Here is a 56928-nt window from a genome sequence, read left to right on the forward strand (position 1 = left end):
ACACGATGAATCGGCTACAGGCAAGACCGTTTTCATTGAACCGGCAGAAGTGGTAGAAGCCAATAACCGCATCCGGGAACTGGAAGGTGAAGAGCGACGGGAAATTATCCGCATACTGACCGAATTTTCGGCAACTATCCGCCCGCAAGTACCCGCCATCCTGCAATCATACGAATTCCTGGCACTTATCGACTTTATCCGTGCCAAAGCCCTTTTCTGTATGGATATCAAAGCAGTAAAGCCCGCCTTCGAAGAACAACAAATCATCGACTGGATAGAAGCCGTACACCCATTGCTCCAGAAATCGCTGGCGAAACACAATAAGAAGGTAGTGCCGCTGGACATTGAACTGACCAGCCGCCAACGCATCCTGCTGATATCAGGACCCAATGCCGGAGGCAAATCGGTATGTCTGAAAACCGTAGGACTGCTGCAATACATGCTCCAATGTGGCTTGTTGATACCGCTGAACGAACGGAGCCATGCGGGCATCTTCGAAAACATCTTTATCGACATCGGCGACGAACAAAGCATCGAAGACGACCTGAGCACCTATTCTTCACACCTTACCAATATGAAGAATATGATGAAATATTGCAACGGCAAGAGCCTTATCCTGATAGACGAGTTCGGCGGAGGTACGGAGCCGCAAATCGGAGGCGCCATTGCCGAAGCGGTACTGAAACGGTTTAACCAGAAACAGACATTCGGGGTCATCACCACCCATTACCAGAACCTGAAGCACTTTGCCGAAGACCACGAAGGCGTAATCAATGGAGCCATGCTCTACGACCGCCACGAGATGCGCGCACTCTTCCAGTTGCAGATAGGAAATCCCGGAAGCTCGTTCGCCGTAGAGATAGCCCGTAAAATCGGATTGCCCGAAGAGGTGATAGCCGATGCCTCGGAAATTGTGGGCAGCGAATACATTCAAAGCGACAAATACCTGCAAGACATCGTGCGCGACAAACGCTACTGGGAAACCAAGCGGCAAAACATCCGCAAGAAAGAAAAGCAGATGGAAGACACCATTGCCCGCTACCAGCAAGAGATAGAAGAACTGGAGCGCAAACGGAAGGAAATCCTGCAAAAAGCCAAGGAGGATGCCGAACACCTGCTCCAGGAATCGAACGCCAAGATAGAGAACACTATCCGCACCATCAAGGAAGCACAAGCGGAAAAAGAACGCACACGCACGGCACGCCAGGAACTTGCCGATTTCAAGCAAGAAGTGGAGACCATTGACACCGCAGCCCTCGAAGAACAAATAGCCCGCAAAATGGAACGCCTGCGCGAAAAGCAGAAACGCAAAGAAGAACGGAAGAACAAAAAAGCCGAAACTGCCCCCATGCAGCCGAAAGCAAAGCCCATCTGCACGGGAGACTATGTGCGCATCAAAGGTCAGACAAGTGTAGGACAGGTGTTGGAACTAAACGGACAGAACGCCGTGGTGATGTTCGGACTGATGAAGACCAATGTCAAGACCGAACGGCTGGAACACGCCGACCCACCCAAGACTTCGAACGTGATGGCAAAAGCCACCTTCGTAAGCAGCGAGACGCAAGAACAGATGTACCAGAAGAAACTGAACTTCAAGCAAGACATCGACGTACGGGGCATGCGCGGCGATGAAGCCATACAGGCGGTCACCTATTTCATCGATGATGCCATTCAAGTAGGCGTAAGCCGTGTCCGCATCCTGCATGGAACAGGCTCGGGCATCCTGCGCACACTGATACGCCAATACCTTGCCACCGTACCCGGCGTAGCGCATTTCCAAGACGAGCACGTACAGTTCGGCGGGGCGGGAATCACGGTGGTAGATTTGAAATGACTCACATTATATATAATGAACCATTCACCACAGAGAACACAGAGGGACACAGCGTTTTTTATTTTTATCTCCTCTGTGATACTCTGTGTCATCTGTGGTAAAAGATTAACCATTTCACATACATACTTAAAAAGATGAAATCAATCAGAGAATTATACCGGATAGGCACAGGACCCTCTAGCAGCCACACCATGGGACCGCGGAAGGCAGCCGAACAATTCCTTGCCCGCCATCCCGAAGCAAAATCCTTCGAAGTGACGCTTTACGGAAGCCTTGCCGCTACAGGCAAGGGACACATGACCGATGTGGCCATCTTAGACGTACTCCAACCACACGCACCGGTCGAAATCGTATGGAAACCGCATGTGTTCTTTCCCTTCCACCCCAATGGAATGACTTTCAAGGCTTTCGATGGAAACGGAAAGAAAACCGATGAGTGGACCGTGTTCAGCATCGGAGGAGGGGCACTTGCTGAAGAAGGGCATCCGCAAGGTAGCACTCCTGACATCTATGAAATGAACACGATGAGCCGGATACTCTACTGGTGCGAACACACCGGACGCAGCTACTGGGAATATGTAGAACAATGCGAAGGTAAAGAGATATGGGACTACCTCGCCGAAGTATGGGAAACAATGAAGGCAGCCATCCTGCGTGGATTGGATGCTGAAGGCGTATTGCCTGGACCGCTCAACCTGCGCCGGAAAGCATCGGCATACTACATCAAGGCAAAGGGATTCAAAGACTCGCTCCGCTCACGCGGACTGGTGTTTGCGTACGCCCTTGCCGTAAGCGAGGAAAACGCTTCGGGCGGAAAAATCGTAACTGCCCCCACGTGTGGAGCCTGTGGCGTGGTGCCTGCCGTGCTCTATCATTTACAGAAAACCCGGGAGTTCAGCGATGCCCGCATCCTGCGTGCCCTTGCCACCGCAGGACTGGTAGGAAATATCGTCAAACACAACGCCTCGATATCGGGAGCCGAAGCCGGATGCCAGGCAGAAGTAGGCGTGGCATGCTCGATGGCGGCTGCAGCGGCAAGCCAACTCTTCGGTGGAAGTCCCGCACAGATAGAATATGCTGCCGAGATGGGGCTGGAACACCACTTGGGCATGACGTGCGACCCTGTGTGCGGACTGGTGCAAATTCCCTGCATCGAACGAAACGCCTACGCCGCTGCCCGTGCCCTTGACGCCAATACCTACTCTGCGTTCACCGACGGACACCACCGCGTATCGTTCGACCGTGTGGTAGAAGTAATGAAAGAAACCGGACACGACCTCCCCTCACTCTACAAAGAAACCAGCGAGGGTGGGCTTGCCAAAGACTATCACCCGATGGCAATTGACAATTGACAATTGTCCATTGAAAAAAGTGGATAATCCGCCAAATTCACGTACCTTTGCGGCATTATTCACCAAAAACATGTATTGAAACAAATGAAAACATACCGGACTTATCTTTTCGATTTCGACTATACATTGGCAGATTCGTCGAAAGGCATCGTGATGTGTTACCGCAACGTGCTCGAACGCCATCATCATACCGGCATCAGCGATGAAGCCATCAAGCGGACCATTGGCAAAACGCTGGTGGAATCGTTCTCCCTCCTCAGCGGAATCACCGATGCCGATACCCTGGAAGCCTACCGGAAGGAATACGTAAAGGAAGCGGACAAGTATATGACGGCAAACACCCGCCTCTTCCCCGAAACCTCACACGTGCTGACAACGCTGAAAGCACGCGGAGCGAAACTGGGCATCATCTCCACCAAATACCGTTACCGCATCATGGAACTGTTGGGACATGCGCTTCCCGAAAGCACGGTCGACCTCATCGTAGGTGGAGAAGACGTGCAGACTCCTAAGCCTTCGCCCGAAGGCGTATTCATCGCCCTCGAAAAGCTACAAACAGAAAAAACGGATGTCCTGTACGTAGGCGACAGCACTGTAGATGCCGAAACTGCCCGGGCGGCAGGAATAGACTTTGCAGGCGTGCTTCACGGAACAACCACCCGGGAAGAGCTTGCCGCCTATCCGCATACCGGCATCTTAAATGACTTATCGGAATTGCTTTAGAGCCTGTTTAAATTTTCCAATAAAATAATATTCTATCAGGTTCTTTTGCGTTTGTTTCCGGTCTGTTTTCCCGGTTTTATTCGTCAGATAGCCCGCTATCCTCCTCATAAAATCAGAAAAACATCCTTGAAAACAATTCGCAAAATTAACCTGAGCAAAATTTAAACAGACTCTTAGAAGCTGTTTTGAATTTATCGTGCGATGATTTGGGATGAGTTTTTGAGGCATTTTCGCTTCTGTGATGAGGAAGATAGCGGGCTATCTGACGAAGAACAGGAGCGGAAAGGACCAAAAAATCGCCCAAAGCACACACGAAAACGAACACATCAAGCCAAGAAAAACTTTTTGGAGAAATTCAAAACAGCTTCTTAGAAAATATTTTAGCATAAACAGTTGGTTATATGAACGGAAAGCTGTATCTTTGCAGCCGATTTAGTCCGTGGAGGTAGACAAGTGACCCGAGAGAAGGGTTCACCTTGCGGAGAAAACCCGTTTAATATTAAATAAAATGTACGTAATTGTAGAAATTAACGGTCAACAGTTCAAGGCTGAAGAAGGCAAGAAATTGTTCGTTCAGCACATTCAGAACGCAGAAGGCGGCGCAACTGTTGAATTTGAGAAAGTCTTGTTGGTAGACAACAACGGTACTGTAACAGTAGGCGCTCCTACCGTAGAAGGAGCCAAAGTGGTTTGCGAAGTAGTTTCTCCGCTGGTAAAAGGCAAGAAAGTATTGGTATTCCACAAGAAGAGAAGAAAAGGTTATAAGAAACTGAACGGTCACCGTCAACAGTTTACTGAATTGACCATCAAACAAGTTATTGCTTAATCATTAAAAACGTAGAAGAAAATGGCACATAAAAAAGGTGTAGGTAGTTCGAAGAACGGCCGTGAATCGGAAAGTAAGAGATTAGGCGTAAAGATATTCGGCGGTGCAGCTTGCAAGGCTGGCAACATCATTGTTCGTCAAAGAGGTACAGTTCATAACCCGGGCGAAAATGTAGGTATGGGAAAAGACCATACACTTTACGCATTGGTAGACGGAACTGTATGTTTTAAGAAGAAACGTGAAAACAAGAGCTATGTTTCAGTAATTCCCGCTAAGGCTGAAGCTGAAGCATAAATCTTACAAAAAAGGCAATAAAAAAAGGAGGCTTGAAAGTCTCCTTTTTTTATTGTAGCAATGCGCCAATGTGCTAATAAACAATGTGAGAATGTGCCCATAACAAAAGAGCCTATTCATTAGCACATTGTTCATTAGCACATTTTGTACATTATTCCGCAGCGGTCTCCACGGTTTCCATCTGAACACCTTCTACAAAGTCAGTTTCTCCGCTTGCAACAAGCAGGTTATACCATTGAATCAGTTTCCGGATGTCACTGGTATGGACACGGTCGCGGTCATACTGGGGCAATACTTCTGCCATAAAATCGTGCAACTCTGCAGCAGAAGCTTTTTTATAGTCCAGCTGTACCTCTGCAGCGTTTTCCTTTTGCTTTATAGATTCGAGCACTGTTGCCAACGGAACATCGTTTGCATCGGTATACATGGCAATATCACCCAATGAAATTACTTTATCACTCGCATAAACCGGCAATCTTTTCTTATCAGCCAAATTTTCAACAATCAACATATTTTTAGCCTGAGAAATCAGTTTATACAATCCCGGCTTGCCCGAGATAGCCAAAATAGTCTTCAACATACAATTTTACAAGTTTAGTTATTTAATGAAACAAAATTACAACTCACATCCGACATATACAAACTTTAGTCCTTCGCTTTTTCCATTTTGCCTAAAATTTGCAGCAAACCGTCTATCTGCACCTCCAACGGCTTGCTTCCGTCGTTTAGTATCACAAAATCCGAACGCCTGCATTTCTCTTCATCGTCCAGCTGGGCTTCCATGCGCTTACGCACTTGCGCTTCCGCCATGCCGTCGCGCTCCCGAACCCGGCATATCCGCATTTCTACAGGGGCATATACCGTCACGATAAAGTCGACCGTATCTTCGAAGCCCGCCTCGAACAGGATGGCACTCTCCAATGCGACATGCGGTGCATTCTGACACGACGTCCAACGGTTGAAGTCGGCTTTCACACGGGGATGGACAATTGCGTTAATCCGTCCGGCGTTCTGCGCGTTGGCAAACAAATAGGCAGACACCAACGGTTTATTCAATTCTCCATCTGCCGTATACACCTCCTCGCCCAACAAGTCTGTCAGTCCTTTCCGGATATCCGTATCGGTCCGCATCAGTCGCTTGGCTCCGGCATCCGAATCATACACGGGTATGCCCCGCGCCGCCAGCAGACGCAGCACGTATGACTTTCCGCTTCCAATGCCTCCCGTCACACCGAACCTTACCATATACCCCCCTCCTCTGCCGTTTGTTCTATCAGATAATCGACAGATGCAGGCAAAATACGGACATGGCTCACATAGTCGGGGGCAGATTTCAAACTTAAAGGAAGCTTGTCGCTTTTCGCCTTCAATATGTCCTCATAGGTAACGCCAATAAAAAAGTCTTCCGAAGAGACATCCTTAAAATGCATCAGCCCTACCTGAAACGTGACCTGCACTTTGGAAGGGAAGGTGCGAAGCACTTTGTCGGCCGGGAAGTTAATCCCTACAATCGGGACTTCCACCGTCTTTTCCGAATACATATCCACACATACCAAAAGGTCGTTGTACGCCGGAACAAACTTCACTCCTTTCAGTTTCCGAAGCAGAACGCGGCGGTGCAAGGTGTCTGAGACATTCTCCAAATCCAACCTATCGGTATATGCAGCCGTCAGTGTGTCCAGCACTTCCTGAGGGGCGTATGCGATGACCGAATCGGGAGTAAAACCGACATGCGACACGTAATACTGAAGCCCTGCCCGGACTTCGCCATCCAGGCGCACCGGCACTTTCTTCGCTTTCCCCATGGTGTAAATGAAATCAAGCGTATCGGGGCGCACAGAAATCAGATGCGTGGAGACGTTCAGTTGCGCTGAAATCTTTTTCAGCAATTCCGCTGACGAGATATGCACGTGCGTGCCTCTGTCCCGATAGTCGTTGAAGTCGAAAGAAACAGGAAAAAACGTCCGCCCCAGCATATAATTGAGCAATACGGTTCCCCTGTCTTCCACCCGCACCCGCACTTCATGAGGCAATTCGGAAGTCAACACCGCCTCTTTCGGCACGTTCTTCAGCCGCAAAGGGACTTTAAACTCTGTCTGATAGACATTGTCTAAGGTCTGCAACATCCAAAACGCGAAAGAAACCAGCACAAAAAACAAGAAGACCAGACACTCTTTGCATTTATCACTCAGCAAAAACTTTCTGATCTTCCGTATTCCAATTTGATAATATCGCACTATGTTCTTTACATCGAACATCGATTATACCTTTACTTGTTTGCCTGCGCTTGCGCATCGGCGTAAATGGAATTCTTGTCTACCTTAATCTTTACACTTGGAGCAATTTCGACAATCACCGCATTATCTTCTATTTCCTTAATTTTTCCATAAATGCCGCCCGCCGTAATCACAGACTGACCCACTTCCAGGTTCTTGCGGAAGTTCTGGATTTCCTTCTGTTTCTTGTTCTGCGGACGAATCATAAAGAAATACATGATAGCAAAAATCGCCACCATCATAATCAGGAACGAATAATCGCCTCCTCCTTGCGCTTGCATAACTACAGTCAATAAATTCATAATAATCGTTTCTTTGTGAATTAATAAATTAGCCGCACAAATATATCACTTTTCCGTTAATTCTTCGTCAGCTTATTTTCCTTTTTTAATTGATTAACTATTCCGTCCAGCGTACCGTTGATGAATCCCCCGCTTTTAGGAGTGCTGTAAAGTTTCGCTATCTCCACATATTCGTTCAGCGACACATTCACCGGAATGTTCGGGAAACTCAAGATTTCAGCCAATGCAATCTGCATGATGATGACATCCATCACTGCCACACGCTTGAGGTCCCAGTTCCTTGAGTTTTCACTAATCAGATGGCGGTAGTAATCCGCATTCAGAATCGAACGGCGGAACAAACGGCGCGCGAAGTCACGGTCTTCCTCGTCCTTAAACTCAGGAAGCAATTCCTGCTTTTCCCCGTTTTTGGGGTCGAAACGCTTAATGGTCTTCAACACAAACGTGTCTACGATTTCCTTATCATCGTTCCAGTACAGGCTTTGGTCTTCCAGCACTTCGTCCAGCGCCGGATTATTGAAAATGATTTTCTTATACAGCTTTCGCCATACTTCGCGGTCTTCCTCATACGAAGAAGTCTCGCTGGCCATATACTCCTTATATATATCGCTCTGCATAATCTGTTCGCACAAGCCCTTGATGAACTCCGGCTCGTTCTCCCAGGTTTTCTTCTGGTTGTTCGCAAAATCGTTCAGCTGCTTGTTTATCTCCAGCTGAGCGATAAACTGATTGTCTACAAATTTGGTGTTCGGATTTAAATCCTCTTGCGTAGGAGCAAGCTTGTGTTTCGCCGCATCCAGCCGCCTGCTGGAATACCTTGTCACTTCTACCATCAGAAGCAGAAGATAGTTATACAAATCATACGCTTTGGATAAACTGAAGAACAACTCCTTTTCTGCAGTATCCAAATTTTTGCCTCCATTCTGATAATAGGCGTAAATGATTTGAACTACCTTCAAACGAATAAGAACTCTGTTAATCATACTATCTATAACTATATCATGTAATTGAGTTGCAAAATTACGATTTTCATACATATCATGCAAATAAACGCCACATTTTTGCTGAAATTTAGTGTTTATAGATATTTTAAGACATAGTTTCTTGGCTTTTTCCAGAAAAATCAGCAATTTTGGAGGCGATTTTTAGATTTTAGCGTTATGGAAGAATTTAAGAAAAATATGACAGCAAGCGAAGGAGACAAGGAAATCGTTTTTACCAAAGCCGTAAAAGCCGGCAAAAGAATCTATTATTTAGACGTAAAAAAAAGCCGCAAAGGGGAAATGTTTCTGGCGATTACCGAAAGCAAGAAAATAACCACCGGGGAAGGAGAGGCTTCACAAGTCAGTTTTGAGAAACATAAAATATTCCTTTACAAAGAAGATTTTGAAAAATTCCTGAACGGGCTTCAGGAGACCATCCAATACATCGAACATGAGCAAGGTCCCATTGCCGGCGAAAGCCACATGGCAAAAAACGAAAACCTTGCAGCCGATGAAATCTTACGCGAACCGCTAAAGACAGACGACATCAAGATTGACATCGACTTTTAGAGCCTGTCTAAATTTTCCAATAAAGTAATATTCTATCAGGTTCTTTTGCGTTTGTTTCCGGTCTGTTTTCCCGATTTTATTCGTCAGATAGCCCGCTATCCTCCTCATAAAGTCAGAAAAACATCCTCGAAAACAATTCGCAAAATTAACCTGAGCAAAATTTAAACAGACTCTTAATTCTTTATATTGAACACAGAGGCACAAAGACACGGAGGAATTGACAATTGATAAAACCCTGTGCCTTTGAGCTTCTGTGTTCCATCTTGTTTTTCGCAAACCAGTTTTGTTATGCTATAAGGTTGATATTATGAAGAGATGCCGCTGCATGGTCCGATGCATGCGGACTGCATCCCTCAGTCCTCCTAGAAAGGACTGCAGCCCTGACAGGCTGGGACTGGAGTACTGGCAGCAGAGGACAGCAGTCCCGGCAGGGCAAGACTGGCAGGACAATAGGATGTGTTTGTTTTTGCAAAGAAATTTCAGAAGAACATTTGCCATATCAAACATTTTCACTACCTTTGCACCGCTTTTTCGATTTCATCGATGTGCAAGAAAGTGCACCGTGTGATGGCGAATTAAGCAAAACAACTTAATTTAGAGTAACACAAAAAACAATTCAAACATGAAATCAATTGACATTACAGGTTCTTTAAGAACAGAAACAGGAAAGAAAGCAACCCATGATTTGCGCAAAAACAATCAAGTTCCGTGCATATTATACGGAATGAAAAAAGATGAAAACGGAAATCCGGCTGCCACTCCTTTTGCCGTTACAGTAGAAGGTTTGCGCAACTTGGTTTATACGCCGCACATCTATGTAGTGAATCTGAACATTGACGGACAGGTGGTAAACGCCATTATGAAAGATATACAATTCCATCCTGTAACTGACGCTATCCTGCACGTAGACTTCTATCAAATCAACGAAGAAAACCCGATTGTAATGGAAGTGCCCGTTCAGTTGGAAGGTTTGGCTGAAGGTGTGAAAGCCGGTGGTAAATTGGCGTTGCAAGTCCGCAAGTTGAAAGTGAAAGCTTTGTACAACAACATCCCCGAACGCTTGGTTATAAACGTAACCAACTTAGGTTTGGGCAAGACTATCAAAGTCGGAGAATTGCATTTCGACAACCTGGAATTGCTGAATGCAAAAGATACAGTGGTTTGTGCGGTTAAATTGACCCGTGCCGCTCGTGGTGCACAGGCTGCTGCCGCAAAATAATCCTGCATTGATGTAAACGAACAAATCCGCTTTCAATGAAATATTTGATTGTAGGCTTGGGGAATATCGGTGATGAATATCACGAAACCCGGCACAACATAGGATTTATGGTATTGGACGCTTTAGCTAAGGCGTCCAATATTGTTTTCAAGGACGGACGATACGGCGCTACGGCATCTTTATCCATCAAAGGACGGCAGCTCATTCTGCTTAAGCCCTCTACTTACATGAACCTCAGCGGGAATGCGGTACGTTACTGGATGCAACAAGAAAAAATCCCGTTGGAAAACGTACTCATTGTGGTAGATGACTTGGCACTTCCGCTGGGAAGCCTCCGCTTGAAAGGAAAAGGAAGCGATGCCGGGCATAACGGGCTGAAACACATCGCCTCTACATTGGGTACACAAAATTATGCAAGACTGCGTTTCGGCATCGGCAATAATTTCCCTAAAGGAGGGCAGATAGACTATGTATTGGGACATTTCGACGAAGAAGAACAAAAAGCATTGCCCGAACGGATAGCGATAGCCGAAGAAATCATCAAAAGTTTCTGCCTTGCCGGACTGAACATTACCATGAATCAATTTAATAATAAATAAACCAAACCTATGCCCGAAGCAAGAATAGACAAATGGATGTGGGCGGCACGCATATTCAAAACCCGTACCATCGCCGCCGAGGCGTGTAAAAAAGGAAGAATACACATCAACGGGGCACAAGCCAAACCCTCGCGTATGGTCAAGCCCGGCGATGTCATTCAGGTAAGAAAACCGCCCATTACTTATTCTTTCAAAGTTTTGCAAGCAATAGAAAAACGAGTCGGGGCAAAACTGGTTCCTGACGTTATGGAAAACGTCACTACCCCCGACCAATACGAACTGTTAGAGATGAGCAAAATCAGCGGATTCGTAAACCGTGCCAAGGGGACAGGACGCCCGACAAAGAAAGACCGGCGTGACTTGGACGAATTCTTCACCCCCGAATACATGGACGACTTCGACTTTGATTTCGATGATGAAGAAGAGGAGTAAAAAACAGAATCGAACACAGAGGCACAAAGACACAGAGTTTTATTTACAATTTACGAAGTACAATTAAACCATTGGAATAGTAAATCGTACATCGAAAAATAAATTATTCCTCCGTATCTCCGTGCCTCTGCGTCCAATCAAAGAATCACTCAGCCAATTACAGATTCGCCTTCACCGCGTCAATCAGTTCCTGATATTCGGCATCCGACAAATATACTTTTCCCGGATTCATTTGGAATGTACCTCCGTAGTCAGGTCCGTCTACATACTTAGGCGCCAAATGGAAATGTAAGTGCGACAATTTGTCGCTATATGCTCCATAATTGATTTTTTCAGGATTGAAAGCCTTTTGCATGGCACGGGTCACACGCGCAACATCCGCCATAAACGCATTACGGTCTTCATCGCTCAACTCGTTCAAGTCGTTCACATGGTCTTTATACGCCACCAGGCAACGTCCCCGATACGTTTGTTCTTTAAACAAGAATACACGCGAAACGCTTAACGGTGCAATTTCAATCATCAAGTTGTGCAATGTCTCATTGTTCTGACAATAGAGACAATCTTTCGGATCACTTTTCATAATTCTTTCTTTTTTATTTATGTGTTAAACATGGATTTCATTTAGCCTCAAACAATTTCTTCAGATTATCCGCTTCTCCTACCACCCATACGATATCATTCTCCCGCAAAGGCTCATGAACATCGGGAGCACGCAAAGCGTCTTCACCTGCCGACTCGATACCCACCACCAGACAATGGTAGTTCGGGCGGAAACCGCTTTCTATGATATTACGTCCTACAAAAGGCGAATTCTTATCCACGATAAACTGGCTCAGCTTCATTTCACGCTTTTCCAAATCTCCCTCATCGGGCGGAAGCACCGCCTTCTCTGCCTTTGCCGAAAAAGCGTTCAACTGCTCATCCGTGCCGATAACCTGAAGTGTATCGTTCGGGAACACGCGCGATGCCCCGTCGGGAATATTCACCCGATGCGTTCCCCGGATAATCGATGCCACATGCACGCCATACTTCTTGCCCAAGTCCAGCTCTTTCAACGTATGCCCTACCCAAGCCGAATCCGGAGAAACCGTAAAATCGCTTAAGTGTATATCGCGGTCAAGCAATTTCCCCGCATAAGCAGGACGCTTGTCACCCAAATATTCCTGCTGCATCTCTTTCGAACGCAAATTCAACTCAAATGTACGCTCCAATACGATGGATTGCTTCTTCAGGAATCGGGAAAATATCATGCCGCAAACCAATAAAATGGCAATGCCGACCATCAGCGCCACCGACCCTTGGAACAAACGTTCGATAATGAACACCACAAAACCTACCCCAATCAAGACCCGAAGAATGACCAAAGATATCAATGGAGCATGATTGAACCGATTATCATTCCACAAAGTCCGAAACTCAGCCGAATGGTTTTTCTTCATAATCAGTGCACGGAGGAATGGAGCTATTGCCAAAATGGTAATCACGGCGGTCACAATCTTCCCCCATTTCATCCCCAACATATCGAGAATATAAGGACGCATAAAATGCAAGCAGATAATCAATACGGCGATAGAAAGCACCGAATAAATCAATACGACCCGTGCCACCGCCAACAACAGCTTCTGCCAGTTGGTCTTATGGTTTACCGTAGACGAGCCAGCCGAATAACGCTCCAGCAGCAAGCGCCAACGCCCGGGCAGATGACGGTCTATCACATTATAGGCAGGGACGGCAAGCCGGATCATATAAGGAGTAAGGAACGTGGTGATAACCGATACCGCCACCACAATCGGATAAAGGAAATCGCTCGTGACTTTCAGGCTGACTCCCATCGCGGCGATAATAAAAGCGAACTCACCTATCTGCGTCAGGCTGAACCCGCATTGCATAGCAGTCTTTAACGGCTGGCCGGACAGCAACACACCCATCGTACCGAATACGGTCTGCCCCAACAGAACAGCCGCAACAATCGCCAAAATCGGATAACGGTACTCCACAATCATGTGCGGGTCGACCATCATGCCCACCGATACAAAAAACACTGCGCCGAACAGGTCTTTCACCGGAGCCACCAAATGCTCGATATGCTCCGACTCAACCGTTTCCGAAAGGATAGAACCCATGATGAAAGCGCCGAACGCGGGAGAAAAACCGACCGCTGCCGCTAAATACACCATTCCGAGGCAAAGGGCAAGCGACACAATCAGCAGGGTTTCGTCGCTCATCAGCTTACGGACCCTCTTCAAGAATAGCGGTATCAGATAAAGCCCTACCACCAGCCACAATATCAAGAAGAACACCAGCTTGGCAATGCTGAGCATCATCTCGCTTCCTTCAAAATGCGAACTGACAGCCAGGGTAGAAAGCATCACCATCAGCACAATGGCAAGAATATCTTCAATAATCAAAATGCCTAACACAACACCCGCAAAATGCTGCTGGCGCAAACCCATATCGTCGAAAGCCTTGTATACAATGGTAGTAGAAGACATGGCAATCATTCCGCCCAGGTAAATGCAATCCATCTGCTTCCAGCCGAACATCCACCCCACCGATACACCGATGATAATCATGCACAAAATAATGGTGGAAGCGGAGATTATCGCAGAACTTCCAACCTTCAACAATTTCTTGATGCTGAACTCCAGCCCCAAAGCGAACAAGAGAAAAATAACGCCTATTTCCGACCATAAATCGATATTCGCCTCATCGACTACCGAAGGGGTAAAAGCGAAATGCGGGCTGCACAAAAAGCCAGCCACAATATACCCTAACACCAAAGGCTGTTTCAGTTTCTTAAATACAAGAGTCATCACGCCGGCACAAATCAATATCAGTGCCAAATCGCTGATAAGAGGAGCTAATTGAGACATATTCGTTTATTCCTTTTTTAGTATCGTACCGCAAAAGTAACAAAAAACAAAAAACATTCTTACCTTTGCAGCAAAATAAAACAGAAAATATGATAGTTTGCATAGCCGAAAAACCCAGCGTGGCACGCGATATAGCCGATGTATTGGGAGCCAAACAACGAAAAGACGGATACATCGAAGGAAACGGATACCAGGTGACCTGGACATTCGGGCATCTCTGTACCCTGAAAGAACCGCACGAATATACGCCTTCGTGGAAAGCATGGTCACTCTCAAGCCTTCCGATGATACCGCCACGCTTCGGCATCAAACTGATAGAAGACCCGGGCATACAGAAACAATTCCAAATCATCGAACGCCTCATGCAGGCGGCTGATGAAATCATCAACTGCGGCGATGCCGGGCAAGAAGGAGAGCTTATCCAACGCTGGGTAATGCAGAAAGCAGGAGCGCATTGCCCCGTTAAGCGTTTGTGGATTTCTTCACTGACCGAAGAAGCCATCCGCGAAGGTTTCGCCAAGCTGCAAGACCAGTCGCAATTCCAGTCGCTCTACGAAGCCGGACTAAGCCGTGCCATAGGCGACTGGCTTTTAGGCATGAACGCCACACGGCTCTATACGTTAAAGTACGGACAAAACCGCCAAATACTTTCCATCGGGCGGGTACAGACCCCTACTCTCGCCCTCATTGTCAACCGTCAACAAGAAATCGAGCATTTCGTGCCGAAGCAATATTGGGAACTCAAGACCGTTTACCGCGACACCACATTCAGTGCCATCGTGCGCAAAAGCGACGAAGAACTTGCCGAAGAAGCAGCCCAAAGCAATGCGCCAGCTAAAAAGAAAAAGGAAGAAGACAACCGGGGCATCCCTCCCATCACCGATGAAGCCACGGGAAAAGCCTTGCTGGAACGCATCAGCCACGTACCTTTCACCGTAACCGATATCAGCCTGAAAAAAGGGAACGAAGCTCCTCCCCGGCTCTTCGACCTGACTTCCCTGCAAGTGGAATGCAACAAGAAGTTCTCATATTCAGCCGACATGACCTTGAAACTCATCCAGTCGCTCTACGAAAAGAAAGTTGCGACCTATCCGCGTGTAGACACCACCTTCCTGAGCGATGACATTTATCCGAAATGCCCGAAAATACTGGAAGGCTTGAAAGACTATGCCGCCTTTACCTCACCGCTTGCCGGACAGAAACTGATAAAATCGAAAAAGGTATTCGACAACTCGAAAGTGACCGACCACCATGCCATTATCCCGACCGGTGTGCAACCGCACGGACTGACCGACATGGAAAAGAATGTATTCGACCTGATAGCGCGCCGCTTCATAGCCGTGTTCTACCCCGATTGCAAATTCTCCACCACCACAGTTACAGGCAAAGCAGACGACATCGAGTTCAAGGTAAGCGGCAAGCAAATCATCGACCCGGGCTGGAGAGTCATCTTTGCCAAAGAACCGAAAGAAGACACGAAAGAAGGGGAAGAAGAAAGCGTATTGCCTGCTTTTACCAAGGGAGAAAGCGGACCGCATACGCCTATGCTGAATGAAAAATGGACCCAGCCGCCCAAGCCCTATACCGAAGCCACCTTGCTTCGGGCGATGGAAACGGCAGGCAAGTTAGTGGATAACGAAGAGTTGCGCGACGCCCTGAAAGAGAACGGAATAGGACGTCCCTCTACCCGTGCCGCCATCATCGAGACATTATTCAAACGGCATTACATCCGCAAGGAACGCAAAAGCCTGATAGCGACTCCCACGGGCGTAGAACTCATCGGACTGATCCGAGAAGAACTACTGAAATCCGCCGAACTGACAGGCATTTGGGAAAAGAAACTGCGTGAAATAGAACGGCATAGCTACAATGCGAAACAATTCTTAGACGAATTGAAACAAATGGTAGGCGAAATTGTCACCAGTGTATTAAGTGACAATACCAACCGCCGCGTCACCGTGATGCCCGAAGAACCGGAAAAGAAAAAAAAGGCGGCTCCACGGGCTAAAAAAGCAACCGCATCGGCTCCCACTCCCCAACCCGCATTGCCCGAAGGCGATGCCATCATCGGCACGAAATGCCCGCTCTGCGGAAAGGGAACCATCCTGAAAGGGAAAACCGCCTACGGCTGTTCGGAATGGAAAAACGGCTGTACATTCCGCAAACCGTTCTGAAAGAGTTAAGAGTTTATAATGAATAGTTAATAACGGTAAGATAGCCAGTATTCACTATCCACGTCACGCCGGATTTGTACTCCGGCGTAATTGACCTACGGTTCCGCAAACTCAATTACGTTGGATTGCAAATCAGCGTAACGAGAAGTTGCTTTTATTTTCTCCGATAAGTTTACTTAGCAAGCCATGAACCAATGTATGATTGAAAGGATTAGAATCTGTTTCAGGCAGTCTCCCTTTTACGTTCTCCGTCCCAAAACCGTAAAAGGATGCCGCTTGCATCGATAATATAACCCAATCTCTTACATATCTTTGAAGGTATTCTGAAATGAATTATAACGTGATTAGCTTTAAGAACGCAATAATTATAATAGGATAAAAGAATATAGGTATTACTTTCCATAATCCACGCTTATAATGTTTTTTTCTTTCTTCTTTAGTCATTTTTAAATATTCCTCATGGATTATTTGAACATATCTGTCTTGTTTTAGCTTTTTGATTATCGCGTTGACAACTATTAGACATAAGATAACTGTACCTAAAGCTATACTTAATTTGTATTGTGGAGTTCTGTATATATGTACGAGTATAAAAAGAATTATGCAAGCTGTAAATACGAAAAGTGTTTGTAGAGTTCCCCAAATTCCGTTGTATATGTTTTTTTCATCAAATTCTTGTTTGTATTTTTCCATCATATAAATTTTTGAAATTACAATCTCATAATAGAATGATTTTATTTTTTTCATATTTTTCAAATAACATTATTGATTTACAATCAAAAAAGTGCGATTGCAGCATACTGCTGTTTTCCAAAAAAGCCGTGTATCAATGTTACGAGAACTATTGACACACAGCCTACATTGTTCTGAATTCGTCGAATTCACGTTATCTTATCCTAATTCACACTATTAACTATTCCCTAAAATAAGGCTCACCTGCTCGGGCAAATAACCGCTCCGGATGCGCCACTCTTGCGGGTAAAGGTTATTGGCACGGTTTCCGATGTTCTTGACAAAACCCAATGCCTTTCCCCCATACCTTATTAATACATAGCCACGAGGAGCATCTGCATCCAATGCAAACGCTTCCTTCCGCAAGTAAGCTATCGCCTGCTCATAGCTTACCTCTACCGAAGGGAAAGCCGACTCATTACGGCAAACCGACATCGCCAAAGCATGTGAAGGTATTAAATCTCTCCCCTTTATCTCTGCCACCTGAATACCTGCACACACCACGCGCATCTGCGCCCGAAGCGTTTCGTAGACAGATTGATAACGGAGCGGGAATGTCGTAATCCGGTTTTGCTCCATCGTCCATACATACTGGTCGGGAGACAGAAACCAGCCTTTGACCTCTTTAGGCAAAACCGGCACTTTCTCCTTTCCACCTTTCGATTTCTTTTCCTTCCGCCCGCGACAAGCCGGAACATTTGTCTCCTCGCTCTCTCCCGACTTGCGCAAAACCACCATAAACAATCCCTCGCCTTCGGTGCGGTGAGGCAGGAAACGATAGACAGGGAAATCTTTTCCAGCCAAATTGCCGGAAATGTTCCATCCGGACTGCACTTCTACCGGAAGGATTTCCGCCCCCAGTTCCTCGGCTATCCATGCCACATTGTCCTCGTTTTCCTCACGATTGTACGTACACGTGCTGTACACCAACAACCCGCCGGGCTTCAGGCAATGCCAGATATCACGCACAATGCGGCGCTGGCGTTGCCAACATAGCGTCACATTCTCCACACTCCACTCTTCTACCGCCACGGGGTCTTTCCGGAACATACCTTCGCCCGAACAGGGCACATCGGTCAGGATAACGTCGAACAACTCGCCCAACGGCACAAAATCCGCCGGGTCATTATTCAAGACCACCGTACTGGGATGCCCCCACTTCGTCACATTTTCCGCCAGCACCTGCACCCGGTTGCGCATCACTTCATTCGCCACCAGCAGGCTTCCTTCGGGCAAGACCGAACGTGCCAGCGTAGACTTTCCTCCCGGAGCAGCACAAAGGTCGAGCATCACCACCGGCTCGTGCACATATTGCGTCAAGACCTGCTCGAGAAACATCGAGGAAGCTTCTTGCACGTAATAGCATCCGGCATGAAACAAAGGGTCGAACGTGAATGTAGGACGGGAAGCCAAGTAATAGCCCGACCCGCACCACGGCACCTGACGCCCGCCGGCAGGCACGGCATCCGTCTTCAAACGGTTCATACGAATACTGACCGGAGGTTCCTTGGCAAGCGTTTCACGAAAAGCGGCAAACTGCCCTTCGCCCAGCAAGCCGCCCGTCCGGGTTATAAAATCGACAGGAAGATTCATAAGCATCTATTCTAATAATGAACGGCAAATTTAAACAAAAATCGCGAGATTATCCTCAATACCGGAGAGGATTCAAGCATGCGTTTTGACGAACATAAGTGAGTCGGCCGTTTCACATAAGTAACTCGGGCGTTTCACCTAAGTGAGTCAGCCCTCTCACTTATGTTCGTTTGCGAGAGCTTTTGGGCAATCTTTGAAAAAGAATGTTTGCGCATTCGGCCGAATCTGATTACCTTTGCCCAAATTTCAAGCAAACACGACAAGAATGAAACAATACTTAGACCTACTCAGACGCATCCGCACCGAAGGCGTGCAAAAGCATGACCGTACGGGAACGGGCACCATCAGCATATTCGGACACCAAATGCGCTTCAACCTTGCGGACGGATTCCCGCTGGTGACTACCAAGAAACTGCATCTCAAGTCCATCATCCACGAACTGCTTTGGATGTTGAGCGGAGACACCAACGTGCATTACCTGCAAGAAAACGGCGTGCGCATCTGGAACGAATGGGCGGACGCGGACGGAAACTTAGGACACATCTACGGATACCAATGGCGCTCATGGCCCGATTACGAAGGAGGGGTTATCGACCAGATAGCGGAAGCCGTAGAGACCATCAGACACAATCCCGACTCGCGGAGGATTATCGTCAACGCATGGAACGTGGCGGACCTGAAAAACATGAACCTGCCGCCTTGCCACATGTTCTTCCAATTTTACGTGGCGGACGGAAAGCTGAGCCTGCAAATGTACCAGCGCAGTGCCGATTGTTTCCTGGGCGTACCGTTCAACATCGCCTCGTATGCCCTCCTGCTCCAAATGATGGCGCAAGTGACGGGACTGGAAGCCGGCGAGTTCATCCATACGTTAGGCGACGCGCACATCTACCTGAACCACTTGGAACAAGTAGACCTGCAACTGACCCGTGAGCCTCGCCCGCTCCCGAAAATGAGATTGAACCCGGACGTAAAGGACATCTTCGGCTTCAAATATGAAGACTTCGAACTGACCGACTACAATCCGTGGCCGCATATCGCAGGAAAAGTATCTGTATAATAGAACTCACCACAGATTACACAGATTTTATAAATTAATGATTTTAATCTGTGTAATCTGTGGTAAAAAAAACATCAACCAACCATGATTACCATCATCGCCGCTATCAACAAAAACCGGGGACTCGGTTTCGAGAACAAATTGCTTTATTGGTTGCCCAATGACCTGAAACGCTTCAAGGCATTGACCACGGGACACACCATCATTATGGGACGAAAGACTTTCGAATCGTTTCCGAAAGGGGCATTGCCCAACCGGAGAAACATCGTACTAAGCAAAGGTGACCACAACTTTCCGGGTGCCGAATGCTTTCACTCGCTGGAAGAAGCCCTGATGCATTGCGGCAAAGAAGAAGACATATATATTATAGGTGGAGCCGGCTTGTATGCCGAAGCCCTGGCTATCGCCGACCGGCTTTGCCTGACCGAAATAGAAGACGACAAGAAAGAAGCGGACGTATTCTTTCCGGAAATCGACACGACCCACTGGAAAGTGGTGAACCGGGAAACGCATTCCGTTGACGAAAAGCATGCCTATGCATACAGTTTCGTAGATTATGAGAAAGGTTAACTTGCCATAGAGGACACAGAGGATGAAAAGTCATTTGATAATACCAACTCAAAATCTATGACCATGAAGTTTATTCCGGCTTGTTCTCCTTTTTCTCTGTATAATAGTTCAACATGTTTTGGGCAAAGTTGCGCATCTCATCACGTACAGATTCCGGCCCCAACACTTCCACTTGGTCGCCTTGGGCAAGCACCAGTTGGTAGAAGTCAAACGTCGGTTTCAGGTGATATTCAAAGAAAGTCGATTCGTCATCACTTCCAATCTCACGCTGTGATTCATGCAGGGGCAATGTGCGCAGATAGTCTGCAAAACCATTGTATGCCCGAAGAACAATCTTTTGAGGCGATTCGTTAGAGGTGATGACACCGCAACACCCTTCGAAATAGCTGTGTACATCAAAGTTCTTCTTCATCTTGAACGTTTTGCCCGTATCTTGGATGTCTGAAATACGGTCGAGGGCATAAACCAGATACACATCACTTGGCTTGATGCCTCGTTCTTTATTCCGCTTGGAGTAATAAGGACTGCGTGCCAACACATACCAACGTCGTTTCACAACTTTCAGGAAGTAAGGCTCAATGTCAAAAGTACTGGGGTCAGGTTTGCCGAAGCCTTGGTGTGTAATATTTAACACATGGTTACGCCGCATGGCATCCGCAATGCAGGTCAGCCAAGTCTGCCCCGAAGGGATTTCTTCAAAGATAATCCGGTCTTCCAACTTTTCGTCTGCTTGTATCTGGTTCAATGTGGCATATGAACTGATGAGCCAACTGCGCAGATTATTGCCCTCTATGCGTTCCGGTTCGTCAATATAATAACGGTATCCGTCCTTCCGGTCACATTCTATATATACATCAAAAATGTCTTTGATGGCTTTCTTGTGGTTATGAAAGGTCTTCAAAGGCAGTTCTTCACCATAGCCCAACCCGCTTTCCTGCCAAAGTTCGTTGATTTCCTCAAACGTCAGCCGTTTGTATCTAAGCAGAATGTCCATCAGCCATACGTATCGTCCAAAAAGATTTGCTGCCATATTGCTGTCATTTAATGGTTATGCCACAAAGTTACATATTTTCTTGTGCCAAAATAAAGCATTGGTCCGATTTTTCATTGCTTGTGCTTCAATCCGGCATAGGCTACCCGTTATCTTTGTGCTTGCTAATCACCAAAATGAAAGAACAATGAGAACCATTCAGAATCACGACGTGAAGATATTCACGGACAACATCGAGGCTACTGCCATTGAGCAAATAGAGCGGTTGCTGACTATCCCAGTGTTCAGCGATTGCAAAATCCGCATCATGCCCGACGTACATGCCGGAGCCGGATGTGTCATCGGCTTTACGGGTAATCTGGGCGACAAGGTTATCCCCAATATTGTAGGGGTGGACATCGGTTGCGGCATCCTGGTACAACCGTTTGCCTGCATGAAAGAGATAAATTACCATGCCTTGAACGAGTTTATCTTACACCACATTCCCTCCGGACGCAATTATCGGGACAATCGCTATGCCCCGCTTCCACAAAAGTATATGGATGCCTACCGTGAGAGCAAAGACCTAATCAAGCAGTTGCGTAGCTACCGGGAACTGAAAGAAACCAAACGCCTCAACCTTTCCATCGGTTCGCTGGGCGGAGGCAACCATTTCATCGAATTAAACAAGGATGAAAACGACCTATTTTATTTAGTTGTACATACCGGAAGCCGTAATCTGGGCAAGCAAGTGGCGCAAATTTATCAGCAATTGGCCGTAAAGTGCCAATCCGGCTGGGCAGAACTGATGGAAGAACAGAATCACCTGATTGCAGCATACAAGCAAGCCGGACGGAAAGACGAGTTACAGGACGTTATCCGCGAACTGCACAATTCATTCAAGATGCGCAAACCCGCCATACCTGCTGATTTATCCTATCTGGAAGGCACTTATCGGGAGGACTACCTGCACGACATGCGCCTTTGCCAGCAATGGGCGAAGATAAACCGCCGCATGATTACAGGACTCATCATGGATTACCTGATTACGCAGGGAGTCACCGAAAAACAAGATACCGGACTCCTATTTGAAAGTGTCCACAACTACATCAGCGATGATAACCTCATCCGCAAAGGAGCTATCGCTGCCCGTACCGGAGAGAAATGTATCATTCCGCTGAACATGCGCGACGGTTCCCTCATCTGCATCGGCAAGGGCAATGAAGACTGGAACTCTTCAGCCCCGCATGGTGCAGGCCGCATCATGAGCCGAAGCCAAGCCTTTAAAGAAATCAGTATAGACGACTATGCCCGATCCATGCAGAATATCTATACAGAATGCGTGAACGAAGACACTAAAGACGAATCCCCTATGGTATACAAACCAAAAGAGGAGATTATTCAAAACATCAGTGATACGGTGTCGGTGGTAAATGTGATAAAACCGGTGTATAACTTTAAGGCAGCGGAGTAATTAAGAATTATAATGATAAAAATTTAACATTATGATTACGGAAATTAAGAAGCTGTTTTGAATTTATCGTGCGATGATTTGGGATGAGTTTTTGAGGCATTTCCGCTTGTGTGATGAGGAAGATAGCGGGCTATCTGACGAAGAACAGGAGCGAAAAGGACCAAAAAATCGCCCAAAGCACACACGAAAACGGATACATCAAGCCAAGAAAAACTTTTTGGAGAAATTCAAAACAGCTTCTAAATTCTATTCAGATTCTTCTTTTGACGTAAGTGGTTCCATGGAAACAAAACAAATTAAGTTAGAAGGGAGATGTGAATAAACTTGAGAAGTGTGAGAGTTGTGAAACGAAGATAAAATTCAAATTAACTCAGAACAAGCCAATTGTTCTGCATAAAAACTTAAAGATATGAGTATTACAAGTATTGAGATTAAATTTTCTAAGGTTGGAATTAATCGCATAGATCAGCCGCGCAAAGTGAATTATATCCCTGTTGCAGTATTGCAGTTTGACAATTTGCCAAAGAAAAAAAGGATATATCTTGATGGCCTTTTGTCTGACAAGAAGTCTGTCAAACAGGTTCTTGCAGGCGAGACGTTTATAGCGCTCAAAATAGATGATGACTTTATTGTCTATGATTTGGAAGGAAGTCGTCAAGGACAAGTCTCTGCCAAAGAATATGGAGAACTGATTCAAGTAAACGAAAATAGTTTTATACTCTGTAAGGATAGAACGGTTACATGGATAAATGATTGTGGAAAAGTCATCCAGTCGAGAGAACTTTCTGACGAAGAATACGAGAACATTCATGAAAAATGAAACATCCTATGTCCAACGATGAGTCAATATAACACTAAGGAGCAGCCACCTTACTTACACAGCAGATAATACAATGTCGTTGGTGAATGTGATTAAACCGATGTATAACTTTAAGGCGGCGGAGTAAAGCAAAGCGGTTTGTGATATTGTCTCCGATTTATTTTGCAATTCAAAAATGCTTTGTAACTTTAAGGCGTAACAAAAAAGTTAACGAGTTAAAAGATAAATTTAGAGACATATTACATAACTAATAGACGATTATTCGATTCGCTTAAATTCTGGTACTATTTGAATAGAACGAGTATAAACTTTAAATTTTTAACCATGAGCGTAACGTTTAAAGAATTATCTGAATGGCTTTCTCAAGAGAATATTCAGATACCGGAAAAACAAAAACAAGAAAAGACCTTTATGGACATTGCTGGCATAAGTCGACTTGAAAACCACTGGTCAGATATTTACGCCTATTTCTTTAATCCTAAAGAAAAACACGGTTTAGGACATTTGTTTATTAAAACTCTTAATACTTTGATTGCTGAAAAAACAGGCAAAGCAGAATTGTCCATGGAAAAATTTTCTGTTATTCGTGAATACTCTGTTGAAGATGATAAGCGAATAGATCTGTTAATCAAGAATGAGAAAGAAGCCATTATTATTGAAAATAAGGTTTATGCAAAACTAACTAATGACCTTGACATCTACTGGAAAAGCGTACTCCAGTTAGATGAATTTAAACGTGGAGTTATTCTGTCTTTATATGAAATAAATCCCAATAATCCTTATTATATTAACATCACGCATAAAGAATTCGCCAAAGCCATAGAAAATGCATTACCTAACTATTCACATTCATTAGCTCCAAGAGACTTATTGATTCTACAAGATCTCATTCAAAATATTTATAATAAAACTTCACATGACATGGATACAAACGAATTAAACTTCTACTACTCAGATGATAGGCAGCGAAAGATTATTAACGAATTGTCCAAAATCCGTTCAAATATAATCCGACATATTTGTAAATCAATTGAAGATGAGAACACTGTTAATATACGATTAGCCAAAAGAGGTATTGATTTGCAAGTTAAGGCTAAAGGAAACCATAGATATACTTATTATACTTATATAGGATGTCCAAAAGAATGTTCAGAACAAATCATGCTTACATTAAAGTATAATTCATTATGGGACTTCAGTCAACAATGTCGTGTAGAGATGTATCTGGAGTTACAAGGAAACATAATGAAATATGTTGAGCAGAATCTAAATTCACTGAAGGAAGCAGGTATTGAGCCTAATTATCATACTCCTAAAAAAGATTATTGGCATTTCCAAAAAGAAGATATTCTGTTTACAAAAGAAGATTTACTGACTCATGACTCTATAATAGAAAAGATTGTCACTTCTATTGAGAAATCTCCACTTTACAAAAATGGATTAGAAATCATTAGACATTACAAGGGAGAAAAATAATGCTCACTTTCATCTCCAACCAAGCCCACTACACCGAAGTCCTTCAACGAGCCTGTTCGGTGAAGAAAACATTGTGGATAGGAACGGCCGACATCAAAGACCTCTATGTGGAAACAAAGAAAGCGAAACGACCGTTCTTAGCCCTGTTAGCGGAATTGATAAAGAAAGGAGTAGAAGTGCGGCTCATTCATGCCAAAGAACCCGGTCCGGCCTTCCGAGAGGATTTTGATAAATATCCCTTGCTCTATGACAGGCTGGAGCGGGTTCTTTGTCCACGGGTACATTTCAAGATATTAGTATTCGATTGTGCGGAAGTCTATATCGGAAGTGCCAACCTGACCGGAGCTGGTATCGGCATGAAAGCGGAAACTACCCGCAACTTTGAGGCCGGCATCCTGACCGACCAACCCGAAATCGTAGAACAAGCCATGAACTTGTTTGATGACGTATGGATAGGGAAAATGTGCAAAACATGCAAACGTCGGATGTATTGTGCAGACCCTATAGCTTGATTTGTCAGCAAATAATATTCTCCTAAGCCGCAATATGGCACATCCCTTTCCGACCTTTGTCTACCGAAAGCAAGTTCCAACATAGAATTTGCCCAGAACTATGTTTCACATCTAAAAAATATTCGTTATGATGAATCATTTGTGGCGCGTGACTGCCGTAAAGGTCACAGGGAAAGTAACGCCGGGAATGTGGGTAGAAGTGCTGAAAAGCGGAACCAACGCACCACCCACGATCAAGGAAATCGATATGGAAGTAGAACGTAAATATGGCGTGAAACTCCTTCCGGGTTGCAGTCTCAGCAACTTCAAGATTGAGAAGATGGGATAAGACCTGTTATCCCAGAGGAGGATGTTACTAACCGATGTCCTCCTCACCGTTCACTCAAACAGAAAAATCATGACTATCAAACACATCGTCCTTCGTAAAGGTCAATATTACCTTTACGAAGATTTTGCCGAAAAACATCTGATTACGGTTTTGCCTCAAAAAGAGATTGGAGAAATGGTTGGATATAGCAACAACCATTTGCTCTGCTTACAAGGCAACCAGTACACAGTTCGTTCCCTCCAAGGAGAAGCGAAAATGTCTTTTTTCCCTACACTGACCCATATCCCATGAAGATACCTTTCTGTATCGGCGATATGAAAAACTGTGTCCGAGTGGAAAACGAAGAAGAAGAAAGTCAATGGCGGAAAACTATCCGACAAATCAAACGCTTGCCCGGACAAACCGCCGAAGAAAAGCTGAAAGCCATCGTGGAGCAATTGGATGAAGCAGACTCCACGGCAAGTCTCATCGACCTCTACCGCTTGTGCGACAAAAACTTCCCTCAATTTCTGGAAGAAGCTTTAAAGCTCTACCCTCCCCTTGGAGAAGAGCGCCTCCGCTATTTAGCTTTTGATTTATTAGAAGAATGGGAACATCATTAAATTTAATCAACAAAGAACAGTTAATTTCCAGCTTCCAACTATTTTTCTTCCGTATTATAGTAGAACAAAATTGGTTTGCGAAAAAATCTTGATGTATTGTCATCTAAGGGAACGCACGTGAAGGATCTCGTGTACATCCACGTGGGTGCATTCGAGATGCTTCACTTCGTTCAGCATGACAAATGTTTTTTCGCATTTTATTTCTGATTGACTATATCACCGTTTATCGGAATATTTTGTACCTTTGTCCCGACTACAGGTATAGATTCATACCCAAACAAAAAAGACCGGAGATGAAAACAAAGCTGTACACCCAAGGAATGTTTTCCCGCCTTTCCAGACGGGGTAACTCTTTTGCGTGCTTTTTTTCATCCCTTTATGCAAATGTTTTAAGCATTATTAAGGTATATAATTTGCATATTATCAGCAGATTATTACCCCCCCCAATTCCAACAGGACTTACTACGCATTGATAAACACGCAGATGCGTTGCTACATTGTGCCAGGCGGCATACGAAGCACTTCCTTGTGCCCGTATGCCGCCTGTGCCGTTTTACGGGATTCATCAAAACTTAAAAACTCAAAAGCTCAATATGTTTAGAAAAAAGAACAGCAATACCTCCGACAGAAGGCTTTTCCTGTCATACGGATACAAATTCTTGTCATGTGTCCTGCCGGCATTCGGCGTTGCGGCATGCGATAGCGACCCTGTCATCGTAGAACCAGAGCCTATTCCAGAACCAGAGCCTGAACCGGAACCTGAGCCAGAGCCGGAACCTGTTCCGACAGATACAGTAAAGATCAAGGCACTCGCCATCCAGCCCGACTGGTCGGAAGCACTGGAAGAGGAACATATCCCCACGGCATACAACCTGTTCGTCGGCGATACCGCAATTGTAGCCGATGCACATACCCTATATATGTATAAAGACTCTGCTTCCACCGCGGATTATCCCGTCCTTGCCTATAACGAGCCGGAAGGCATAAGCATCGAGGACAATACCGCCTCTATCCACAGGACAGAAGAAGGACTGCTGGAAGCCCTGCCCGGTTATCTCTTCGCCGCAGACACTACCGCAACAGTAGCTGCGGGAGATACCGCATGGATTCCCTTGCGGATGCACCGCCTCATTACCCCGGTCACCCTTACGCTTCGCTTTACCGAAGCCATCGAAGTGAAGGAAACAAGGGCTACACTGAGCGGCTTAGTTCCTGCCATTCACTTGCCGGACGGCAAACCGGCAGAAGACAATGCCGCACGTGCTTCTTCCGACAGAAATACCACCCTGTTCGATGTAGAGCCGTTACCCGGCGGAGAAGGCATCGTCATGCGCCTCCGTACCTTCGGCATCCTTCCGGAGCTGAAGCAAATCCTAAAAGCAACTGTCACGTTGGCGGACGGGCGCACGCTTACGTTCCAATCCGACTTGACGGACGAACTGAGCGACCTCGAACACTTAGCCCCTATCCAACTGGAAAGCACACTGGATACGGCAAAGCCGGAAGAACCGGAACCAGAGCCGGAACCCGAACCGGAACCTGATCCAGAAATACCGATAGATGTATCGGGAAAGATTGAAGACTGGGAAACAATAACAGGAGATGACATAGAAGCAACCATGTAACCATTTAATAATAAAAGATATGAGACAAAAATACATTGCAATCAGTTTGTTGGCATGCGTCTTGACGGCATGCAGTCATAATGATGAGAATATAGTTGTAAACGACGGTCCCGTAGTGGCACAAATCACCGCAGGCATCAACTTACCGACACGTGCGTCAGGCACGACATGGGATGCCGGCGATGCCATTGGTGTTTCTACGGTAAGCACTACGGCGACAACGGGCGGCACGCATTATCTCAATATGAAGTATGTCACTACTGCCGCCGATGGTAATTTCACGCACTTTGGCGGTGAGGCTTCGGGCATCTTCTTTCAGGACGCAAGCGAAACGGTTACGTTCAGTGCCTACTACCCGTTTGACGAGGACAGCCAGGAAAGAACCACCGCAGGAACAATCAACGACGTTACGACATCAGACCAAAGTGCGCAAAAGAACTTTGACTTCATGTTCGCAACGGGTGCAACGGCAAGCAAGAACAGCCCCACTGTAAAATTCAACAACACAGATAATGGAACCACTGATGCCCGCTTCAAACACATGATGACCCGCCTTGTGCTGAACATCACGACGGACACTGGGGCTGGCTTCACAGCCGATCAAGTGGCAAGCGGTACTTATACACTGAGTGGCATCAAGCACAGCGGTACGTTCAACACGGAGGACGGAACAGCGGAAGCGACAGGAAATGCGACAGATAATTGGGAAATAACTGACTACATTACTTATACTAATAACATCGGAACATGCAGCCTGATACTCTATCCGCAAACAGGCGCCAGCCTGACCTTTAGTGCTACCATCGACGGACAGACCTACACGGGTACACTGACCCCTGCATTCGCTGCATCCACGTCTTACAGCTACGACATTTCCATTCAGAAGACAGGCTTGGTAATCAGTTCCGGCACAATACAGGATTGGACGAACGGTGGAGGTGATAAAATTGAAATCAACTGATTCCAGTGAAAAGAAACAACAGCCATCCCGTGCATCCTGCGCAAGCACGGAGATATGCCTGAACAAAAAGGTGTAGCTGGCGGTTTCGCAGCCGCCGGTGGCACAAAGACAGAACATAAAATATATATGTAATATGAACCGACTATCAGACTTGAAACGGATGATTCTCCTTTTGCTGGCAGGCATTCTATCTGCCTGTTCGCATGACGACCTTACCGAAACACGCCCTGAGGGAAACGGCGAGCCATTGGTGCTGACTGCTGTCATGGCGGATGCAACAACCGGCACGCGGGCGACTCCCGATAACAGTTGGGAAGGTACGGAAACCGTCATTGTAGAGGTGATAGACAATTATGACGATACGACAACTCCCGACTGGACGCAAGCCAAGAGAGGAATTTACACAGCCGGTACCGATGGCAAACTGACCTTTACGAGCGGCACTCAATCTACTTGGCTAAGCGACAACGAGACCAAACTTGTCCGTGCCTGGCATTATGGCGACAACAGCGAAGAGCGTTCCGACTCATGGTCTGTACAAACCAACCAAACCGGCGACAATTATGCGAAAAGCGACTTGCTTTTTGCGCAGGCAACCGTAAGCGGACGGAAGGAAATTGCCCTTAAATTCTACCATCAAGTGGCAAAAGTGGTGGTACATGTCCGCAATGTAGGTCCTGTGTACGGAAGTGATGACGTCAGTGTGACGATAGGATATATGTACAATATTGTTATGAACGGCACAGTGAGTACGGACAACATAAGCGAGAATTATCTCAACTGGACACCGGGAAGCACAATGGAGACTATCACGGCCTACAGTCTCGGTCCAAAACCTCTTGCATCTGATGAAAACGAAACTTCCCTCGCCAGTTTTGCCGCACTCGTCATTCCGCAAACAGTGAAAAGTATGTTTTCTTATCTTGACATCAAAAATGGGCTCAGTAGCTATCCTTGTTATTCATCAACAGAAATTACTTGGGAAGCAGGCCATTCCTATACCTACGAGGTAACTATCATGAAAGAGAACAGAGTGACGGTTGATAATATCACTGTAAGCGGTTGGGACAACGGTGGCAACCATGAATTGACAACCACCGAATAAACATTCAAATGGAAAGAAGCAAGCAAGAGAACATATAAACCTAAGTTCAACCCTAAAAACTGAACAGAAATATGATAATGAACAAGACATTGATAAAAGCCCTTTGGCTGGCGGCTTTCGTGCCCCTCTTCGCGGCGTGCAGCAGCGAGGAAGACAGCCTTGTGCCGAGTGGAGAGCCGCAAGAGGTGCAGGTGAGCATTGACACACGTGCCACTACTGACGGAGATACGTGGACATGGGAAAATAATGATGTGATTGGGCTGAATGTAACAGGATATAACGGAACATCGTCTTCCTATACGTTGACCTATAATGCACAGAAAAGAAGCTGGACACGATCAGAGCCTATCATTGTTACGCTGCCCGGCACTATCACAGCATGGTATCCGGGAGGAATAGGTACATCCGCGAACTCTTTCACCATTCCCGAAAACCAAACTACCAGCGGAAACTTATGCAAAGCGGATTTCATGACATACAGCGGCGATTTAATCAGCACTACGCCCAGCGTGACATTGGAGCACCGCCTGAGCAAAGTCATCGTCACCATTTCCGATTGGACTGATTACGGGGAAACGATGCCGGAAGTTAAGGACTTTTTCATCCAAACAAAGGAAAGCATTACCGTAAACGGCAGTACCGTAACAGGCGATGGGAACACGATAGATATCTTTCCGCTGCAAGATGAAGCGGCTCATTCTTACACCGCCATTGTCGCCCCTAATGCCGGCTTCAACATTACGCTGGTTGTGGCCGGCAAGGATAAGACCGCCAGCTATACAGGCTCGTTGGCGAGCGGCAATGCTTATTCATTCAACCTTACTTTGAAAGATACCAATGCCCTCGACACCCGTTCCGCCGGTACATCGGACTGCGAGCTGGAACTGGTGGAGGTGAGGAATATAAATGAGAAATAATACCCCATGCAAGGGGTATCACAACACCCCATGCATGGGGTACCTGAAGGGGTCATGCATGGGGTATAGCAAACCATATTTATAAACCTAAAAAACGAAAGTAGTATGTTGGATTTTGAAGTGAAATCAAAGGTTCAGCCCGTAGGCGAACGCAAGGGGCAGGCAGTGTATTATGCATTCGTCCCGGCTGATTTATAATCCGCCATTCTAAAGCAATAGCATTCTTTGCAAAACAACGGCTGCGCCTCGGCATAATGGTTCAAGCAAGCTTGGCAGATTCTGTCTTCGGCTTGTGCGTTCTTCAACTAAATTGGAATAGAAACGGAAGAAAACAAGCAGTTCATCGACAAAAGATTTGGTCAGACGTGACTAATTCGTTACCTTTGCAGCATAATTCAAGATGGATATGAAACGGAATCTGATATTGTCGCCTGCGTTCAAGGAATTTGAGCAAAGCGCTAATCCCAGCACACGCGAGAAATTGCGCTATGCTTATCCATATTGGAAACGGTCTGTCCGGTACCTGTCAAATTTGTCAAGAAACTGGTCGGGACAGATTTCTTCGAACTGCGGGTGTCCGTGGACAACGAGATACGGGTTATCCTATTTGCCGTGGACAACGACAACATCAATCTGGCGACAAACGTTATCCTGCTGAACGGCTTTGTAAAGAAAAGCACCAAGGATTACGACAAGGAAATAACAAAGGCTATTAACATTTTAAGGAACTTGCTATGACAACGACGAACAACAGACTGACAGCGGAAGAATTAAAGAAACTTCGCCAGATGGACTTCGGCAAGAAGCCCGGTTTCGAGACGGCGGAAAACATGCTGGCACGCGAAGTAGGCGAGGAGGGAAGTCCGGAACGCGATGAGTTCAACGCCAAGGCACTGGCATGGTACTATGGTGAAGTGCTGCGCGACCGCCGCAAGGCACTCGGCATCACCCAAAAAGAACTGGCGGAGCGCATCGGGCGCGACCGTTCCTACATCAGCCGTCTGGAGAAAGGCGAAACCGACCTGCAACTATCCTCCTTCATCCGCATCGCCACAGCCTTGGGCATCATGCTTAGGCTCGATGTAAACCTGATTTGAGACAAAGCCTGCCACGATTCTTGCTTCGCACAGCGTACCGGGCAGGACTTTTACATTTTCCCCTCACCGGCGTTTCCGGAAAAACGCCGTCATCAAGCCGGCGCACTCGTCTTTCAAGACACCCGAAACCACTTCGGTCTTCGGATGCAGCGCCGCAGGCGCATAACGCATATACCCGCGCTTCTCGTCTCCGGCACCGAACACCAGCTTGCCCAATTGCGCCCACGCTATGGCTCCGGCACACATCACACACGGCTCTACCGTCACATAAAGCGTACAATCATTCAGATACTTGGCTCCCAACGCATTGGCTGCAGCCGTAATGGCCTGCATCTCGGCATGCGCCGTCACATCGTTCAAGGTTTCGGTCAAGTTGTGCGCACGGGCAATGATACGGCCTTGGCATACCACCACCGCACCTACGGGCACTTCTCCCCTTGCCGATGCTTTCTCTGCCTCAGCCAACGCCTGCTTCATGTAAAACGTATCGTCTGCCATATCTGTCACCTCCGCATATCGTGTTCCTTGAATAAAGTGGGGTAATCCTCCTCCATTTTCTGATGAATGAATGTCAGGACCGTTTCCCTGAACCAACGCGCCTTGTTGGTTATCTGATAATGTTTCAGATAACGGTCGATAATCTGTGCTTCCTCTTCACTGAGCAAACATACCATCCGCCGCTTCCGCGGAGGAGCCGAGGAAGGCACTTTCTTTCTTTTTTTCCCTTTATTCATCATCATGCGTACAAAATTAACGCATTTTCTTCATTTGCAAAACAGATGCGGATTAAAATTTAATTTGATTCCGAAACATCCCATGTAGGGGCGTATCGCATACGCCCGAAAACATCCACGTGGATTAGTTGACGCATTCGGGCGTATGCGATACGCCCCTACATGGCAATTGGGTAAAGGATATTCATTATAGTCAATCAGAAATGGATTGCGAAAAATCCGTTAATCCTTTATATTGAACACAGAGGCACGAAGAAATAAATATATAGAGAAGGTAAAGACCATAGAGCCAGACTTTTACTCTGTGAACTCTGTTCTCTCAAAAAATAAAGCTCTGTGTCTTTGTGTCTCTGTGTTCCATTCCATTTTTCGCAAACCAATTTTGTTTTACTATAAAATTTAAACAGGCTTAAAGGAAATATCATAAGATTGTGTACCTTTGCACGCAAAAAAGAACAAGATGGCAGAACATAACGAGCTTGGGAAAGAAGGCGAAGAAGAAGCGGCACGTTACCTCACCGGACAAGGCTATCACATCCTGCACCGCAATTGGCGGAGAGGAAGGAATGAGCTTGACATTGTGGCGGCTAAAGATAACCAGCTGATTTTCGTAGAAGTCAAGACACGGCGAAACGAAGCATACGGACATCCCGAAGATGCCGTAACCAACCGCAAGATACGCACATTGGTATCGCTTGCCGACGCGTACATCAACAAGTTCAGGCTCGACCTTCCCGTGCGTTTCGATATCATCACCGTTGTAGGCAATGAGCCGCCTTTCCATATCGAACACATCGAAGAAGCGTTTCTGCCTCCTATTTGGTAAAACATTGAACACAAAGACATGATGAACTATCCAGAGCCTATTTTCCTGCCGGAGACCACTTCCACCAATACCTATCTTGCCGGTTTATGCGACCGTGCCCCCCAACCGGAACTGACGTGCGTATATACTTCGTACCAAACATCCGGACGCGGACAACGGGAAAACAGCTGGGAATCGGAACCGGGAGCGAACCTGTTGTTCAGCTTCGTGACCTATCCCACATGTTTAGAAGCCGGACGCCAGTTCCTCCTTTCGCAAATCACGGCGCTCGCCCTTGCCAACGTGCTTTCAGCGTACACCGAAGACATCCGCATCAAATGGCCCAATGACATTTATTGGAAAGACAAAAAGATATGCGGCACCCTGATTGAAAACGACCTGACAGGCACAAGCATTAGCCGGTCCATCTCGGGCACAGGCGTCAACCTGAACCAAAAGCGATTCTTGAGCGATGCGCCCAATCCGGTATCGCTTACGCAAATCACCGGACAGACTTATTCCCCTGCCGATATTCTGCATCAGGTAATGCAGCGCATTGGCGGGTACTACCGCCTATTGCAAAACGGACAGACCTCCGAAATAGCCGAACGCTATAAACAAATGTTATACCGCAAAGAAGGATTTTATGCATACCGTGACCAAGAAGGAAGTTTCCTTGCCCGCATTCTCGACATCGAGCCTTCCGGCAGACTGGTTCTGGAAGATGCAAACGGGAAATGCCGTAAATACCTGTTCAAGGAAGTCGTTTTCGAGCTTTAAGTATAATATTCACCACAGAGGGCACAGAGGCACACAGAGTTTTTTAATTTTCCTCTGTGGTACTCTATGTCCTCTGTGGTGAAATATCATTATTAGAAACAGTTACTTAACCCATATACCTTATTATATATGTCGCCTACCAGCCAACGCATTCTTCACATAGCCATTCCTTCCATTGTCTCGAACATCACCGTTCCCCTGCTGGGACTGGTGGACGTAACCATTGTCGGCCATTTAGGCTCGGCTTCCTACATCGGCGCCATTGCCGTAGGAGGAATGCTGTTCAACATGATTTACTGGATATTCGGCTTCTTGCGCATGGGGACCAGCGGACTCACGGCACAAGCATACGGAGCACACGACCTGCCCGAAGTGAGCCGCATCCTGCTCCGCTCGTCAGGCATCAGCTTTTTATTGGCTCTCGCCCTGCTCATCCTGCAATATCCCATCCGCATTATCGCTTTCCACCTGATTGAAGCCAGCCCCGAAGTGCGCGAACTTGCCTCGCTTTATTTCCACATCTGCATTTGGGGCGCACCTGCCACACTGGGGCTATACGGCTTTACGGGATGGTTCATCGGCATGCAGAACTCACGGTTCCCGATGTATATCGCCATCACACAAAACGTGGTGAACATTGCCGCAAGCCTGTTCTTCGTATTTGCCTGCGACATGAAAGTGGCAGGCGTGGCACTGGGCACGCTCATTGCCCAATATGCAGGGCTCTTTATGGCATACCTGCTCTGGCTCCGGTATTACCGTCCCCTACGCAAATACATCGAATGGAAACGCGTCTTCACGCACGAAGCCATGGCACGCTTCTTCCAAGTGAACCGCGACATCTTCCTGCGCACCCTCTGCCTGGTAACGGTCACGGTATTTTTCACCTCTACCGGAGCAGCGTATGGCGATGTGACCTTAGCCGTCAACACCCTGCTGATGCAGCTCTTTACCCTCTTCTCTTACATCATGGACGGATTCGCATACGCCGGCGAAGCCCTGACCGGAAAATACATCGGTGCCCGCAACCGCACGGAACTGCGCCTTACCGTCAGGCACCTCTTCGGCTGGGGCATCGCGCTTGCGCTTGCCTTCACCCTCCTGTACGGCATCGGCGGAAAGGGTTTCCTCGGACTGCTTACCAACGAACGGACGGTCATCGAAGCCTCATCCGCCTATTTCTACTGGGTGCTTGCCATTCCATTGGCAGGCTTTTCGGCTTTCCTGCTCGACGGCATCTGCATCGGAGCCACCGCTACAGGCATCATGCTGAAAGGCATGGCCGCAGCATCCGCCGGATTCTTCCTCATCTATTACGGGCTGAATGCCTCGCTCGGCAATCATGCGCTATGGCTCGCCTTTGTTTCATACCTCGCCTTGCGCGGCATGGTGCAGGCGTGGCTTATCAGGCTTCGCAAGAGCAATTAAGTTTCGCATCAGTTTCAACAGGCTGAAACTGTAGTTTTAAGGTGCTGAAACTGTAGTTTCAGCCTGTTGAAACCGGGCATGAAACGGCATGCGTTGGCAAACCAGATGTAGCCTTGTAGAAAAAGGAAGCCTATCGTCCGGCGTTGCCCGCCGACTTCATCACCGCCTTCTGCCTCAAAATGCATAAGGCGGAGCCAGAATAGCCGGAGCAGGCAAGTGCATGCCCGCCATAATCAAACCGTTTTCTTTGGCATATTGCAAAAAACGCTTGCGTGTCCGGACAGCATCTTCCGGATTCATATCAAACGAAGCACAAATGTCGGGATGTGCCAACTGGAGCGCAGCACCGTGTATCAAATCGCCGATAACCAATAGCCTGCCAGCCTGATAAGCCGTATGTCCCGGTGTATGCCCTACGGCTTCCAGCGCCACCACCTTGCCCGGAAGCGTATCGCCGAACTCGAAGAAATGCATACGGCCTTTGTATGCCTCAACCAGTTTCTCCACTTCCGTCCGCCGGCCGGCTTCCATCTTCATCCAGCCGTCGTATTCTGCCTTCGACGCATAGACCTCGGCACGGGGGAAAACAGCCGTGTCCCCTTTCAGCATGCCGCCGATGTGGTCGTGATGGAAATGCGTCAGATAAACATAGCGCACATCTTCCGGCTTCACCCCGATGGAATCCAGCCCGGCAGGCAAAAGGCTTTCCGGGGCACCCAACCCGGCATCAAACAACACCTTCACTCCTTCCGTTTCTACCCAAAACGTACTGATAGACGAAGGTATCCCTGCCTCCAGTTCCAAACTCTTGACCAGACTATCCGAAGCCGCAGCAAACAATGAAGCCGGCATCAGCTTGTCTTCCGCGTTGTCTCGCAACCAGGTGACGCTTATTCCTTCCACCTGCCGCTTCTGCACGGTTACTGCCGCCCGTACCGAATCTTTTTCCATTCCTTCGTTTCCCTGCGTTTTCGTATTCCCCACGCAGCCACATGACATAGCCATACAGCCTGCAAGCAACATCCAGTTCCATTTGCCATTCGTTTTCATACACTACTTATTATTTGGTTATACACTCCACAAACTTAAGGAAAAATCTTTGGTTTTTCACCACATAGGCACGCATATATGCAGATTTTTGCCTAAGTTTGCCGAAAGAAACAGAAAAGGGAAAGATATGGCTAAAGAAAAAACGGTGTATGTATGCACCCATTGCGGATACGAATCGCCCAAATGGGCAGGCAAATGCCCTTCGTGCGGACAATGGAACACATTTACGGAAGAGGTGGTACGCAAGGAAACACCGGTGGCGAAACACGCGGCGCACGGCATCGAAAGCGTGCGCTCGAAACCACAACAACTGCACGAAATCACTTCGAGCGAAGAGTTGCGCATCGACATGGGAGATGACGAGCTGAACCGGGTACTGGGAGGCGGGCTGGTAGAAGGCTCGCTCACCCTGATAGGAGGCGAGCCGGGCATCGGCAAGTCAACGCTTATCCTTCAGACGGTATTGCGCCTGCCCGGCCTGAAAGTGCTTTACATCTCGGGCGAAGAGAGTGCCCGCCAGCTGAAACTGCGTGCCGACCGCATCCCGCATCCCGAAACGACGCAGCTGCTGATAGCCTGCGAAACGTCATTGGAACAAATCTTCACCCACATCAAGAACACAGCTCCCGCCCTGGTCATCATCGACTCCATACAGACCATTTCGACCGAAACCATCGATTCTTCGCCGGGAAGCATCGTGCAAGTACGCGAATGTTCGGCAGCCATCCTCAAGTTCGCCAAAGAGACAGGAACGCCCGTCATCCTCATCGGACATATCAACAAGGAAGGAAGCATCGCCGGACCGAAAGTGCTGGAACACATCGTAGACACGGTACTGCAGTTCGAGGGCGACCAGCACTACATGTACCGCATCCTGCGGAGCATCAAGAACCGCTTCGGGAGCACGGCGGAGCTGGGCATCTACGAGATGCGGCAGGACGGGCTGAGGCAAGTGAGCAACCCGTCGGAACTGCTGCTCACGCAAGACCACGAGGGAATGAGCGGAGTGGCTATCGCCTGCGCCGTAGAAGGCATACGCCCGTTCCTCATCGAAGTGCAGGCACTGGTGAGCACAGCTGCCTACGGTATGCCCCAGCGTTCCGCCACGGGGTTCGACCTGCGGCGGATGAACATGCTGCTCGCCGTGCTGGAGAAACGGGTAGGCTTCAAGCTGGCGCAGAAGGACGTGTTCCTCAACATAGCCGGAGGACTGAAAGTGAACGACCCTGCCATCGACCTGGCGGTCATCAGCGCCATCCTTTCGAGCAATATGGACACGGAAATAGAAACCGGCGTGTGCATGGCGGGCGAAGTGGGCCTGAGCGGTGAAATCCGTCCGGTGAACCGCATCGAGCAGCGCATCGGCGAAGCGGAAAAACTGGGCTTCAAGCGCATGCTCATCCCCAAACATAATCTGCAAGGTCTGGACCGGAAGAAAATCAAAATCGAACTGGTGCCGGTGCGGAAAGTGGAAGAAGCCTTCCGGGAGCTCTTCGGATGATGTGTTTCTCTTCACCACAGAAAAGATTTTTTAAAACGCAGATTTTCGCAGATTAACGCAAATTATATTTTTAGCTATGGTATATATTGACAAAGAAACAAACGAATTGGCATATCAAATTATCGGATGCGCCTATAAAGTCCATAAAGAATTAGGTCCTGGATTATTAGAAAGCACATACGAAGCTTGCTTATGTTATGAACTGGGCAAACTCGGCATCAAATATGAAAACCAAAAAGAACTTCCGGTCATTTACGATAATACACATATCGATTGCGGATACAGGATAGACATTATGGTAGAAAGGAAAATCATTGTTGAACTAAAAACAGTAGAAAAACTTTTACCTATTCATACCGCCCAGATTTTGACTTACCTAAGACTAAGCGGAATACACTTAGGTCTACTGATAAATTTCTTCAATACTAACTTGCAAAACGGAATAAGAAGATATGTACAATAAAATCATAATCTGCGTCAATCTGTGAAAATCTGCGTTTCAAAAAACTTACAAGCGAAAAAACAACAAACCTATGATACAAGAACTTCAATTACGAGTACTGCCCGAACAGGCAGCAAGCGATGACAACATCAAGCAATACATCAGCCGGGAGAAGGGACTGGACGCACGGACCATCAAGGCGATACGCATACTGAAACGAAGCATCGACGCACGCCAACGAACCATTTTCGTCAACCTGAAAGTACGGGTGTTCATCAACGAAATGCCCGAAGAAGAAGCTTTTACACATACCGAATACCGCAACGTGGAGGGGAAACCTGCCGTCATCGTAGTGGGAGCCGGACCGGGAGGACTGTTCGCGGCACTGAAACTGATAGAACTGGGACTGCGCCCCATCGTGGTAGAACGGGGGAAAAACGTACGCGAACGCAAGGAAGACCTGGCACGCATCAGCCGTGAGCACAAAGTGGACGCCGAATCGAACTACAGCTTCGGCGAAGGCGGAGCAGGTGCCTACTCGGACGGAAAGCTCTATACACGGAGCAAGAAGCGGGGAAACGTGGAAAAGATACTGAACGTGTTCTGCCAGCACGGAGCGGACACCTCCATCCTCATCGACGCACACCCGCACATCGGGACGGACAAACTGCCGCGCGTCATCGAGAACATGCGCAACACCATCCTTGCCTGCGGCGGAGAGGTGCACTTCCAGACTCGCATGGACGCGCTCATCATCGAACACAATGAAGTGGCGGGCATCGAAACGAATACGGGCAAGACGTTCCGCGGCCCCGTCATCCTTGCCACAGGACATTCGGCACGCGACGTGTACCGCTGGCTTTATACCCACGACGTACACATCGAGCCGAAAGGCATCGCTGTAGGAGTAAGGCTGGAACACCCGTCGATGCTCATCGACCAAATCCAATACCACAACAAGGCGGGACGGGGAAAATACCTGCCCGCGGCGGAATACAGCTTCGTGCAACAGGTAGACGGACGGGGCGTATACAGCTTCTGCATGTGTCCCGGAGGATTCGTGGTGCCGGCGGCAAGCGGCCCGCACCAGATAGTGGTGAACGGAATGAGCCCCAGCAACCGGGGTACGAAATGGAGCAACTCGGGGATGGTGGTGGAACTCCGCACGGAAGACCTCGCCCATCCCGACCTGCAACTGCAGGCATGCGAGGCTTTCCCCGACTCGGCGGAAGCACAGACCGAAGCCCTGACAGCACAGGCAAAGACGGAAGAAGGAACAGTACACCCGCTGGCGATGATGCGTTTCCAGGAAAAGCTGGAACAAATCTGCTGGCAACAGGGAAACATGCGGCAGACGGCTCCCGCACAACGGATGGCAGACTTTACCCGCAAGAAACTGAGCTTCGACCTGCCCCCCACGTCGTACAGTCCCGGACTGATTTCGTCGCCCCTGCACTTCTGGCTCCCGAAGTTTATCGGAGAGCGCCTGAGCCAAGGCTTCCAGCTTTTCGGGAAAAGCTCGCGCGGCTTCCTTACCAACGATGCCGTGATGATAGCCGTAGAGACCCGCACTTCCGCCCCCGTACGCATCGTGCGTGATGCCGAAACGCTCCAGCACGTAACCGTAAAGGGTCTTTTCCCCTGCGGAGAAGGGGCAGGCTATGCAGGCGGCATCGTCTCGGCAGGCATCGACGGAGAGCGGTGTGCCGAAGCTGCCGCTGAATATGTATTATCAATTTAAACGCAGATTAACGCAGATTTTCGCAGATTGTTTTTATTCGCAATTTTTCGATTGACAACAACGGTTTGGTATGAAATCGTAAATCATCTAATAAAATAATCTGCGAAAATCTGCGTTAATCTGCGTTTCAAAAATCAATCAACCATGCCACATACACCTGAAATTGCCATCCTCGAACAAAACACGCTGGCTGCACTCGGATTGCGGACCATCCTCGAAGAGCTGATACCCAATGCCGTAATCCGTATGTTCTCGTCTTTCGGACAACTGATAGACGACACGCCCGACATGTATGCCCACTACTTCGTGTCGGCACAAATCTACTTCATGCATACCGCATTCTTCCTTGAACGGCAACCGAAAACCATCGTGCTTTCGAACGGGGAACATCCGCAGCTGAACGGCGTACCCACGCTGAACTGCACCCTTGCACAAGACGAACTGCTGAAAGCCATCGTGCGCCTGCGCCAGTACGGGCATCACTCCTTACCTCCCCTGCACGCCACCGCGCACGACCTTTCGCCCCGCGAAATCGAAGTGCTGGTGCTCCTTACCAAAGGCTGCATCAACAAGGAAATAGCCGAACGGCTCAACATCAGCCTCACCACGGTCATCTCGCACCGCAAGAACATTACCGAAAAACTGGGCATCAAGTCGGTGTCCGCCCTCGCCATCTACGCCGTGATGCACGGATACGTGGAAGCCGACCGCGTGTAGGTTGTCTTTCACCACAGATTACACAGATTATAGTCAATCAGAAATGGATTGCGATAAATCCGTTAATCCTTTATATTGAACACAGAGGCACGGAGAAATAAATATATAGAGAAGGTAAAGACCATAGAGCCAAACTTTTACTCTGTGAACTCTGTTCTCTCAAGAAATAAAGCTCTGTGTCTTTGTGTCTCTGTGTTCCATTCCATTTTTTCGCAAACCAATTTTGTTTTACTATAAAATAATTTTATATGAATGCCCGCATCTTGCCAATCAACCTGTAGGGGCGTATCGCATACGCCCGAAAGCGTTCACGTGGATAAGTTGGCGCATCCGGGCGTATGCGATACGCCCCTACATTGGCTGTTTGCGGATATTCAAATAATTTTAATTGAAAATCTGTGTAATCTGTGGTGAAAAACTACCGGAACAGCTCCGGCAAGAAATGATTCAGGTACTTGCGCCAGTTGCTCCAGATATGCCCGCCGTCCGTTTCCATGTACTCATAACGGTAACCCTGGGCATCGAACCGTTTGCGGAGCCCCACATTGTCCTGATACAGGAAATCGGCAGTTCCGATGGCGATGAAATACAGTTTCGGAGCCTCGGCAAACTGGCGGGCAAGCTTCGTGTCAAGGTCGGCATAGACAAAAGCATTGTCTCCCTTTGCCTCACGGTTGACGGCTGCCGAAAACAAACCTACATAATCGAACAGGTCGGGATAGTTGGCAGAGATGTAAAGCGAATGGAATCCGCCCATCGACAGGCCCGCGATGGCACGGTGTGCCTTGTCGTTCACCGTGCGGTAATGCGACTCCACATACGACACGATATCGGGAAATGCCACCTCGAACGAACCTTCCATCGTCTTCGGATTCATAAACGAAGGCTTGTACATGCTGTTCGGGTACTCGCCCGGAGCAGCTTCCTGCCCGCCGTTCCCGTTCGGCATCACCACAATCATCGGTTTCGCCTTGCCTTGCGCTATCAGGTTGTCGAGTATCTGCACGGCACGCCCCAGTTCGCTCCACGCATTCTCGTCGCCCCCGGCACCGTGAAGCAGGTAGAGCACAGGGTAACGCTCCGTACCGTCCTCGTAACCTGCCGGAGTATAGACCGTCATGCGGCGGCGCTCCATCCCCAGCTTCGGACTGGGATACCACACCTTCGACACCGTGCCGTGAGGCACCTCGCGCACAAAATAGTTGGCAGACAGCTCACCGTCGACCAGAAAATAATTGGTATACGTGGCTATGTCGCGGAGCATATATACGTTGCTGGGATCCACCATCCGCAACCCGTCTACGTAGAAACAATACGTGTGCAATTCGGGCGCAGGTATCGGAGTCTCCAGCGTCCACACGCCTGCTGTGTCGCGCGTCATCGCCTGACGGAGAGGCATCTCTACCGCCCCCAGCGGAGTTTGTTTCTGCACCTTGCCGAAATAGTCGGCTTCTACCGTCACTTCTTTTGCCGCCGGTGCCAACAGGCGGAACGTGACTGTCTGCGCCGCCGTATCCACTTCCGGCGAAACGATGTTCCCTGTGTTTACCGCAACGGTCTCTTGCGATTGGGCAGCGAGTGCGAACAGGCATCCCGCCGCCAGCATCCATAATCTTTGTTTCATACTTATCGTTTTTTTAATAATACGCAGCAAAGTTAGCACAATTCTTCGTTACGCGGGTGTTGCGGATTGCAAAATCTGCCGTAACGTAAAAGGAAACACAGATGGGAAACACAGATTAGCGCAGATTCACGCGGATAAAAAATAAAATAATCTGCGAACCACAAAAGAATTGTCATTCTGAGCGCAAGCGAAGAATCTCGTGAACACCCACGTGGATGCATCCGAGATTCTTCGCTTACGCTCAGAATGACATTACTCTTGCGTTACCTTTGAACCGCAGATTGGCGCAGATTTTCACAGATTAAAATATTTAATATCCGCATACCACCCAATTGCCTTGTAGGGGCGTATCGCATACGCCCCGAAGACACCCGCATGGGTTAGTTGATGCATTCGGGCGTATGCGATACGCCCCTACATGGGATGTTTGCGGATATTCAGATTAAAATATAAAAAATAATCCGCGAAAATCCGCGCTAATCTGCGTTTCAAAAGAAAATAACTTAAAAAATCTGTGTAATCTGTGGTGAAAACATCACTCCGCAGGCTCCGGCTCGTCTTCCGCTGCCGATGCCCGGCTGATGGTCTTGCGGAAGCGCACCACTACGGCATTCACGTCGTCGATGACCTTTTCCAGCGCGGTGCGCTTCGCCTCGTCCTTCGTCACCAGCTCGTTGACGGCGTAGAGGGCGTTTATCGCCTTCGCCAGTTCCTCGAACGCGGCGTCGCTCACGGGGCGCAGCTCCTTCATCGTGGTGCCCAAGGCACGGTCGCGTTCCTGGGCGCTGCGCTCCAGGTAGATGGCGTTGAAGGCATCGTTCGCCTCCAAAATCTCGGTGGCGGCGTTGCCTATCCCGATTACTTCGAGCGGCTGGGCGTAGGTCACGTCCGTCAGCTTCCCGGCAAGGTCGGCAAGGACGGCGGTCTCGCTGGCGTAGTCGAGTTCGGTGGCTTTCCCTGCCTCGTGGAAGGCGAAGGCTACCGTCCGTCCAGCCTGTTGCTGCTCCTCGTCGGGGCAATAGTCGGCGTATGCCTGCGCTATCTGCTTATAGAAAAGGAAAATGTTGTCGCGCTTCCGGTCGGCTTCCTCTATGTCGGGGGTGTTCAGGTAGCCCTTGTCGGGGCGGAAGCAGTCCACTTCGGCGGTTGCTGCTTCGACGAACGCCGTGCGCTGCGTGGCGAACCCTTGTTCGGTAGCGGCTGTTTCGGGTACGGCTGCCATTACATCGGCAACGAACTGCAGGTGTTGTGCGTTGCGTGCTCTCGATTTTGCAAATGTGTAGATAATTTCTTTCATTGTTTTTTGTTATTAAATGGTTAATGATTTTTTTATTTACAATTTCCTGCCCACGGCGTGGGGAGGTTTTCGTAGGCTTACAATTCGTTGCCCACGGTGTGGGGAAGCTTTCGTAGGCTTACAATTCCTTGCCCACGGTGTGGGGAAGCTTTCGTAGGCTTACAATTCGTTGCCCACGGTGTGGGGAGGTTTTCGTAGGCTTGCAATTCCTTGCCCACGGTGTAGGGAGGTTTTCGTAGGCTTACAATTCCTTGCCCACGGTGTGGGGAGGTTTTCGTAGCCCTCGGCAGGCTTGCCCTTAGTTACGGACAAGTATCAGCGGGCGGGTTTCCTTGTCCGCTCCGTTGTTTTCTTCCCATTGATAGTTGCTATATCCGTTCTCGGCAAGGGCTTTGTTCATCTCACCTGCCGCTGTTTGCCAAGTGATATCGTTTTCTACCTTCGTGGCTCCGCTGGACTCTCCACCACCAACGCCATTCGTATTCTCTCCGCTCCAGTAGCAGGCGGTGATAGAACCGGAGTTACCTCCTGCCACGCCCCCGGTGAACCTGCTTCCGGTAACCTTGCCCGTGGAATAGCAGGCGATAATACTGGAATTTCGGCTGGCAGTTCCCATCACACCACCGACCCAGCTATATGATGTATTAGATGTACTGGTTACGTCTCCCGTAGACGAACAGGCAATGAGAACGGCTTTTTTTATTCTCTGTTTCTATCTGTCCTATTACGCCGCCGACTTTGTATCTACCTTTTACTGTGGCTGAAGAATGGCAGTCAGCAGTAGTTCCGTCAATCTGATAGCCTATTATGCCGCCGACCCATTCACCGGAACCTGTTATTTCGGCCGTTGCAGAGCAGCCGGTGGTAGTTCCGTTAAACTGATAGCCTGTTATGCCACCGACATACATGCTGCCTGTCACGCTACTTGCCGCTGAGCAGTTGGTGATGATACCGTCATTGACTCCCGCTATGCCGCCGACTCCTTCACTAGAACCTGTTATTTTGCCCGCAGCTGAGCAGTTTTCGATGATGCCAGAGTTTGAGCCCGCTACGGCACCCACCCAATTGTAACCTTTTATTGCTACACTCGTCAGCTTCAGGTTCTTTACCGTGCCGCCTTCACCGATAGCGCCGAACAGCCCGATGTAATTTGCTTCTGACTGGTTGATGGTCAGCCCCGTGAGGGTATGCCCTGCGCCGTCGAAGGTGCCGGTGTAAGGGTTGTCATAGTCTCCTATCGGTGTCCACTCTGTATCTGTAAGGTCGAGGTTGGCAGCGAGGGTGCAGCTGGTGCTTAAATCTTTTCGCGCGGCTTCCGCCCATGCCAGCAAGCCTTCGGCTGTGTAGACAATATATTTTTGTGAATGTACCACGCGCGAAGCGGTCAGTTCGCTTCCGTCTGTGCGGATAAGGGTGACGCGCAGCAGGGCGTTGCCTCCGCTTGATGTAATCTTAACTGTCTTTGTTTCCAAATCCGCCGTTACGCTCCAGCCTCTCACACCGGTGGCACGGCTGTCGATGTCGGTATAGGTTCCGTCCGTTCCTTCGGGCGTGATTTGTGCCACGAGGGCGGTGTAGTCGTCTGCCTCAGTTCCGGTGGGCAGAGTGATATAGACGGTGGTTTCCGTATCCTCAAGGGTGAGCGTGCCAGTTCCTTCGCCAATCTTTATAGTGCCTTGGTAGATGGGGACTTTGAAGACCGTACCGCCCGCTAACGTGAAAGTGGCAAAGGCATCGCCTTCATTATAGACGGCATCTTTGAAGAACGAATCGCCATTTTTGCCATCTTCACCGTCTTCGCCTTCCGGACCTTGTTCGCCGGTATCTCCTTTGTCGCCTTTCGGACCGGTGACATTGCCTAAGTCTTTCCAATCATCATCGCCTTCGAATTGGTAGTACAGATTCCCGTTTTCTATTTTAAAGGTCGGAGTCTTGCCGTCTGTGCCGTTTTGCCCTTTGGCAGAAACGCCGGTGTCCGTGCCGTTGATTATCCAGTTGCCGTTATTGCCAATTTTCACTGTGGGCGTTGCGCCATCGTCGCCGTCCTTGCCGTTGGTGATGGTAAAGCTATGACTGGTTTCCGTTCCGTTCTCGTCGACAGTGACGTAGGTAATCTGCTGTCCGCCTTCCACAGCCGTTACCGAGGTGATGAAGCTTTTGCCTTCCATCAAATTGCCGTAGGCTTCGAGCTGGCTGTTTAGGTCTTCAATCTTTTTCTCGATGCCTTGCGCCCATTTCCACGTGGGGAGGGTGAGGATGCTGCCGTCGTCGAACGTAAGGGTGACGCTGTTGCCGTCTGTGCTGGTTTCTACCTTTAACACGCCGTCGTCGCCGTCGGCACCGGCACTTCCGTCATTGCCGTCCGCCCCTTTGTCTCCGCTGATGCGGTACCACTCTGCGCCATCGTTTACGCTGAGGTACCAGGCGTCGGCTTGCGCCTTTCCGCTATCGGTCATTACCTTGCCGTCACTCGGCAGATTGGCTCCCAGCAAGATTTGCGGCGTGGGTGCGGAAGTGCCTGCATCGCCGTCTTCGCCGTTGGCACGGACAGGGTTGCCTTCGGGGTCAGTCATCAGTTCGCCGTTCAGCGTCCAGTACCAATTGCCGTCCTTCCGCTGCGTCAAGCCGATTACGGGCGTGCTTCCGTCCTCGCCGTCGCTTCCGTCAGCGCCGTCCTCGCCGTCCTTACCCGGCTCGCCTTGCGGGCCTTGTTCGCCCTGCTCTCCTTTATCTCCCTTGTCACCCTTGTCGCCCTTCGCTCCGTGGCGGATGGTGATGGGGTCGGAGTTGTGGAATTCGATGACGTAGCCCACCTCCTCGCCGTTCTCCGTCAGGGGCGTGACGGAGGTGATGTAGTCTGTTGTGTTCAGCAGCTGCTGCAGGGCGGCGATGTTGCCGTTCACTTCGTCCTGCCACGCTTCGAGCGCCTCGATGCGCTGGGTGTTGCCGTTTACGGCATCCCACAGCGCCGAGTCGTCGTAGTCGTCGCTGCATGCGGCGAATGCCAGCGCAAGCACCGCAACCGATACGTAATGTTTCATTTTCATAAAGCTATTGATTTAGATATTATTGTCGCAAGTTAAACTCCGTTTGCTGAAACGCAACAAATTTAGTCGAATAAATAACATGACGAAACATTTTATCGGATTATTTTATTCTGCGAAAATCTGCGCCAATCTGCGTTTCAGATTATTCACCACAGAGGACACAGAGTATCACAGAGGAAATAAATAAAAAAACTCTGTGCGCCTCTGTGTCCCCTGTGGTGAACCCGCTTATGTCATGGCGTGACTTTGTGTGGGGAAATGCCGTGACGTCTCTACGATAATCCATCTTTATTATAGGAGATGCTGCCTCAAAAAAAAGGTGCGCCATTCTGACGCACCTTTATATCCGTTTCCTACCCTTGCCTTAAAAAGGGAGGTCATCTTTTTCGTCTTGTCCCGAAAAATCTACCGGAGCGGCCGGTGCCGCATTCACTGGCGGGAAAGGAGCCGGTTGAGGCGCGACAGACTGGTCTGCGCTAACCCGGTCTACCTTCCAGGCACGGATACTGTTAAACCAACGTCCCTGCCATTCGCGCGCGTCAATGTCGAACGAAACATTCAGTTCTTCACCCAATTGGATATTAAACTGCTGTATCTTGTCCGCCCCAAACACGTCAAAACACATCCGGCGCGGATATTGGTCATGCGTTTCGATTACATACTCTTGCACCGTCCATTCATTTCCATTTCTTGATGTACCGCTTTTCGGATTAAGTACGGCAATCACTTTTCCTGCTAATTCCATATCTATAGTTTTTTAATTTTGGTCACGAAATTACGCTTTTCTGAAGAAGTAAACTAATTTTTTGACTTCTTTTTGTGATGCATCTCTAATCTTTTCGTAACTTTGGCATTGTTTTGATTTTACATATTACATAACGCGAAAATAAGAATAAATACAAAATTTACGAATATGAAATTTATCGTTTCAAGCACAAACCTGTTCAACCATTTACAAGCAATCAGCCGTGTAATCAATTCGAAGAACTCTCTGCCTATTCTGGATTGTTTTCTGCTCGAATTGCATGACGGCACCCTCTCTATGACCTCTTCGGACAATGAGACCACCCTGTCTACCTCTATCGAAGTAAACGAATTTGACGGAGACGGACGTTTTGCCGTTTCGTCCCGTACCCTATTGGAAGCGCTAAAAGAAATCCCGGAACAGCCTTTGGCTTTCCAGGTCAATTTAGATACCTTGGAGATTACCGTACAATACCAAAACGGACAATATAACCTGATGGGGCAAAATGCCAATGAATATCCCCAGCCGCAAGACTTAGGAGCCAATGCCGTACGGCTGACCATGCCTGCCGAGATACTGATGAGCGGAGTAAACCGATGCATCTTCGCCACCGCCGATGACGAGCTTCGCCCTGTAATGAACGGCATCTATTTCGACATTACGCCCGAAGACATCACCTTGGTCGCATCAGACGGGCATAAGCTGGTACGCAACAAAACCTATGCCGCACACGGCACAGAGAAAGCGGCCTTTATCTTGCCCAAGAAGCCTGCCAATCTATTGAAGAACTTGCTTCCGAAAGAACAGGGAGACGTCCAAATCGGCTTTGACGACCGCAACGCCATGTTTACGTTGGAAAATTACCAGATGATATGCCGGCTGATAGAGGGTCGTTATCCGAACTACAATTCGGTGATTCCGCAAAACAACCCGCATAAAGCCATACTGGACCGCGCTTCGCTTATCAGTGCCTTGCGCCGTGTTTCCGTATTCTCTTCCCAGGCAAGCAGCCTGATCAAACTAAACCTGTCGGACAATCAAATCAAGATATCCGCACAAGACATCGATTTCTCCACATCGGCGGAAGAAACCGTTATTTGCCAGTACGACGGAAATCCGATGAGCATCGGATTCAAATCATCGTTCTTAATCGATATTCTGAACAATATCCCCGCCGCTAATGTCACCATCGAACTGGCAGACCCGTCGCGTGCAGGGGTAATCGTTCCGGAAGAGCAAGAAGAGAATGAAGACTTATTGATGCTGTTAATGCCCATGATGCTGAACGACTGAGCCATTGAGAATATTAATCCCATGCATTACTAAGAAGGAACAACATGAAACTGAATCTGAAGAATCCTCTGGTTTTCTTTGACTTGGAAACCACAGGAACGAATATCAATACCGACCGCATTGTAGAAATATGCTACCTGAAAATCTATCCGAACGGAAACGAAGAGAGCAAGACCATGCGGATTAATCCGGAGATGCACATACCGGAAACATCTACCGCCATTCACGGCATCCATGACGAAGACGTGGCAGACTGCCCTACCTTCAAGCAAATTGCCAAGGAACTGGCAAAATCCATCGAAGGAGCAGACATCGCCGGCTTCAACTCCAACCGCTTCGACGTACCGGTGTTGGTAGAAGAATTCCTGCGTGCGGGCATAGACATCGACCTGAGCAAACGTAAATTTATCGACGTGCAGGTGATTTACCACAAACTGGAACAACGCACGCTATCGGCAGCTTATAAATTCTATTGCGGGAAAAACCTGGAAGACGCACATACCGCCGAAGCCGATACACGTGCCACGTATGAAGTATTGAAAGCCCAACTCGACCGTTACCCGGACACCTTGCAAAACGATGTGGCTTTCTTGTCTGAATATTCCACGTATAGCAAAAACGTGGACTTTGCCGGACGGATTGTTTACGATGACAACGGGGTGGAAGTCTTCAACTTCGGGAAATATAAGGGAATGCCCGTAGCAGAGGTCTTGAAACGCGACCAGGGCTATTTCGGCTGGATTATGAACGGTGATTTCACATTGAACACGAAAAACGTATTGACAAAAATCAGGTTACGCGAGAGCGGATTGGTAAAATAAGACATGGAAGGGAAAAAAATCGTATTAGGCATAACAGGAAGCATTGCCGCCTATAAAGCAGCTGTATTGACCCGCGCACTCATAAAAAAAGGCGCGGAAGTGCAAATAGTCATTACTCCTGCCGGAAAAGAATTCATTACCCCTATCACGCTGTCGGCACTGACCAGCAAACCGGTCATCAGCGAGTTCTTTGCCCAGCGGGACGGCACGTGGCACAGCCATGTAGACCTCGGATTATGGGCAGACGCCATGCTCATTGCTCCCGCTACGGCTTCTACCATCGGCAAGATGGCACACGGCATAGCCGACAACATGCTGGTCACTACATACTTATCAATGAAAGCGCCGGTATTTGTCGCTCCGGCTATGGACTTGGACATGTTTGCCCATCCATCCACCCAGCACAACCTGAATATCCTCCGTTCATACGGAAACCACATCATCGAACCGGCATCCGGAGAACTGGCAAGCCATCTGACAGGCAAAGGCAGGATGGAAGAACCGGAAAAGATTGTAGAAGTATTGGAAAACTTCTTTGCCCAATCCCAAAGGCTGGCAGGTAAGAAAATCCTGATTACGGCAGGCCCGACCTACGAAAAAATCGACCCGGTACGCTTCATCGGCAATTATTCTTCCGGGAAAATGGGATATGCCTTAGCCGAAAGTTGCGCGGAAAGCGGAGCGGAAGTAATCCTGATAAGCGGTCCGGTGAGCCTGAGCACCCGGCATCCGGCTATCCGGCGCATCGATGTAGAGAGTGCGGAAGAGATGTATAAGGCTGCCACGGAATTTTATCCGGCCTGCGACGCTGGCATCTTATGTGCAGCTGTAGCCGATTTTACACCCGAAACCGTAGCTCCCAACAAAATCAAGCGGGAAAAAGACGACCTGCTTATCAAGTTGAAGCCTACACGCGATATTGCCGCTGCCTTGGGGCAAATGAAACAATCCCATCAGCGTTTAATCGGCTTTGCGCTGGAAACCCATGATGAGCTTGCCCATGCCCAGGAAAAACGCAAACGGAAAAATTTCGATTTTATCGTTTTGAATTCACTGAACGATAAAGGCGCCGGCTTCCGTTACGATACCAATAAAATAACCATCGTAGACGAATCGGGACACACGCCTTATCCGTTGAAAAGCAAACAAGAAGCGGCAAACGACATTATCGGTAAATTGGCTTCCATACTGGAATAAATAAAGGACAAACGTATGCTACAATCCATTCATATACAAAATTATGCACTGATTGACAAGCTGGATATCGACTTCATGCCGGGCTTTTCCGTCATTACAGGAGAAACCGGAGCCGGAAAATCGATTATCTTAGGAGCTATCGGATTGCTTTTGGGACAACGCGCCGATATGAAAGCGATTAAAAGCGGAGCATCCAAATGCATCGTGGAAGCCCGTTTCCACATCGTTTCGTATGGCTTGGAAAGTTTCTTCAACGAACTTGACCTGGAGTATGACCCGGAAGAATGCATATTGAGACGCGAAGTGTCAGCAAACGGAAAAAGCCGTGCCTTCATCAATGATACGCCGGCATCGTTGGCACAGATGAAAGCATTGGGCGAAAAACTGATTGACATACACAGCCAGCATCAAAACCTGCTCTTGAACAAGGAAGGCTTTCAATTGACGATATTAGACATCTTGGCGCAAGACGACAAGCAGCTTGCCTCCTACAAGCAGATGTATGCCGATTATAAAAACACGTGCAAAGAGCTTGACACGCTTATCGGACAAGCTGAAAAGAGCAAGCAAGACGAAGACTACCTGCGCTTCCAGCTGGAACAGTTGGAAGAAGCCGGATTAAGAAATGGAGAGCAGGCCGAACTGGAACAGGAAGCCGAGACGCTAAGCCATGCCGAAGACATCAAGGCCGGACTTTACCGTGCCGGGATGTTGATAGACAATGCAGACTCGTACAGCATTCTTTCGCAAACCAAGGAATGCATCCAAACCTTACAAGGCATATCCTCCGTTTACCCTTCGGCGTCCGAATGGAGCGAACGCCTGCAGAGCTGCTATATCGAGCTGAAAGACATTGCGCACGACTTGTCTTCTGCCGAAGAAGACGTAGAGTTCAATCCGGAACGTCTGGACTATGTAAACCAGCGGCTGAACCTGATTTACAACCTCCAGCAAAAGCATCGGGCAGACAGCATAGAAGAATTGATTGATTTGGCAAAAAACTATCAAAAGCAATTGAACGACATTGCCTCGTTCGATGACCGGATAAGCGGGCTTCGCGCCGAAAAAGACACCTTGTACAGTAAGGTATTGGAACAGGCTGCCCTGTTGACCCGGTTACGTACCGGAGCGGCGCATCTCATCGAAGAGCAGATGAAGAAGCTCCTCGTCCCGTTAGGCATGCCCAACGTGCGTTTTGCCGTAGAACTGACGTCACGCAAAGAGCCGGACATAAACGGAATGGACAACGTAACCTTCCTGTTCTCTGCCAACAAGAACGGCACGCTGCAGAATGTAGCGTCCATCGCTTCCGGCGGTGAAATAGCCCGGGTCATGCTCTCGCTAAAGGCGATGATAGCCGGAGCGGTCAAATTGCCCACCATCATCTTCGACGAAATAGATACCGGCGTATCAGGTTCCATCGCAGAGAAAATGGCATTGATTATGCGTGACATGGGGAACCAGAACAGGCAGGTTATCAGCATCACCCATTTACCCCAAATCGCGGCACGGGGAACAACGCACTACAAAGTGTACAAAGAAGACACAGACACCGGCACAAACAGTTACATCCGCAAACTGACACCCGACGAACGGATACACGAAATAGCCCACATGCTAAGCGGAAGCACGCTGACCGAAGCTGCATTGAACAACGCACGGGCGTTGCTCAGCCTGTAAGCACCTAATCAGAACTTGAAAATAAAGAACTAAAGCAACATACTTATGATAGAAAAAAACGAAATGATATTCGGAATACGAGCCGTTATCGAAGCCATAGAAGCAGGAAAAGAAATAGATAAGGTCTTGATAAAAAAAGACATGCAAAGCGAGCTGGCAAAAGAGCTGTTCGCGGCATTAAAACAGTCGTTTATCCCGGTCCAGCGGGTACCGGTAGAACGCATTGACCGCATAACCCGCAAAAACCATCAAGGGGTAGTGGCTTTTATCTCACCCATTACGTACCAGCGGACCGAAGACCTCGTGCCGTTCCTTTTCGAGCAAGGCAAGAACCCCTTATTCATCCTGCTCGACGGCATAACGGATGTACGTAATTTCGGCGCCATAGCCCGTACCTGCGAATGTGCCGGCGTAGATGCAATCATCATCCCTTCGAAGAACAGCGTCAGCGTAAATGCCGATGCCGTCAAGACTTCGGCAGGTGCCCTGCTTTCTCTTCCCGTATGCCGGGAAAACAATATCCTCAGCACCATCCGTTTCTTGAAAGAAAGCGGATTCAAGATTATCGCGGCCACCGAAAAAGGAGATTACGACTATACGAAAGCCGATTACCATTCGCCCACATGCATCATCATGGGAGCCGAAGACACCGGCGTTCCCTACGAGCATCTGGCGCTTTGTGACGAATGGATTAAGATTCCGCTCTTCGGCACCATCGAGTCACTGAACGTATCCGTAGCCGCAGGTATCCTGATTTATAAAGCCATCGAACAACGAGGATTCTAAAAACATAACAGACATGAAAAAAATAATCGCCATTTTATTATGCATAACGCCTTTCTCTACGCTTCTTGCACAAGAACTTCCCAAATGGGCAGACAAAGCAAGAAAGGCAGTATTCTCCATTGTCACTTATACAAAAGACAATCAGATATTAAATACAGGGAACGGATTTTACATCGATGAAACAGGAACCGCCGTATCCGATTATTCGCTCTTCAAAGGAGCAGAACGGGCAGTTATCATTACAGCCGACGGGAAAGAACTGCCGGTAAAATACATGATGGGAGCCAACGACATGTATGATGTCGTAAAGTTCAAGGCGGACTTTGATAAAAAAGCCGAAGCGCTCCAGCCTGCCCCCACGGCTCCGGCTATCGGGCAGACCGTATATTTACTCCCCTACTCCACACAAAAAGAATCCAAAGGGCAAACCGGCACGGTAGCGAAAGTAGACACCATCGGCACCCAAACCTATTATTATACACTTGCCATGCAAACTACCGAAAAAACGGTCAGCTGCCCCATCATGAACGAAGCAGGGCAAGTAGTGGGCATGATGCAGAAAAACAGCGGTCCGGAAAGCAAGGAAAGTTACGCCATCGGCATCCGTTACCTGACCGATTTAAACATCAGTGCCCTATCTGCCAACGACATGACGCTCAACTCAATCGGCATCAAAAAAGGATTGCCCGAAGACGAATCACAGGCACTGGTTTACCTGTATATGGCTTCGAGCGTGTACGAACGCGGCCGCTACCTGGAGTTATTAAACGACTTTATCACTACCTATCCCAAAAATACAGAAGGCTACCTGCGCCGCGCCACGTGCTACAGCACATTCGGAGACGAAAGCCACAATGCGCTGGCTGCACAAGACCTGAACACCCTGCTGGATGTAGCCGAAAAAAAAGACGACGCGCACTACAATATCGCCAAATTCATTTACTCCTATCAAATGAATTCGGAAAACAAGCAGCCGTACGCCAACTGGACCTTCGAACGTGCGCTGGACGAAATCAGCCAGGCTCTGGAAACCGCCGCAGAACCCATTTATTATCAGTTGCAGGGAGACATTTATTTTGCCATGCAGAAATACGCCGAAGCCTTTACCGCCTACGAAGCGGTGAACAAAAGCAACCTGGCATCGGCGGCAACATTCTATGCGGCGGCTAAAGCCAAAGAGCTGACCGAAGGAGCCGACCGGAAAGAAGTCATCGCATTGCTCGACAGTGCCGTGGCGCGTTATGCCAAGCCCTATGGAAAAGATGCAGCCCCCTACCTGTACGAACGCGCACGCGTCAAAGCGGACAACGAGGACTTCCGAGGAGCCGTAAATGACTATAACGAATTCTACGACGCCATGTTAGGACAGACCTCTGCAGAGTTTTACCTCATCCGTTCACAAGCCGAACTGAAATGCCGCATGTACCAGCAAGCTATCAACGATATCAACAAAGCCGTCGAGCTTGACCCCAACGACGTAACCTACTGGATAGAAAAAGGAAGCGTACACCTGCGCGTCAATCAAGTGGACGAAGCCATCAAAGCCTTGACACGCGCCGTTGAAATGGACCCTGAAAACGCCCCCGCCTACCGCATGTTAGGCTATAGCCAAATCCAGAACAAGGAAAAAGAAAAAGGCATAGCCAATCTGCAAAAAGCGAAAGATTTGGGAGATGAAGTAGCAGACGGGCTGTTGGAGAAATACAAATAAGTTAACAATTAACAATGAATAATTAATAATGAATAGCTCCTTGCCAACTAAATGCGGAGCCCTGTCACGCTGGATTTGTAATCCAGCGTGACCCATGTGCGGATTTGCAATCCGCATCATCACCACGGTTTCGGATTGCAAATCCGAGCCTTCAATTACGCCGGATTACAAATCCGGCGTAACAAGGATAATTAATAATGAATAGTTCCCTGCCAACTACATGCGGAATCAATTATTAATTGTTCATTATTAATTATTAATTCAATCGCGTTATGGAAAAATTCGACCTACATATCTTAGGGTGCGGCTCGGCACTGCCTACCATGCGCCATCAAGCCACGTCACAAGTCGTCAATATCCGCGAAAAGCTGTTCATGATAGATTGTGGCGAAGGCACGCAAGTGCAATTGCGCCGCTCCCGCCTCAAGTTCAGCCGGCTGAACCACATCTTCATCTCCCATTTGCACGGCGACCACTGCTTCGGGCTAATCGGAGTGATTTCCACGTTCGGCATGCTGGAACGCACAGCCGACCTGCACATCTACAGCCACCCGGACCTAATCGGAATCCTGCAACCCCAAATCGACTTCTTCTGCAAAGGCATGAGCTATAACGTGGTGTTCCATCCGTTCGATCCGAAAGCCCGCGATGTTATCTACGACGACCGCTCCGTGTCGGTCGAGACCATCCCTTTACGCCACCGGATGCCCACCTGCGGCTTCCTGTTCCGCGAAAAGCCGACTCCCAATCACATCAAGCGCGAGATGATTGACTTTTACCAGATTCCGGTCTATATGATTAACCGCATCAAAAACGGAGAAGATTTCATTACGGAAGAAGGGAAAACCATTCCCAATGACTGGCTGACCACGCCTTCCGACCCGCCGCGCTCGTATGCCTATTGCTCGGATACCGCTTATTACCCCTCCGTCACCGAACAGATACAAGGAGTAGACCTGCTGTTCCACGAAGCGACCTTTGCCAGTTCCGATTCGGCACGTGCCCGGCAAACCCAGCATTCCACTGCCCGGCAAGCCGCACAAATCGCCCGCGACGCACAAGTGAAACGCCTGGTTATCGGCCATTTCTCGGCACGGTATGATGACGAAGAGATACTGCTAAAAGAAGCGCAGGAAGTTTTCCCCAATACCGTTCTGGCACAAGAGAATCTGCAACTGTCCATATAGGGGAATGTTAAAAAATTCTATCCGGATTAAAACGAAGGCA

General features: G+C 48.2%; 59 protein-coding genes and 1 pseudogene (1 of these 60 running past the window's edge). 42 read left to right on the plus strand and 18 right to left on the minus strand.

Going from position 1 to position 56928, the window contains the following annotated elements:
- The 6 genes from BACSA_RS06205 to rpmA all read left to right on the plus strand — a co-directional run.
- Positions 1-1834, plus strand: the 3' portion of a protein-coding gene (locus tag BACSA_RS06205) for an endonuclease MutS2 (RefSeq protein WP_013617248.1). The gene continues 662 nt to the left of window position 1, outside the view; the window shows 1834 of its 2496 coding nt (coding positions 663-2496); the start codon falls outside the window, past its left edge; the stop codon is at positions 1832-1834.
- Between the two features lie 134 nt (positions 1835-1968).
- A complete protein-coding gene (locus BACSA_RS06210; protein WP_013617249.1) occupies positions 1969-3186 on the plus strand; it encodes an L-serine ammonia-lyase in 1218 nt (405 codons plus the stop codon).
- A gap of 84 nt (positions 3187-3270) precedes the next feature.
- The gene (locus BACSA_RS06215) at positions 3271-3909 is read left to right on the plus strand and encodes an HAD family hydrolase (protein ID WP_013617250.1); all 639 of its coding nucleotides are present in this window, start codon (positions 3271-3273) and stop codon (positions 3907-3909) included.
- Between the two features lie 201 nt (positions 3910-4110).
- Entirely contained in the window at positions 4111-4281 is a 171-nt protein-coding gene (locus tag BACSA_RS19250) for a hypothetical protein (RefSeq protein WP_158098149.1), read from the plus strand.
- A 136-nt stretch (positions 4282-4417) separates the two neighbouring features.
- Positions 4418-4735, plus strand: coding sequence for a 50S ribosomal protein L21 (gene rplU, locus BACSA_RS06220; RefSeq protein WP_013617251.1), 318 nt, complete (start codon positions 4418-4420; stop codon positions 4733-4735).
- 21 nt (positions 4736-4756) lie between these two features.
- Positions 4757-5029, plus strand: a complete 273-nt coding sequence (gene rpmA, locus BACSA_RS06225) for a 50S ribosomal protein L27 (RefSeq protein WP_013617252.1) — start codon at positions 4757-4759, stop codon at positions 5027-5029.
- A gap of 151 nt (positions 5030-5180) precedes the next feature.
- Here rpmA and BACSA_RS06230 read toward each other — a convergent pair whose 3' ends face one another.
- From BACSA_RS06230 to nusB, 5 genes are all read right to left on the minus strand, one after another.
- A complete protein-coding gene (locus tag BACSA_RS06230; RefSeq protein WP_013617253.1) occupies positions 5181-5609 on the minus strand; it encodes a DUF5606 family protein in 429 nt (142 codons plus the stop codon).
- A 65-nt stretch (positions 5610-5674) separates the two neighbouring features.
- Entirely contained in the window at positions 5675-6274 is a 600-nt protein-coding gene (coaE, locus tag BACSA_RS06235) for a dephospho-CoA kinase (protein ID WP_013617254.1), read from the minus strand.
- Positions 6268-7287, minus strand: a complete 1020-nt coding sequence (locus BACSA_RS06240; protein WP_013617255.1) for a YbbR-like domain-containing protein — start codon at positions 7285-7287, stop codon at positions 6268-6270. The genes coaE and BACSA_RS06240 overlap by 7 nt, the downstream gene beginning before the upstream one ends.
- Positions 7288-7298: 11 nt before the next feature.
- Positions 7299-7607, minus strand: a complete 309-nt coding sequence (gene yajC, locus BACSA_RS06245) for a preprotein translocase subunit YajC (protein ID WP_013617256.1) — start codon at positions 7605-7607, stop codon at positions 7299-7301.
- 56 nt (positions 7608-7663) lie between these two features.
- The gene (nusB, locus tag BACSA_RS06250; RefSeq protein ID WP_013617257.1) at positions 7664-8590 is read right to left on the minus strand and encodes a transcription antitermination factor NusB; all 927 of its coding nucleotides are present in this window, start codon (positions 8588-8590) and stop codon (positions 7664-7666) included.
- Between the two features lie 177 nt (positions 8591-8767).
- On the opposite strand from nusB, the gene BACSA_RS06255 reads away from it, so the two are divergent.
- The 4 genes from BACSA_RS06255 (at position 8768) to BACSA_RS06270 (ending at position 11410) form a co-directional block, all read left to right on the plus strand.
- Positions 8768-9160 (plus strand): PUR family DNA/RNA-binding protein, encoded by a 393-nt coding sequence (locus tag BACSA_RS06255; protein WP_041583913.1) that lies wholly within the window; start codon positions 8768-8770, stop codon positions 9158-9160.
- A 622-nt stretch (positions 9161-9782) separates the two neighbouring features.
- Positions 9783-10379, plus strand: coding sequence for a 50S ribosomal protein L25/general stress protein Ctc (locus BACSA_RS06260; RefSeq protein ID WP_013617259.1), 597 nt, complete (start codon positions 9783-9785; stop codon positions 10377-10379).
- Positions 10380-10414: 35 nt separating this feature from the next.
- Positions 10415-10978: an aminoacyl-tRNA hydrolase gene (gene pth / locus BACSA_RS06265; RefSeq protein WP_013617260.1), complete on the plus strand. Its 564-nt coding sequence runs from the start codon at positions 10415-10417 to the stop codon at positions 10976-10978.
- A 9-nt stretch (positions 10979-10987) separates the two neighbouring features.
- Entirely contained in the window at positions 10988-11410 is a 423-nt protein-coding gene (locus tag BACSA_RS06270; RefSeq protein WP_013617261.1) for an RNA-binding S4 domain-containing protein, read from the plus strand.
- A 157-nt stretch (positions 11411-11567) separates the two neighbouring features.
- On the opposite strand, the gene BACSA_RS06275 is transcribed toward BACSA_RS06270, so the two are convergent.
- Both BACSA_RS06275 and BACSA_RS06280 read right to left on the minus strand, forming a co-directional pair.
- Positions 11568-11993 (minus strand): HIT family protein, encoded by a 426-nt coding sequence (locus BACSA_RS06275; protein WP_013617262.1) that lies wholly within the window; start codon positions 11991-11993, stop codon positions 11568-11570.
- 37 nt (positions 11994-12030) lie between these two features.
- Positions 12031-14286 carry a cation:proton antiporter domain-containing protein gene (locus BACSA_RS06280; protein ID WP_013617263.1) on the minus strand — a complete coding sequence of 752 codons (2256 nt, stop codon included), beginning with the start codon at positions 14284-14286 and terminating at the stop codon, positions 12031-12033.
- 89 nt (positions 14287-14375) lie between these two features.
- Between BACSA_RS06280 and BACSA_RS06285 the strand changes: the two genes are divergently transcribed.
- On the plus strand, positions 14376-16460 hold the full coding sequence (locus BACSA_RS06285) for a DNA topoisomerase 3 (protein WP_013617264.1): 2085 nt from the start codon (positions 14376-14378) through the stop codon (positions 16458-16460).
- A gap of 333 nt (positions 16461-16793) precedes the next feature.
- On the opposite strand, the gene BACSA_RS06290 is transcribed toward BACSA_RS06285, so the two are convergent.
- Complete coding sequence (locus tag BACSA_RS06290; RefSeq protein ID WP_013617265.1) at positions 16794-17207, minus strand: hypothetical protein; 414 nt, start codon at positions 17205-17207, stop codon at positions 16794-16796.
- Positions 17208-17228: 21 nt separating this feature from the next.
- Here BACSA_RS06290 and BACSA_RS20570 point away from each other — a divergent pair.
- A pseudogene (locus BACSA_RS20570) lies at positions 17229-17330 on the plus strand (IS982 family transposase); the annotation flags it as partial.
- 39 nt (positions 17331-17369) lie between these two features.
- Here BACSA_RS20570 and BACSA_RS06295 read toward each other — a convergent pair.
- Positions 17370-18785: a methyltransferase RsmF C-terminal domain-like protein gene (locus BACSA_RS06295; protein WP_013617266.1), complete on the minus strand. Its 1416-nt coding sequence runs from the start codon at positions 18783-18785 to the stop codon at positions 17370-17372.
- A 265-nt stretch (positions 18786-19050) separates the two neighbouring features.
- Between BACSA_RS06295 and BACSA_RS06300 the strand changes: the two genes are divergently transcribed.
- On the plus strand, positions 19051-19845 hold the full coding sequence (locus BACSA_RS06300) for a thymidylate synthase (RefSeq protein WP_013617267.1): 795 nt from the start codon (positions 19051-19053) through the stop codon (positions 19843-19845).
- A gap of 84 nt (positions 19846-19929) precedes the next feature.
- Positions 19930-20415 carry a dihydrofolate reductase gene (locus tag BACSA_RS06305; protein WP_013617268.1) on the plus strand — a complete coding sequence of 162 codons (486 nt, stop codon included), beginning with the start codon at positions 19930-19932 and terminating at the stop codon, positions 20413-20415.
- A 70-nt stretch (positions 20416-20485) separates the two neighbouring features.
- Here BACSA_RS06305 and BACSA_RS06310 read toward each other — a convergent pair whose 3' ends face one another.
- On the minus strand, positions 20486-21445 hold the full coding sequence (locus BACSA_RS06310) for a helix-turn-helix transcriptional regulator (RefSeq protein WP_013617269.1): 960 nt from the start codon (positions 21443-21445) through the stop codon (positions 20486-20488).
- Positions 21446-21593: 148 nt separating this feature from the next.
- On the opposite strand from BACSA_RS06310, the gene BACSA_RS06315 reads away from it, so the two are divergent.
- The 14 genes from BACSA_RS06315 to BACSA_RS06380 all read left to right on the plus strand — a co-directional run bounded on the left by BACSA_RS06315 (position 21594) and on the right by BACSA_RS06380 (position 32302).
- A complete protein-coding gene (locus BACSA_RS06315; RefSeq protein WP_013617270.1) occupies positions 21594-22859 on the plus strand; it encodes an RNA-splicing ligase RtcB in 1266 nt (421 codons plus the stop codon).
- A gap of 73 nt (positions 22860-22932) precedes the next feature.
- Complete coding sequence (locus tag BACSA_RS20120) at positions 22933-23181, plus strand: hypothetical protein (protein WP_041583914.1); 249 nt, start codon at positions 22933-22935, stop codon at positions 23179-23181.
- Between the two features lie 87 nt (positions 23182-23268).
- Positions 23269-23679: a hypothetical protein gene (locus BACSA_RS06325; RefSeq protein WP_013617271.1), complete on the plus strand. Its 411-nt coding sequence runs from the start codon at positions 23269-23271 to the stop codon at positions 23677-23679.
- Between the two features lie 324 nt (positions 23680-24003).
- Positions 24004-25155 carry a PD-(D/E)XK nuclease family protein gene (locus BACSA_RS06330; protein WP_041583915.1) on the plus strand — a complete coding sequence of 384 codons (1152 nt, stop codon included), beginning with the start codon at positions 24004-24006 and terminating at the stop codon, positions 25153-25155.
- Positions 25155-25667, plus strand: a complete 513-nt coding sequence (locus BACSA_RS06335; protein WP_013617273.1) for a phospholipase D-like domain-containing protein — start codon at positions 25155-25157, stop codon at positions 25665-25667. The genes BACSA_RS06330 and BACSA_RS06335 overlap by 1 nt, the downstream gene beginning before the upstream one ends.
- A gap of 127 nt (positions 25668-25794) precedes the next feature.
- Positions 25795-25995: a hypothetical protein gene (locus BACSA_RS06340; protein ID WP_013617274.1), complete on the plus strand. Its 201-nt coding sequence runs from the start codon at positions 25795-25797 to the stop codon at positions 25993-25995.
- Between the two features lie 69 nt (positions 25996-26064).
- Positions 26065-26286 (plus strand): hypothetical protein, encoded by a 222-nt coding sequence (locus BACSA_RS06345; RefSeq protein WP_013617275.1) that lies wholly within the window; start codon positions 26065-26067, stop codon positions 26284-26286.
- A gap of 41 nt (positions 26287-26327) precedes the next feature.
- On the plus strand, positions 26328-26597 hold the full coding sequence (locus tag BACSA_RS06350; RefSeq protein ID WP_144005192.1) for a hypothetical protein: 270 nt from the start codon (positions 26328-26330) through the stop codon (positions 26595-26597).
- A gap of 593 nt (positions 26598-27190) precedes the next feature.
- The gene (locus tag BACSA_RS06355; protein WP_013617277.1) at positions 27191-28222 is read left to right on the plus strand and encodes a hypothetical protein; all 1032 of its coding nucleotides are present in this window, start codon (positions 27191-27193) and stop codon (positions 28220-28222) included.
- 19 nt (positions 28223-28241) lie between these two features.
- Complete coding sequence (locus tag BACSA_RS06360; RefSeq protein WP_013617278.1) at positions 28242-29183, plus strand: fimbrillin family protein; 942 nt, start codon at positions 28242-28244, stop codon at positions 29181-29183.
- Positions 29184-29316: 133 nt separating this feature from the next.
- Positions 29317-30288 carry a fimbrillin family protein gene (locus tag BACSA_RS06365; RefSeq protein WP_013617279.1) on the plus strand — a complete coding sequence of 324 codons (972 nt, stop codon included), beginning with the start codon at positions 29317-29319 and terminating at the stop codon, positions 30286-30288.
- A gap of 71 nt (positions 30289-30359) precedes the next feature.
- Positions 30360-31205 (plus strand): fimbrillin family protein, encoded by an 846-nt coding sequence (locus BACSA_RS06370; protein WP_013617280.1) that lies wholly within the window; start codon positions 30360-30362, stop codon positions 31203-31205.
- Between the two features lie 501 nt (positions 31206-31706).
- Entirely contained in the window at positions 31707-31943 is a 237-nt protein-coding gene (locus BACSA_RS06375; protein ID WP_245546589.1) for a type II toxin-antitoxin system RelE/ParE family toxin, read from the plus strand.
- Positions 31940-32302, plus strand: coding sequence for a helix-turn-helix domain-containing protein (locus tag BACSA_RS06380; RefSeq protein ID WP_013617282.1), 363 nt, complete (start codon positions 31940-31942; stop codon positions 32300-32302). The genes BACSA_RS06375 and BACSA_RS06380 overlap by 4 nt, the downstream gene beginning before the upstream one ends.
- Before the next feature lie 63 nt (positions 32303-32365).
- Here BACSA_RS06380 and BACSA_RS06385 read toward each other — a convergent pair whose 3' ends face one another.
- Both BACSA_RS06385 and BACSA_RS06390 read right to left on the minus strand, forming a co-directional pair.
- Entirely contained in the window at positions 32366-32800 is a 435-nt protein-coding gene (locus tag BACSA_RS06385; protein ID WP_013617283.1) for a nucleoside deaminase, read from the minus strand.
- Between the two features lie 5 nt (positions 32801-32805).
- Complete coding sequence (locus BACSA_RS06390) at positions 32806-33039, minus strand: hypothetical protein (protein WP_013617284.1); 234 nt, start codon at positions 33037-33039, stop codon at positions 32806-32808.
- 457 nt (positions 33040-33496) lie between these two features.
- On the opposite strand from BACSA_RS06390, the gene BACSA_RS06395 reads away from it, so the two are divergent.
- The 3 genes from BACSA_RS06395 to BACSA_RS06405 all read left to right on the plus strand — a co-directional run bounded on the left by BACSA_RS06395 (position 33497) and on the right by BACSA_RS06405 (position 36049).
- Entirely contained in the window at positions 33497-33862 is a 366-nt protein-coding gene (locus BACSA_RS06395; RefSeq protein ID WP_013617285.1) for a YraN family protein, read from the plus strand.
- A gap of 18 nt (positions 33863-33880) precedes the next feature.
- On the plus strand, positions 33881-34621 hold the full coding sequence (locus tag BACSA_RS06400) for a biotin--[acetyl-CoA-carboxylase] ligase (RefSeq protein WP_041583917.1): 741 nt from the start codon (positions 33881-33883) through the stop codon (positions 34619-34621).
- Positions 34622-34750: 129 nt separating this feature from the next.
- Positions 34751-36049, plus strand: coding sequence for an MATE family efflux transporter (locus tag BACSA_RS06405; protein ID WP_013617287.1), 1299 nt, complete (start codon positions 34751-34753; stop codon positions 36047-36049).
- A gap of 174 nt (positions 36050-36223) precedes the next feature.
- Here BACSA_RS06405 and BACSA_RS06410 read toward each other — a convergent pair whose 3' ends face one another.
- Positions 36224-37099, minus strand: a complete 876-nt coding sequence (locus tag BACSA_RS06410) for an MBL fold metallo-hydrolase (protein WP_013617288.1) — start codon at positions 37097-37099, stop codon at positions 36224-36226.
- A gap of 127 nt (positions 37100-37226) precedes the next feature.
- On the opposite strand from BACSA_RS06410, the gene radA reads away from it, so the two are divergent.
- From radA to BACSA_RS06430, 4 genes are all read left to right on the plus strand, one after another.
- A complete protein-coding gene (gene radA / locus BACSA_RS06415; RefSeq protein ID WP_013617289.1) occupies positions 37227-38600 on the plus strand; it encodes a DNA repair protein RadA in 1374 nt (457 codons plus the stop codon).
- A gap of 76 nt (positions 38601-38676) precedes the next feature.
- The gene (locus BACSA_RS06420) at positions 38677-39063 is read left to right on the plus strand and encodes a GxxExxY protein (RefSeq protein ID WP_013617290.1); all 387 of its coding nucleotides are present in this window, start codon (positions 38677-38679) and stop codon (positions 39061-39063) included.
- A 70-nt stretch (positions 39064-39133) separates the two neighbouring features.
- Positions 39134-40783, plus strand: coding sequence for an NAD(P)/FAD-dependent oxidoreductase (locus BACSA_RS06425; RefSeq protein ID WP_013617291.1), 1650 nt, complete (start codon positions 39134-39136; stop codon positions 40781-40783).
- 144 nt (positions 40784-40927) lie between these two features.
- Complete coding sequence (locus BACSA_RS06430) at positions 40928-41500, plus strand: response regulator transcription factor (protein WP_013617292.1); 573 nt, start codon at positions 40928-40930, stop codon at positions 41498-41500.
- A gap of 418 nt (positions 41501-41918) precedes the next feature.
- Here BACSA_RS06430 and BACSA_RS06435 read toward each other — a convergent pair whose 3' ends face one another.
- The 5 genes from BACSA_RS06435 to BACSA_RS06455 form a co-directional block, all read right to left on the minus strand.
- On the minus strand, positions 41919-43124 hold the full coding sequence (locus BACSA_RS06435; RefSeq protein ID WP_013617294.1) for an alpha/beta hydrolase: 1206 nt from the start codon (positions 43122-43124) through the stop codon (positions 41919-41921).
- A gap of 535 nt (positions 43125-43659) precedes the next feature.
- A complete protein-coding gene (locus tag BACSA_RS06440; protein ID WP_013617295.1) occupies positions 43660-44421 on the minus strand; it encodes a DUF6261 family protein in 762 nt (253 codons plus the stop codon).
- 298 nt (positions 44422-44719) lie between these two features.
- Positions 44720-45037: a hypothetical protein gene (locus BACSA_RS06445; RefSeq protein WP_041583918.1), complete on the minus strand. Its 318-nt coding sequence runs from the start codon at positions 45035-45037 to the stop codon at positions 44720-44722.
- 28 nt (positions 45038-45065) lie between these two features.
- A complete protein-coding gene (locus BACSA_RS18885; protein WP_013617296.1) occupies positions 45066-47468 on the minus strand; it encodes a collagen-like triple helix repeat-containing protein in 2403 nt (800 codons plus the stop codon).
- Between the two features lie 364 nt (positions 47469-47832).
- Positions 47833-48213 carry a DUF3127 domain-containing protein gene (locus BACSA_RS06455; RefSeq protein WP_013617298.1) on the minus strand — a complete coding sequence of 127 codons (381 nt, stop codon included), beginning with the start codon at positions 48211-48213 and terminating at the stop codon, positions 47833-47835.
- Between the two features lie 168 nt (positions 48214-48381).
- Here BACSA_RS06455 and dnaN point away from each other — a divergent pair, with 168 nt between their 5' ends.
- The 7 genes from dnaN to BACSA_RS06490 all read left to right on the plus strand — a co-directional run bounded on the left by dnaN (position 48382) and on the right by BACSA_RS06490 (position 56888).
- A complete protein-coding gene (gene dnaN / locus BACSA_RS06460) occupies positions 48382-49506 on the plus strand; it encodes a DNA polymerase III subunit beta (RefSeq protein ID WP_013617299.1) in 1125 nt (374 codons plus the stop codon).
- Between the two features lie 44 nt (positions 49507-49550).
- Positions 49551-50327, plus strand: a complete 777-nt coding sequence (locus BACSA_RS06465) for a 3'-5' exonuclease (RefSeq protein WP_013617300.1) — start codon at positions 49551-49553, stop codon at positions 50325-50327.
- Between the two features lie 3 nt (positions 50328-50330).
- Positions 50331-51524: a bifunctional phosphopantothenoylcysteine decarboxylase/phosphopantothenate--cysteine ligase CoaBC gene (coaBC, locus tag BACSA_RS06470; RefSeq protein ID WP_013617301.1), complete on the plus strand. Its 1194-nt coding sequence runs from the start codon at positions 50331-50333 to the stop codon at positions 51522-51524.
- A gap of 15 nt (positions 51525-51539) precedes the next feature.
- Entirely contained in the window at positions 51540-53204 is a 1665-nt protein-coding gene (recN, locus tag BACSA_RS06475) for a DNA repair protein RecN (RefSeq protein WP_013617302.1), read from the plus strand.
- A gap of 45 nt (positions 53205-53249) precedes the next feature.
- Positions 53250-53990, plus strand: coding sequence for a 23S rRNA (guanosine(2251)-2'-O)-methyltransferase RlmB (gene rlmB, locus BACSA_RS06480; RefSeq protein ID WP_013617303.1), 741 nt, complete (start codon positions 53250-53252; stop codon positions 53988-53990).
- A gap of 13 nt (positions 53991-54003) precedes the next feature.
- Positions 54004-55701 carry a serine protease gene (locus tag BACSA_RS06485; RefSeq protein ID WP_013617304.1) on the plus strand — a complete coding sequence of 566 codons (1698 nt, stop codon included), beginning with the start codon at positions 54004-54006 and terminating at the stop codon, positions 55699-55701.
- Positions 55702-55973: 272 nt separating this feature from the next.
- Positions 55974-56888: a ribonuclease Z gene (locus BACSA_RS06490; RefSeq protein ID WP_013617305.1), complete on the plus strand. Its 915-nt coding sequence runs from the start codon at positions 55974-55976 to the stop codon at positions 56886-56888.
- Positions 56889-56928: the final 40 nt, after the last annotated feature.

Origin of the sequence: Phocaeicola salanitronis DSM 18170, from assembly GCF_000190575.1 — a bacterium.
Classification (GTDB): domain Bacteria; phylum Bacteroidota; class Bacteroidia; order Bacteroidales; family Bacteroidaceae; genus Phocaeicola; species Phocaeicola salanitronis.

What these genes read in the sequence shown, in the direction of transcription:
- BACSA_RS06420 (WP_013617290.1), top strand. Translation starts at nt 38,677, where the DNA reads ATGGTATATATTGACAAAGAAACAAACGAATTGGCATATCAAATTATC.
- BACSA_RS06275 (WP_013617262.1), bottom strand. Translation starts at nt 11,993, where the DNA reads ATGAAAAGTGATCCGAAAGATTGTCTCTATTGTCAGAACAATGAGACA.
- coaE (WP_013617254.1), bottom strand. Translation starts at nt 6,274, where the DNA reads ATGGTAAGGTTCGGTGTGACGGGAGGCATTGGAAGCGGAAAGTCATAC.
- dnaN (WP_013617299.1), top strand. Translation starts at nt 48,382, where the DNA reads ATGAAATTTATCGTTTCAAGCACAAACCTGTTCAACCATTTACAAGCA.
- BACSA_RS06390 (WP_013617284.1), bottom strand. Translation starts at nt 33,039, where the DNA reads ATGATGAATAAAGGGAAAAAAAGAAAGAAAGTGCCTTCCTCGGCTCCT.
- BACSA_RS06410 (WP_013617288.1), bottom strand. Translation starts at nt 37,099, where the DNA reads ATGAAAACGAATGGCAAATGGAACTGGATGTTGCTTGCAGGCTGTATG.
- BACSA_RS06435 (WP_013617294.1), bottom strand. Translation starts at nt 43,124, where the DNA reads ATGAAACAAAGATTATGGATGCTGGCGGCGGGATGCCTGTTCGCACTC.
- BACSA_RS06240 (WP_013617255.1), bottom strand. Translation starts at nt 7,287, where the DNA reads ATGTTCGATGTAAAGAACATAGTGCGATATTATCAAATTGGAATACGG.
- BACSA_RS06230 (WP_013617253.1), bottom strand. Translation starts at nt 5,609, where the DNA reads ATGTTGAAGACTATTTTGGCTATCTCGGGCAAGCCGGGATTGTATAAA.
- BACSA_RS06290 (WP_013617265.1), bottom strand. Translation starts at nt 17,207, where the DNA reads ATGAAAAAAATAAAATCATTCTATTATGAGATTGTAATTTCAAAAATT.
- pth (WP_013617260.1), top strand. Translation starts at nt 10,415, where the DNA reads ATGAAATATTTGATTGTAGGCTTGGGGAATATCGGTGATGAATATCAC.
- radA (WP_013617289.1), top strand. Translation starts at nt 37,227, where the DNA reads ATGGCTAAAGAAAAAACGGTGTATGTATGCACCCATTGCGGATACGAA.
- BACSA_RS20120 (WP_041583914.1), top strand. Translation starts at nt 22,933, where the DNA reads ATGATTTGGGATGAGTTTTTGAGGCATTTCCGCTTGTGTGATGAGGAA.
- BACSA_RS06365 (WP_013617279.1), top strand. Translation starts at nt 29,317, where the DNA reads ATGAACCGACTATCAGACTTGAAACGGATGATTCTCCTTTTGCTGGCA.
- BACSA_RS06255 (WP_041583913.1), top strand. Translation starts at nt 8,768, where the DNA reads ATGGAAGAATTTAAGAAAAATATGACAGCAAGCGAAGGAGACAAGGAA.
- nusB (WP_013617257.1), bottom strand. Translation starts at nt 8,590, where the DNA reads ATGATTAACAGAGTTCTTATTCGTTTGAAGGTAGTTCAAATCATTTAC.
- BACSA_RS06345 (WP_013617275.1), top strand. Translation starts at nt 26,065, where the DNA reads ATGACTATCAAACACATCGTCCTTCGTAAAGGTCAATATTACCTTTAC.
- BACSA_RS06380 (WP_013617282.1), top strand. Translation starts at nt 31,940, where the DNA reads ATGACAACGACGAACAACAGACTGACAGCGGAAGAATTAAAGAAACTT.
- BACSA_RS06215 (WP_013617250.1), top strand. Translation starts at nt 3,271, where the DNA reads ATGAAAACATACCGGACTTATCTTTTCGATTTCGACTATACATTGGCA.
- BACSA_RS06370 (WP_013617280.1), top strand. Translation starts at nt 30,360, where the DNA reads ATGATAATGAACAAGACATTGATAAAAGCCCTTTGGCTGGCGGCTTTC.
- BACSA_RS06355 (WP_013617277.1), top strand. Translation starts at nt 27,191, where the DNA reads ATGTTTAGAAAAAAGAACAGCAATACCTCCGACAGAAGGCTTTTCCTG.
- BACSA_RS06260 (WP_013617259.1), top strand. Translation starts at nt 9,783, where the DNA reads ATGAAATCAATTGACATTACAGGTTCTTTAAGAACAGAAACAGGAAAG.
- yajC (WP_013617256.1), bottom strand. Translation starts at nt 7,607, where the DNA reads ATGAATTTATTGACTGTAGTTATGCAAGCGCAAGGAGGAGGCGATTAT.
- BACSA_RS06430 (WP_013617292.1), top strand. Translation starts at nt 40,928, where the DNA reads ATGCCACATACACCTGAAATTGCCATCCTCGAACAAAACACGCTGGCT.
- BACSA_RS06455 (WP_013617298.1), bottom strand. Translation starts at nt 48,213, where the DNA reads ATGGAATTAGCAGGAAAAGTGATTGCCGTACTTAATCCGAAAAGCGGT.
- BACSA_RS06270 (WP_013617261.1), top strand. Translation starts at nt 10,988, where the DNA reads ATGCCCGAAGCAAGAATAGACAAATGGATGTGGGCGGCACGCATATTC.
- rplU (WP_013617251.1), top strand. Translation starts at nt 4,418, where the DNA reads ATGTACGTAATTGTAGAAATTAACGGTCAACAGTTCAAGGCTGAAGAA.
- BACSA_RS06335 (WP_013617273.1), top strand. Translation starts at nt 25,155, where the DNA reads ATGCTCACTTTCATCTCCAACCAAGCCCACTACACCGAAGTCCTTCAA.
- BACSA_RS06325 (WP_013617271.1), top strand. Translation starts at nt 23,269, where the DNA reads ATGAGTATTACAAGTATTGAGATTAAATTTTCTAAGGTTGGAATTAAT.
- BACSA_RS06330 (WP_041583915.1), top strand. Translation starts at nt 24,004, where the DNA reads ATGAGCGTAACGTTTAAAGAATTATCTGAATGGCTTTCTCAAGAGAAT.
- BACSA_RS19250 (WP_158098149.1), top strand. Translation starts at nt 4,111, where the DNA reads ATGATTTGGGATGAGTTTTTGAGGCATTTTCGCTTCTGTGATGAGGAA.
- BACSA_RS06360 (WP_013617278.1), top strand. Translation starts at nt 28,242, where the DNA reads ATGAGACAAAAATACATTGCAATCAGTTTGTTGGCATGCGTCTTGACG.
- BACSA_RS06385 (WP_013617283.1), bottom strand. Translation starts at nt 32,800, where the DNA reads ATGGCAGACGATACGTTTTACATGAAGCAGGCGTTGGCTGAGGCAGAG.
- recN (WP_013617302.1), top strand. Translation starts at nt 51,540, where the DNA reads ATGCTACAATCCATTCATATACAAAATTATGCACTGATTGACAAGCTG.
- BACSA_RS18885 (WP_013617296.1), bottom strand. Translation starts at nt 47,468, where the DNA reads ATGAAAATGAAACATTACGTATCGGTTGCGGTGCTTGCGCTGGCATTC.
- BACSA_RS06285 (WP_013617264.1), top strand. Translation starts at nt 14,376, where the DNA reads ATGATAGTTTGCATAGCCGAAAAACCCAGCGTGGCACGCGATATAGCC.
- BACSA_RS06340 (WP_013617274.1), top strand. Translation starts at nt 25,795, where the DNA reads ATGATGAATCATTTGTGGCGCGTGACTGCCGTAAAGGTCACAGGGAAA.
- BACSA_RS06400 (WP_041583917.1), top strand. Translation starts at nt 33,881, where the DNA reads ATGATGAACTATCCAGAGCCTATTTTCCTGCCGGAGACCACTTCCACC.
- BACSA_RS06210 (WP_013617249.1), top strand. Translation starts at nt 1,969, where the DNA reads ATGAAATCAATCAGAGAATTATACCGGATAGGCACAGGACCCTCTAGC.
- BACSA_RS06490 (WP_013617305.1), top strand. Translation starts at nt 55,974, where the DNA reads ATGGAAAAATTCGACCTACATATCTTAGGGTGCGGCTCGGCACTGCCT.
- rlmB (WP_013617303.1), top strand. Translation starts at nt 53,250, where the DNA reads ATGATAGAAAAAAACGAAATGATATTCGGAATACGAGCCGTTATCGAA.
- BACSA_RS06405 (WP_013617287.1), top strand. Translation starts at nt 34,751, where the DNA reads ATGTCGCCTACCAGCCAACGCATTCTTCACATAGCCATTCCTTCCATT.
- BACSA_RS06395 (WP_013617285.1), top strand. Translation starts at nt 33,497, where the DNA reads ATGGCAGAACATAACGAGCTTGGGAAAGAAGGCGAAGAAGAAGCGGCA.
- BACSA_RS06315 (WP_013617270.1), top strand. Translation starts at nt 21,594, where the DNA reads ATGAGAACCATTCAGAATCACGACGTGAAGATATTCACGGACAACATC.
- BACSA_RS06295 (WP_013617266.1), bottom strand. Translation starts at nt 18,785, where the DNA reads ATGAATCTTCCTGTCGATTTTATAACCCGGACGGGCGGCTTGCTGGGC.
- BACSA_RS06305 (WP_013617268.1), top strand. Translation starts at nt 19,930, where the DNA reads ATGATTACCATCATCGCCGCTATCAACAAAAACCGGGGACTCGGTTTC.
- BACSA_RS06425 (WP_013617291.1), top strand. Translation starts at nt 39,134, where the DNA reads ATGATACAAGAACTTCAATTACGAGTACTGCCCGAACAGGCAGCAAGC.
- BACSA_RS06310 (WP_013617269.1), bottom strand. Translation starts at nt 21,445, where the DNA reads ATGGCAGCAAATCTTTTTGGACGATACGTATGGCTGATGGACATTCTG.
- coaBC (WP_013617301.1), top strand. Translation starts at nt 50,331, where the DNA reads ATGGAAGGGAAAAAAATCGTATTAGGCATAACAGGAAGCATTGCCGCC.
- BACSA_RS06445 (WP_041583918.1), bottom strand. Translation starts at nt 45,037, where the DNA reads ATGGGAACTGCCAGCCGAAATTCCAGTATTATCGCCTGCTATTCCACG.
- BACSA_RS06440 (WP_013617295.1), bottom strand. Translation starts at nt 44,421, where the DNA reads ATGAAAGAAATTATCTACACATTTGCAAAATCGAGAGCACGCAACGCA.
- BACSA_RS06485 (WP_013617304.1), top strand. Translation starts at nt 54,004, where the DNA reads ATGAAAAAAATAATCGCCATTTTATTATGCATAACGCCTTTCTCTACG.
- BACSA_RS06280 (WP_013617263.1), bottom strand. Translation starts at nt 14,286, where the DNA reads ATGTCTCAATTAGCTCCTCTTATCAGCGATTTGGCACTGATATTGATT.
- BACSA_RS06465 (WP_013617300.1), top strand. Translation starts at nt 49,551, where the DNA reads ATGAAACTGAATCTGAAGAATCCTCTGGTTTTCTTTGACTTGGAAACC.
- BACSA_RS06300 (WP_013617267.1), top strand. Translation starts at nt 19,051, where the DNA reads ATGAAACAATACTTAGACCTACTCAGACGCATCCGCACCGAAGGCGTG.
- rpmA (WP_013617252.1), top strand. Translation starts at nt 4,757, where the DNA reads ATGGCACATAAAAAAGGTGTAGGTAGTTCGAAGAACGGCCGTGAATCG.